54 protein-coding genes and 2 pseudogenes (2 of these 56 cut by a window edge) are annotated in these 57455 nt (G+C 69.9%); 39 read left to right on the forward strand and 17 right to left on the reverse strand.

Features of this window, described 5'->3' with window-relative positions; all coding sequences use genetic code 11:
* The 4 genes from AB0G56_RS06885 to AB0G56_RS06900 all read right to left on the reverse strand — a co-directional run.
* On the reverse strand, positions 1-626 hold the 5' portion of the coding sequence (locus AB0G56_RS06885) for a nitrilase-related carbon-nitrogen hydrolase (protein WP_360964793.1). 217 nt of this gene lie to the left of the window's left edge; the window shows 626 of its 843 coding nt (coding positions 1-626); the start codon lies at positions 624-626; the stop codon falls past the left edge of the window.
* A 159-nt stretch (positions 627-785) separates the two neighbouring features.
* Complete coding sequence (locus AB0G56_RS06890) at positions 786-2531, reverse strand: PucR family transcriptional regulator ligand-binding domain-containing protein (protein ID WP_360964796.1); 1746 nt, start codon at positions 2529-2531, stop codon at positions 786-788.
* 57 nt (positions 2532-2588) lie between these two features.
* On the reverse strand, positions 2589-3872 hold the full coding sequence (locus tag AB0G56_RS06895; protein ID WP_360964799.1) for an aspartate aminotransferase family protein: 1284 nt from the start codon (positions 3870-3872) through the stop codon (positions 2589-2591).
* Positions 3869-4711, reverse strand: a complete 843-nt coding sequence (locus AB0G56_RS06900; protein WP_360964802.1) for a nitrilase-related carbon-nitrogen hydrolase — start codon at positions 4709-4711, stop codon at positions 3869-3871. The genes AB0G56_RS06895 and AB0G56_RS06900 overlap by 4 nt, the downstream gene beginning before the upstream one ends.
* Positions 4712-5024: 313 nt before the next feature.
* Between AB0G56_RS06900 and AB0G56_RS06905 the strand changes: the two genes are divergently transcribed.
* Positions 5025-7577 carry an ATP-dependent Clp protease ATP-binding subunit gene (locus tag AB0G56_RS06905; protein WP_360964805.1) on the forward strand — a complete coding sequence of 851 codons (2553 nt, stop codon included), beginning with the start codon at positions 5025-5027 and terminating at the stop codon, positions 7575-7577.
* Positions 7578-7769: 192 nt separating this feature from the next.
* On the opposite strand, the gene ggt is transcribed toward AB0G56_RS06905, so the two are convergent.
* The 6 genes from ggt to AB0G56_RS06935 form a co-directional block, all read right to left on the reverse strand.
* The gene (ggt, locus tag AB0G56_RS06910) at positions 7770-9581 is read right to left on the reverse strand and encodes a gamma-glutamyltransferase (protein WP_360964808.1); all 1812 of its coding nucleotides are present in this window, start codon (positions 9579-9581) and stop codon (positions 7770-7772) included.
* A 748-nt stretch (positions 9582-10329) separates the two neighbouring features.
* Positions 10330-10776 carry a DUF6278 family protein gene (locus AB0G56_RS06915; RefSeq protein WP_360964811.1) on the reverse strand — a complete coding sequence of 149 codons (447 nt, stop codon included), beginning with the start codon at positions 10774-10776 and terminating at the stop codon, positions 10330-10332.
* A gap of 104 nt (positions 10777-10880) precedes the next feature.
* Positions 10881-11660, reverse strand: coding sequence for an exodeoxyribonuclease III (locus AB0G56_RS06920; protein WP_360964814.1), 780 nt, complete (start codon positions 11658-11660; stop codon positions 10881-10883).
* A gap of 101 nt (positions 11661-11761) precedes the next feature.
* On the reverse strand, positions 11762-12397 hold the full coding sequence (locus AB0G56_RS06925; protein WP_360964816.1) for an MBL fold metallo-hydrolase: 636 nt from the start codon (positions 12395-12397) through the stop codon (positions 11762-11764).
* A gap of 185 nt (positions 12398-12582) precedes the next feature.
* Complete coding sequence (locus AB0G56_RS06930) at positions 12583-13887, reverse strand: alpha/beta fold hydrolase (protein WP_360964819.1); 1305 nt, start codon at positions 13885-13887, stop codon at positions 12583-12585.
* A gap of 489 nt (positions 13888-14376) precedes the next feature.
* Entirely contained in the window at positions 14377-15594 is a 1218-nt protein-coding gene (locus AB0G56_RS06935) for a tyrosine-type recombinase/integrase (RefSeq protein ID WP_360964822.1), read from the reverse strand.
* 1038 nt (positions 15595-16632) lie between these two features.
* On the opposite strand from AB0G56_RS06935, the gene cutA reads away from it, so the two are divergent.
* Entirely contained in the window at positions 16633-16959 is a 327-nt protein-coding gene (cutA, locus tag AB0G56_RS06940; protein ID WP_006143010.1) for a divalent-cation tolerance protein CutA, read from the forward strand.
* Positions 16960-17024: 65 nt separating this feature from the next.
* On the opposite strand, the gene AB0G56_RS06945 is transcribed toward cutA, so the two are convergent.
* Entirely contained in the window at positions 17025-18266 is a 1242-nt protein-coding gene (locus AB0G56_RS06945; protein WP_360965212.1) for a helix-turn-helix transcriptional regulator, read from the reverse strand.
* A 131-nt stretch (positions 18267-18397) separates the two neighbouring features.
* Here AB0G56_RS06945 and AB0G56_RS06950 point away from each other — a divergent pair, with 131 nt between their 5' ends.
* A complete protein-coding gene (locus AB0G56_RS06950) occupies positions 18398-18907 on the forward strand; it encodes an ATP-binding protein (RefSeq protein WP_360964825.1) in 510 nt (169 codons plus the stop codon).
* A gap of 62 nt (positions 18908-18969) precedes the next feature.
* Here the strand turns inward: AB0G56_RS06950 and AB0G56_RS06955 are convergent, their stop codons facing one another.
* From AB0G56_RS06955 to AB0G56_RS06970, 4 genes and pseudogenes are all read right to left on the reverse strand, one after another.
* Positions 18970-19470 carry an SAM-dependent methyltransferase gene (locus AB0G56_RS06955; RefSeq protein WP_360964827.1) on the reverse strand — a complete coding sequence of 167 codons (501 nt, stop codon included), beginning with the start codon at positions 19468-19470 and terminating at the stop codon, positions 18970-18972.
* Between the two features lie 72 nt (positions 19471-19542).
* Positions 19543-19671, reverse strand: a pseudogene (locus tag AB0G56_RS06960) (Tat pathway signal protein); the annotation flags it as partial.
* A gap of 293 nt (positions 19672-19964) precedes the next feature.
* Positions 19965-20882 (reverse strand): SUMF1/EgtB/PvdO family nonheme iron enzyme, encoded by a 918-nt coding sequence (locus AB0G56_RS06965; protein WP_360964830.1) that lies wholly within the window; start codon positions 20880-20882, stop codon positions 19965-19967.
* Between the two features lie 9 nt (positions 20883-20891).
* Positions 20892-21686: an aminotransferase class IV family protein gene (locus tag AB0G56_RS06970; protein WP_360964833.1), complete on the reverse strand. Its 795-nt coding sequence runs from the start codon at positions 21684-21686 to the stop codon at positions 20892-20894.
* Between the two features lie 378 nt (positions 21687-22064).
* Between AB0G56_RS06970 and AB0G56_RS06975 the strand changes: the two genes are divergently transcribed.
* From AB0G56_RS06975 to AB0G56_RS07065, 19 genes are all read left to right on the forward strand, one after another.
* On the forward strand, positions 22065-22457 hold the full coding sequence (locus AB0G56_RS06975) for a DUF6415 family natural product biosynthesis protein (RefSeq protein ID WP_360964836.1): 393 nt from the start codon (positions 22065-22067) through the stop codon (positions 22455-22457).
* A gap of 182 nt (positions 22458-22639) precedes the next feature.
* Positions 22640-24157, forward strand: coding sequence for an ATP-binding protein (locus AB0G56_RS06980; protein ID WP_360964839.1), 1518 nt, complete (start codon positions 22640-22642; stop codon positions 24155-24157).
* 70 nt (positions 24158-24227) lie between these two features.
* On the forward strand, positions 24228-24743 hold the full coding sequence (locus AB0G56_RS06985) for a roadblock/LC7 domain-containing protein (RefSeq protein WP_061916021.1): 516 nt from the start codon (positions 24228-24230) through the stop codon (positions 24741-24743).
* A complete protein-coding gene (locus AB0G56_RS06990; protein ID WP_006143017.1) occupies positions 24740-25144 on the forward strand; it encodes a DUF742 domain-containing protein in 405 nt (134 codons plus the stop codon). The genes AB0G56_RS06985 and AB0G56_RS06990 overlap by 4 nt, the downstream gene beginning before the upstream one ends.
* A 7-nt stretch (positions 25145-25151) precedes the next feature.
* On the forward strand, positions 25152-25784 hold the full coding sequence (locus AB0G56_RS06995; RefSeq protein WP_360964842.1) for an ATP/GTP-binding protein: 633 nt from the start codon (positions 25152-25154) through the stop codon (positions 25782-25784).
* Entirely contained in the window at positions 25784-26425 is a 642-nt protein-coding gene (locus AB0G56_RS07000; RefSeq protein WP_360964845.1) for a GAF domain-containing protein, read from the forward strand. Before AB0G56_RS06995 ends, AB0G56_RS07000 begins: the two co-directional genes overlap by 1 nt.
* A gap of 87 nt (positions 26426-26512) precedes the next feature.
* Positions 26513-27766 carry an acyl-CoA dehydrogenase family protein gene (locus tag AB0G56_RS07005; RefSeq protein ID WP_360964848.1) on the forward strand — a complete coding sequence of 418 codons (1254 nt, stop codon included), beginning with the start codon at positions 26513-26515 and terminating at the stop codon, positions 27764-27766.
* Positions 27767-27894: 128 nt separating this feature from the next.
* Complete coding sequence (locus AB0G56_RS07010; protein WP_360964850.1) at positions 27895-28386, forward strand: LuxR C-terminal-related transcriptional regulator; 492 nt, start codon at positions 27895-27897, stop codon at positions 28384-28386.
* A gap of 83 nt (positions 28387-28469) precedes the next feature.
* A complete protein-coding gene (locus tag AB0G56_RS07015; RefSeq protein WP_360965215.1) occupies positions 28470-29033 on the forward strand; it encodes a hypothetical protein in 564 nt (187 codons plus the stop codon).
* A complete protein-coding gene (locus AB0G56_RS07020) occupies positions 29030-29605 on the forward strand; it encodes a DUF6624 domain-containing protein (protein ID WP_360964853.1) in 576 nt (191 codons plus the stop codon). The genes AB0G56_RS07015 and AB0G56_RS07020 overlap by 4 nt, the downstream gene beginning before the upstream one ends.
* A gap of 73 nt (positions 29606-29678) precedes the next feature.
* Positions 29679-30146 carry a DUF6082 family protein gene (locus AB0G56_RS07025; protein ID WP_093593323.1) on the forward strand — a complete coding sequence of 156 codons (468 nt, stop codon included), beginning with the start codon at positions 29679-29681 and terminating at the stop codon, positions 30144-30146.
* A 59-nt stretch (positions 30147-30205) separates the two neighbouring features.
* The gene (locus AB0G56_RS07030; RefSeq protein ID WP_093593327.1) at positions 30206-30616 is read left to right on the forward strand and encodes a 6-carboxytetrahydropterin synthase; all 411 of its coding nucleotides are present in this window, start codon (positions 30206-30208) and stop codon (positions 30614-30616) included.
* Positions 30613-31356 carry a 7-carboxy-7-deazaguanine synthase QueE gene (locus AB0G56_RS07035; RefSeq protein ID WP_360964857.1) on the forward strand — a complete coding sequence of 248 codons (744 nt, stop codon included), beginning with the start codon at positions 30613-30615 and terminating at the stop codon, positions 31354-31356. Before AB0G56_RS07030 ends, AB0G56_RS07035 begins: the two co-directional genes overlap by 4 nt.
* A 56-nt stretch (positions 31357-31412) precedes the next feature.
* Positions 31413-32042 (forward strand): GTP cyclohydrolase I FolE, encoded by a 630-nt coding sequence (gene folE, locus AB0G56_RS07040; protein WP_360964859.1) that lies wholly within the window; start codon positions 31413-31415, stop codon positions 32040-32042.
* Positions 32039-32866 carry a hypothetical protein gene (locus AB0G56_RS07045; RefSeq protein ID WP_360964862.1) on the forward strand — a complete coding sequence of 276 codons (828 nt, stop codon included), beginning with the start codon at positions 32039-32041 and terminating at the stop codon, positions 32864-32866. Before folE ends, AB0G56_RS07045 begins: the two co-directional genes overlap by 4 nt.
* Entirely contained in the window at positions 32863-33942 is a 1080-nt protein-coding gene (locus AB0G56_RS07050) for a hypothetical protein (RefSeq protein ID WP_360964865.1), read from the forward strand. Before AB0G56_RS07045 ends, AB0G56_RS07050 begins: the two co-directional genes overlap by 4 nt.
* A complete protein-coding gene (locus tag AB0G56_RS07055) occupies positions 33939-34631 on the forward strand; it encodes an AAA family ATPase (protein WP_360964868.1) in 693 nt (230 codons plus the stop codon). Before AB0G56_RS07050 ends, AB0G56_RS07055 begins: the two co-directional genes overlap by 4 nt.
* A 36-nt stretch (positions 34632-34667) precedes the next feature.
* Complete coding sequence (locus tag AB0G56_RS07060) at positions 34668-35597, forward strand: DUF2797 domain-containing protein (RefSeq protein WP_360964871.1); 930 nt, start codon at positions 34668-34670, stop codon at positions 35595-35597.
* A 60-nt stretch (positions 35598-35657) separates the two neighbouring features.
* Positions 35658-36503 carry a class I SAM-dependent methyltransferase gene (locus AB0G56_RS07065; RefSeq protein WP_360964874.1) on the forward strand — a complete coding sequence of 282 codons (846 nt, stop codon included), beginning with the start codon at positions 35658-35660 and terminating at the stop codon, positions 36501-36503.
* Positions 36504-36511: 8 nt separating this feature from the next.
* Here AB0G56_RS07065 and AB0G56_RS07070 read toward each other — a convergent pair whose 3' ends face one another.
* Entirely contained in the window at positions 36512-37711 is a 1200-nt protein-coding gene (locus AB0G56_RS07070) for an IS110 family transposase (protein WP_360964877.1), read from the reverse strand.
* 227 nt (positions 37712-37938) lie between these two features.
* Here AB0G56_RS07070 and AB0G56_RS07075 point away from each other — a divergent pair, with 227 nt between their 5' ends.
* On the forward strand, positions 37939-38484 hold the full coding sequence (locus tag AB0G56_RS07075) for an NUDIX hydrolase (protein WP_100572073.1): 546 nt from the start codon (positions 37939-37941) through the stop codon (positions 38482-38484).
* A 20-nt stretch (positions 38485-38504) separates the two neighbouring features.
* On the opposite strand, the gene AB0G56_RS07080 is transcribed toward AB0G56_RS07075, so the two are convergent.
* The gene (locus tag AB0G56_RS07080) at positions 38505-39005 is read right to left on the reverse strand and encodes an NUDIX domain-containing protein (protein WP_360965218.1); all 501 of its coding nucleotides are present in this window, start codon (positions 39003-39005) and stop codon (positions 38505-38507) included.
* A gap of 172 nt (positions 39006-39177) precedes the next feature.
* On the opposite strand from AB0G56_RS07080, the gene AB0G56_RS07085 reads away from it, so the two are divergent.
* From AB0G56_RS07085 to AB0G56_RS07160, 16 genes and pseudogenes are all read left to right on the forward strand, one after another.
* Positions 39178-40392, forward strand: a complete 1215-nt coding sequence (locus AB0G56_RS07085) for a hypothetical protein (RefSeq protein WP_360964880.1) — start codon at positions 39178-39180, stop codon at positions 40390-40392.
* Positions 40393-40864: 472 nt separating this feature from the next.
* Complete coding sequence (locus AB0G56_RS07090) at positions 40865-41332, forward strand: NUDIX domain-containing protein (RefSeq protein ID WP_360964883.1); 468 nt, start codon at positions 40865-40867, stop codon at positions 41330-41332.
* Positions 41329-42426: an endonuclease III domain-containing protein gene (locus AB0G56_RS07095; RefSeq protein ID WP_360964885.1), complete on the forward strand. Its 1098-nt coding sequence runs from the start codon at positions 41329-41331 to the stop codon at positions 42424-42426. Before AB0G56_RS07090 ends, AB0G56_RS07095 begins: the two co-directional genes overlap by 4 nt.
* Before the next feature lie 577 nt (positions 42427-43003).
* Positions 43004-44872, forward strand: a complete 1869-nt coding sequence (locus tag AB0G56_RS07100) for an ABC transporter ATP-binding protein (protein ID WP_360965221.1) — start codon at positions 43004-43006, stop codon at positions 44870-44872.
* A 276-nt stretch (positions 44873-45148) separates the two neighbouring features.
* The gene (locus tag AB0G56_RS07105) at positions 45149-46540 is read left to right on the forward strand and encodes an MFS transporter (RefSeq protein WP_360964888.1); all 1392 of its coding nucleotides are present in this window, start codon (positions 45149-45151) and stop codon (positions 46538-46540) included.
* On the forward strand, positions 46537-46986 hold the full coding sequence (locus AB0G56_RS07110; protein ID WP_360964891.1) for an NUDIX domain-containing protein: 450 nt from the start codon (positions 46537-46539) through the stop codon (positions 46984-46986). Before AB0G56_RS07105 ends, AB0G56_RS07110 begins: the two co-directional genes overlap by 4 nt.
* A gap of 191 nt (positions 46987-47177) precedes the next feature.
* Positions 47178-48410, forward strand: a complete 1233-nt coding sequence (locus tag AB0G56_RS07115; protein ID WP_360964894.1) for a methyltransferase domain-containing protein — start codon at positions 47178-47180, stop codon at positions 48408-48410.
* Positions 48407-48940 carry an HIT domain-containing protein gene (locus tag AB0G56_RS07120; RefSeq protein WP_360964896.1) on the forward strand — a complete coding sequence of 178 codons (534 nt, stop codon included), beginning with the start codon at positions 48407-48409 and terminating at the stop codon, positions 48938-48940. Before AB0G56_RS07115 ends, AB0G56_RS07120 begins: the two co-directional genes overlap by 4 nt.
* Complete coding sequence (locus AB0G56_RS07125; RefSeq protein ID WP_360964899.1) at positions 48937-49773, forward strand: class I SAM-dependent methyltransferase; 837 nt, start codon at positions 48937-48939, stop codon at positions 49771-49773. The genes AB0G56_RS07120 and AB0G56_RS07125 overlap by 4 nt, the downstream gene beginning before the upstream one ends.
* Positions 49770-51149: a phosphotransferase gene (locus tag AB0G56_RS07130; protein ID WP_360964902.1), complete on the forward strand. Its 1380-nt coding sequence runs from the start codon at positions 49770-49772 to the stop codon at positions 51147-51149. The genes AB0G56_RS07125 and AB0G56_RS07130 overlap by 4 nt, the downstream gene beginning before the upstream one ends.
* A gap of 50 nt (positions 51150-51199) precedes the next feature.
* The gene (fxlM, locus tag AB0G56_RS07135) at positions 51200-53524 is read left to right on the forward strand and encodes a methyltransferase, FxLD system (RefSeq protein WP_360964905.1); all 2325 of its coding nucleotides are present in this window, start codon (positions 51200-51202) and stop codon (positions 53522-53524) included.
* 187 nt (positions 53525-53711) lie between these two features.
* Positions 53712-54326, forward strand: a complete 615-nt coding sequence (locus tag AB0G56_RS07140; protein ID WP_360964908.1) for a GFA family protein — start codon at positions 53712-53714, stop codon at positions 54324-54326.
* A 371-nt stretch (positions 54327-54697) separates the two neighbouring features.
* The gene (locus AB0G56_RS07145) at positions 54698-55771 is read left to right on the forward strand and encodes an NUDIX hydrolase (protein WP_360964911.1); all 1074 of its coding nucleotides are present in this window, start codon (positions 54698-54700) and stop codon (positions 55769-55771) included.
* Between the two features lie 195 nt (positions 55772-55966).
* Entirely contained in the window at positions 55967-56731 is a 765-nt protein-coding gene (locus tag AB0G56_RS07150) for an NUDIX domain-containing protein (RefSeq protein WP_360964914.1), read from the forward strand.
* Between the two features lie 14 nt (positions 56732-56745).
* A pseudogene (locus AB0G56_RS07155) lies at positions 56746-56934 on the forward strand (NUDIX hydrolase); the annotation flags it as partial.
* A 75-nt stretch (positions 56935-57009) separates the two neighbouring features.
* Positions 57010-57455, forward strand: the 5' portion of a protein-coding gene (locus tag AB0G56_RS07160) for a M15 family metallopeptidase (RefSeq protein WP_360965224.1). 190 nt of this gene lie beyond the right edge of the window; only the first 446 of its 636 coding nucleotides appear in the window; its start codon is at positions 57010-57012; its stop codon lies beyond the right edge, outside the window.

Below are 57455 nucleotides of genomic sequence, written 5' to 3' on the forward strand. Positions count from 1 at the left end.
TTGATGGCGCCGACGAAGTACTCGTTGGCGACGGCCGCCGCCGGCTGCTCCAGCTGCCACAGGTAGCCGGACAGGCCGCGGGAGGTGGCCGACGGGTTGAAGACGATCTCCGCGCCGGCCAGGCCGAGCGCCCGCCAGCCCTCCGGGAAGTGCCGGTCGTAGCAGATGTAGACGCCGACCTTGCCCACGGCGGTGTCGAAGACGGGCCAGCCGCTGTTGCCCGGCCGGAAGTAGAACTTCTCCCAGAAGCCGTGCACCTGCGGGATGTGGGTCTTGCGGTACTTGCCGAGGTAGGAGCCGTCCGCGTCGATCACCGCGGCGGTGTTGTAGAGGACGCCGGGCCGCTCCTCCTCGTACATCGGCAGGACGAGGACGATGCCCAGCTCCCGGGCGAGCGCCTGGAAGCGGCGGACGGTCGGGCCCTCGGGGATCTGTTCGGCGTACGCGTAGAACGCCGGGTCCTGGACCTGGCAGAAGTACGGTCCGTAGAACAGTTCCTGGAAGCAGAGGACCTGGGCGCCCTGGGCGGCGGCGTCGCGCACCGCCTGCTCGTGCGCCACGATCATGGACTCCTTGTCGCCGGTCCAGGCGGTCTGGAAGAGGGCGGCACGGATCACTCGGCTCATCGAAACCTCCGCTGCTCGATCGGTGTGGGGCGAGCGTAGGGAGGCGGCGGCCCTGCTTTTGAGGTGCACGCTGTCACGTCCGCGGGGGTAGGGCGTGCCACCGTGTCACCCTGGCGCCGCCGCATGCCTCACCGCCGTCCCCGTTGCCCGTCACCGTCTTCACTGCTGTTGCGCGTCGTGCGCGAGGAGTGCGATGTGCACCGAGGCGGCCTGCTCGAAGTCGTCGAGGTCCACCCCGAGACGCCCCTGTATGGCCTCCAGGCGCCGGTAGAGCGCGGGCCGGGAGACATGGTGGAGGCGTGCGGTGCGGGACTTGTTGCGGCCGGTGGCGAGGTAGGTGCGCAGCACGTCCAGCAGGTCCTGGTCGGTGCCGCACAGCAGCCCGTCCAGCTCCCGCTCGGCGAAGGACTGCACCCGCGGGTCGTCGCGCAGCAGCCGGATCAGCCCGCGCAGGTGGACGTCCCTCAGCCGGACCACGACCGGCAGGTGGCGGGCACCGGCGGAGTCACCCACGGCATCGGCCACGTGCCGTGCCTCCCGCAGCCCGGCGGGCACGTCGTCCCATCCTCCGCGCGCCTGTCCGGCGGCCACGACCGGCGCCGCGTGCGGGGGGTCCGCGTCCCGGGACGCCTGTCCGACGGCCACGACCGGCGCCGGCGGGGGGTCCGCGCCCGGGGACGCCTGTGCCGGGCGGCCGGGTCCCGGGTCCGCGCGCAGCCGGGCCGCGAAGTGGGTGGTGAGGGCTTCGGCGTCCTGGTCGCGCGGGAGGCTGAGCAGGACGGCGGTGAGGCCGTCGGACAGTTCGGCGACGAGTCCGGGCAGGCCGAGCAGGCGCAGCAGCCGGTCGAGTGCGGCCGGGCCGGCGTCGCGCACGACCAGGGGCACGAAGGTGCGCCGGTTGACCGGCAGGCCGGCCGCGCGGGCCCGGGGCAGCAGCTGCCGGGCCGGTACGGTCTCGCCGACCAGGTCGGTCAGCAGGCTCTGCGCGCACTGTTCCTCCCAGGAGCCGCCCGCGCCGCCGCCGAGCATGCGGTGCAGGACCAGGGCCTCGGCGGCGCGGTCGGCCAGCAGCCGTCCGGTGGTGGCGTCACCGCGGTGGCCGCAGAGCACGATCCGGCCCCAGTTCTGCCCGCGTCCGCCGAGTTCGGCGCGGATCCAGCCGTCGCCCTCGGTGCCTCCCCCAGTGCCTGAATGGCCTGGGCGGTGCCCCCATGCCTGCCGGGCGATGCGTTCCCAGTCGCGCAGCACGTCGTCCACCGCGGAGCGTTCGCCCGCCGTGGCGAGGACGCGGTGGGCGAGGTTGGTGACGACGACGGGGCAGGCGCTGTGCCGGGCGATCTCGTCGAGCAGGGCCTGCAGCGGGGCGCCCGCGGTGATCAGTGCGGTGAGTGCGGTGCGTACGGTCTCCGAGAGGCTGACCGAGGCGAACTTCTGCCGTACCAGCCGGGACTGGACCTCCTCGGTCAGCTCCGCGAAGGGGAAGGGCCGGTGCAGGACGACCAGCGGCAGCCCGCACCGCTCGGCGGCCCGGCGCATCACCTCGGGCGCGGCGGGGAACGCCCGCCCGAGGCCCAGCACCACGGCCGCGGCCTCCGCGCGGTGCAGGGAGCGGATGTACTCGGCCTGCTTGTGTTCGTCCCCGGCGAGCAGCACGCCGGTGGTGAGCACCATCTCGCCGCCACTGAGCATCACGCCGACGTCCGCGGCCTCGGCGACGTGCACCCAGCGCACGGGCCGGTCCAGCCGGGCGGCGCCGGCCACCACCTCGGGCTCCCCGGCGAGCACCCTCTCCAGGGTGAGCACCTGGCGGACGGACAGGACGCAGGAGGCGTGCTCCGGCGGGTTCCAGGGGACCGGTCCCGAACGGCCGCGGGCGCTCGGGGACCTGTCCGGGGCGGTGGTCATGGGCGGCACTCCCCTCTTCTCGCCTCGCTCGCCACGGGGTTCGCCCCGGGCGCGCTCTCAGGAGGCGGCGCGCAGCGCGTCCGCCAGGATCGCGGCGCCCTCCTCGGCCTCCGCGACGGTCAGGGACAGTGGCGGGGCGATGCGCAGCGCGCTGGTGTCGTGGCCGCCGCCCTTGCCGATGAGGAGGCCGCCTTCCCGGGCCGCCTCCAGCACGGCGGCGGCAGCGCGCGGGTCGGCCTCGTCGGTGCCGGGCCTGACCAGTTCGACGCCGATCATGAGCCCGCGGCCGCGGACTTCCCGTACGCCGGGCAGCCCGGCGGCGACGGCCCGCAGCCGCTCGATGAGCAGTCCGCCCACGCGCCGGGCGTTGCCCTGGAGGTCGTGTTCGACGAGGTGGTTGAGGTTGGCGAGGCCGGCGGCCATGGTGATCTGGGTGCCGCCGAAGGTGGAGATGCTGTTGGCGTCCAGGCAGTTCATGATCTCGGCGCGGGCGACGACCCCGCCGATGGACATGCCGTTGCCGATGCCCTTGGCGAAGGTGACGATGTCCGGCGGTCCGCTGCGTCCGTGCGCCTGCCAGCCCCAGAAGTGGTCGCCGGTGCGGCCCCAGCCGGTCTGCACCTCGTCGGCGATCCACAGGATGCCGTGGTCCTCAAGGACGTCCCGGAAGGCGGCGTACAGGCCGTCGGGCGGGGAGGTGAAGCCGCCGACCCCCTGGATGGGTTCGGCGATCAGCGCGGCGGGCGGGCGGGTGTGCCCGAGGAGGTCCTCGAGGTCGTCCACGCAGGCCGCGACGAACTCGTCGTCGCCCAGGTGGGCGAAGGGGCCGCGGGTGCGGACGCCGCCGTGGACGTACAGCGTCTGCAGCGGGGAGAGGGAACTGGGCGACCAGGAGCGGTTGCCGGTGATGCCGATCGCGCTGAAGGAGCGGCCGTGGTAGCTGTTGCGCATGGCCAGCACCGTGTTGCTGCGCCGGTACGTCGTCGCCAGCAGCAGGGCGGTGTCGTTGGCCTCGGTGCCCGAGGTGGTGAAGAAGACGCGGGCGTCCGGGATGCCGCTCAACTGGGCGATTCGCTCGGCCAGTTCGACCATCGGCCGGTTGAGGTACAGGGTGGAGGAGTGGATGATCCGGGCGGCCTGCTCGCTCACCGCCTTGGTGACCTCGGGCAGCGCGTGCGCGGTCATGGTGGTCAGGATGCCGCCGAAGAAGTCCAGGTAGCGGCGGCCTTCGGTGTCCCAGACGTGCCGGCCCTCGCCGTGGGTGATCTCCAGCGGATCCTCGTAGTAGAGGGCGAGCCAGTCGGGCAGGACGGCCCGGTGACGGTCGTACAGGTCGTTCACGGCTGCACCAGCCCTTCGTAGGCGTCGGGGCGGCGGTCGCGGTAGAAGGCCCACTGCTGCCGCACCTCTTCGATGAGGTCGAGGTCGAGATCGCGGACGACCAGTTCCTCGGTGGTGTCGCCGGCGACGTCGCCGACGACCTGTCCGCGGGGGTCGACGAAGTACGACGTCCCGTAGAAGTCGTTGTCGCCGTACTCCTCGCGGCCCACACGGTTGATCGCGGCGACGAAGTACTCGTTGGCGACGGCGGCGGCGGGCTGTTCCAGCCGCCACAGGTAGGAGGACAGGCCGCGGTGGGTGGCGGAGGGGTTGTAGACGAGCTGGGCGCCGTTCAGGCCGAGCTGCCGCCAGCCCTCCGGGAAGTGGCGGTCGTAGCAGATGTAGACGCCGACCCGGCCCACGGCGGTCTCGAAGACCGGCCAGCCGAGGTTGCCCGGCTTGAAGTAGTACTTCTCCCAGAACCCCTCGACCTGCGGGATGTGGTGCTTGCGGTACTTGCCGAGGTAGCTGCCGTCCGCGTCGATCACGGCGGCGGTGTTGTAGTAGAAGCCGGACTGCTCGACCTCGAAGACCGGGGCGACGACGACCATGCCGGTCTCGCGGGCCAGCTCCCGCATCCGGCGCACGGTCGGGCCGTCCGGGACCGGCTCGGCCCAGCGGTAGTGCTCCGGCTCCTGGACCTGGCAGAAGTAGGGCGCGTTGAAGACTTCCTGGAACCCGATGATCCGGGCGCCGCGCCGGGCCGCCTCGCGGGCGTGCTCCTCGTGCTTGGCGACCATGGACTCGGTGTCGCCGGTCCAGGTCGCCTGGACCAGGGCCGCACGGACGACATTGGCCATGAGCTGCTCCTTCGACGTACGTCAGAGCCTCTACGCCCGTAGAACACACGTAGAGGCACGAACGTAAGCCTCCCCGGCCGCCTTGCCAAGACCATCGTCGCGAACCCGCGGAGTCGATCGTGATTCACACTCCGCTGGACGAGCCCGCGGGCCGGGCCGGGGCCCCGGGCCGGTGGGCCCCCGACGTGCCCGGACGGACCGGACACGCCCGCGCCCGACATGCCCGAGCGCACAGAACGTGCAACCGTGGGCATGAGCCCCGCTCACCCGGTTACCCGGCGGGAGCCACCCGTCAGCGAAGGAACGGAAAGCGATGACCAGCGGCTTCGTCGGCCCGGAGGGCGATCGCGACCCCTTCGGCGAATTCTTCGCCCGGTTCTTCGGCGGCACCCGCCCCGGTCCCCGGCACGTCGACATCGGCAGGCTCCTCAGCCAGCCCGCCCGGGAACTCGTCAAGGGCGCGGCGCAGTACGCCGCCGATCACGGCAGCCGGGACCTGGACACCGAGCACCTGCTGCGCGCGGCGCTCGCCACGGAACCCACCCGCTCCCTGCTCAGCAGGTCGGGCGCGGACCCCGACTCGCTCGCCACGCAGATCGACGAGCGGTCCGGGCCCGCGCAGAGCCCGCCGGGCGACGCACCACCGCCCACCGCCCTCTCCCTCACCCCGGCCGTCAAGCGGGCCCTGCTGGACGCGCACGACATGGCGCGGGCCAGCGGCGCCGGGTACATCGGCCCGGAGCACGTGCTCAGCGCCCTGGCGATGAACCCCGACTCGGCGGCCGGGCACATCCTGAACGCGGCCCGGTTCGCCGCCTCCGGCCTGCCTGCGGAGACGCAGGACACCAGCGCACCGCCGGGCACCGAGCACCGGCAGCCCACCGGCACACCCACCCTGGACAAGTACGGGCGCGACCTCACCGAGACGGCCCGCCAGGGCCGGATCGACCCGGTGATCGGGCGGGACCAGGAGATCGAACAGACCATCGAGGTGCTCTCCCGGCGCGGCAAGAACAACCCGGTGCTGATCGGTGACGCGGGCGTCGGCAAGACGGCCATCGTCGAAGGGCTCGCGCAGCGCATCACCGACGGCGACGTGCCCGACATCCTGCTCGGCCGCCGGGTGGTGGCCCTGGACCTGACGGGTGTCGTCGCGGGCACCCGCTACCGGGGCGACTTCGAGGAGCGGCTGAACAACATCGTCACCGAGATCCGCACCCACTCCGAGCGCCTGATCGTCTTCATCGACGAGCTGCACACCGTGGTCGGCGCGGGCGGCGGCGGTGAGGGCGGCTCCATGGACGCGGGCAACATCCTCAAGCCCGCCCTCGCCCGCGGCGAGTTGCACGTCGTGGGCGCGACCACCCTGGAGGAGTACCGGCGGATCGAGAAGGACGCGGCGCTGGCCCGCCGCTTCCAGCCGATCCTGGTGCCCGAGCCGACCGTCGCCGACGCCATCGAGATCCTGCGCGGGCTGCGCGACCGCTACGAGGCCCACCACCAGGTCCGCTACACCGACGAGGCCCTGGTGGCCGCCGTGGAGCTGTCCGACCGGTACCTGAGCGACCGGCGGCTGCCGGACAAGGCGATCGACCTGATCGACCAGGCGGGCGCCCGGGTACGGCTGCGCGCCCGCACCAAGGGCACGGACGTACGGGCCATGGAGCGCGAGGTCGAACAGCTCGCCTGCGACAAGGACCAGGCGGTCGCGGACGAGCAGTACGAGCAGGCCACGCAGTTGCGCGACCGCATCGGCGAGCTGAAGCGGCGCATCGCCGAGACCGGCGGCAACGAGGAGGCCGACGAGGGGCAGCACCTGGAGGTGACCCCCGAGGCCGTCGCCGAGGTGGTGTCCCGGCAGACCGGCATCCCCGTCAGCAGCCTCACCCAGGAGGAGAAGGAGCGCCTGCTCGGCCTGGAGGAGCACCTGCACCGGCGGGTCGTCGGCCAGGAGGAGGCCGTCGCCGTGGTCGCCGAGGCGGTGCTGCGCTCGCGTGCCGGTCTGGCCAGCCCCGACCGGCCCATCGGCAGCTTCCTGTTCCTCGGCCCGACCGGCGTCGGCAAGACGGAACTGGCCCGGGCGCTGGCGGAGGCGCTGTTCGGCAGCGAGGACCGCATGGTCCGCCTCGACATGAGCGAGTACCAGGAACGGCACACGGTCAGCCGCCTGGTGGGCGCCCCGCCCGGGTACGTCGGCCACGAGGAGGCCGGCCAGCTCACCGAGGTCGTACGCCGCCACCCGTACTCGCTGCTCCTGCTGGACGAGGTGGAGAAGGCCCACCCGGACGTCTTCAACATCCTGCTCCAGGTGCTCGACGACGGGCGGCTGACCGACTCCCAGGGCCGCACGGTGGACTTCACCAACACCGTCATCGTGATGACCAGCAACCTCGGTTCCGAGGCGATCACCCGGCGCGGTGCCGGGATCGGGTTCGGCGCGGGCGGCGCGGAGGCGGACGAGGAGGCGCGGCGCGAGCAGATCCTGCGCCCGCTGCGCGAGCACTTCCGGCCCGAGTTCCTCAACCGCATCGACGAGATCGTCGTCTTCCGTCAGCTCACCCCCGAGCAGTTGCGGCAGATCACCGCCCTGCTGCTGGAGCGGACCCGCAGGCTGCTGCACGCGCAGGGCGTGGCCGTCGAGTTCACCGACGCGGCCGTGGACTGGCTGGCGCAGCGCGGCTACCAGCCGGAGTACGGAGCCCGTCCGCTGCGCCGCACCATCCAGCGCGAGGTCGACAACCAGCTGTCCCGGCTGCTCCTGGACGGGCGGGTCGGTGAGGGCAGCCGGGTCACGGTGGACGTCGAGGACGGCCGGCTCTCCTTCCGCCCGCAGGACAGGGAGCCCGCCCCGGCGCCCACCGAGTGAGGACGGCGCCGGGGGACGGCGCCGGACGCCGGGGGCGGGGGCGGGCTCGCGACCGCGGCCCGCCCCCGGCGTCCGTCGTGCACTACGTGACCGCTTCGGACGTGCGCCACGGACATGCGCTACGGGGCCCCTTCGCAGCGCGTGCGCCACGGGACCGGAGGGTGGTGCGCTACGGGGCCGGAGGGTGGTGCGCTACGGGGCCGGGTGCACGACCATCGCCGAACCGCCGCCCCTGCGCACCTTCTCCGCCGCCGCCAGCCACCTGCCGTCCGGCAGCCGCTGGACCCCGGTGGCCGCGCCGATCTCCGGGTTGAGCTTGAAGGAGTGGCCGATCGCCTCCAGCTGCTTCCTCAACGGGCTGTCGTAGAGGGCGGGTTCGAGTTCGGTCTGGGCCGCGTTGCGCTGGCTGGCGCGGGGCGCGGCGATCGCGTCGACCAGCGGCAGGTGGCGGTCGAGGAACCCGGTCAGGGTCTGCAGCACGGTGGTGATGATGGTCGCGCCGCCGGGCGAACCCAGCGCCACCACGGGGCGGTTGTGCCGGTCGAGCACGATGGTGGGTGAGATCGACGACCGCGGCCGCTTGCCCGGGCCCGGCAGGTTCGGGTCGTGCACGGCCGGGTTGGCGGGCGCGAAGGAGAAGTCGGTCAGCTCGTTGTTGAGCAGGAAGCCGCGGCCCGGGACGGTGATGCCGCTGCCGCCGGTCTGTTCGATGGTGAGGGTGTACGAGACGACGTTGCCCCAGCGGTCGGCGGTCGTCAGATGTGTGGTGTTCTCGCCCTCGTACGTCGTCGGCGCGGCCGTCCCCCCGGCGCCGCACGCGGCGGGCCGGCGCGGGTCGCCGGGCGCGAGCGGGCTGGTGAGGACGGCGTCGTCCTTGATCAGGCAGGCGCGGGAGTCGGCGAAGCGCTGGGAGAGCAGGCCGCGGGTGGGCACGTTCTCGAAGGAGGGGTCGCCGACCCAGCGGCCCCGGTCGGCGAAGGCGATGCGGCTCGCCTCGATGTAGTGGTGCAGGTACTGGGCCTCGCTCGCCTTGGAGAGGTTCGTCCGCTCCAGGATGTTCAGCGCCTCGCCGACGGTGGTGCCGCCGGAGGAGGACGGCGCGATGGAGTAGACGTTCAGGCCGCGGTACGAAGTGCGCGTGGGCGCCTGGAGCTTGGCGTGGTAGGCCGCGAGGTCCTTCTCTGCGAGTTTGCCGGGCCGGGCGTTCCAGCCCGAACCGGGGGCGAGAGGCGGGCGGTTGACGGTGTCGACGATCTCGTCACCGAGGTCGCCGTGGTAGACGGCGCCGACTCCCTTCCTGGCCAGCTCCTCGTAGGTGCGGGCGAGGTCGGGGTTCTTGAAGGTCGAACCGACGGCGGGGAGCCGCCCGCCGGGCAGGAACAGCTTCGCGGTGGCCGGGAAGTAGCGGAAGCGGGTCTCGTTGGCCGCCGTCTGCGAGCGGAAGGTGTCGTCGACGGTGAATCCGTCGCGGGCGAGCCGCTCGGCGGGCTTCAGGACCGTACCGAGCCGCCTGGTTCCCCATTCGTCCAGGGCCTTCTGCCAGGTGGCGGGGGTGCCCGGGGTGCCGACGCTCAGGCCGCTGGTGACGGCGTCGTCGAAGGAGAGCGGCTTGCCGTGCTCCGTGAAGAGGTCCTCGTCGGCACTCAGCGGCGCGGTCTCGCGGCCGTCGATGGTGTGCACCGTGCGCGACTTGGCGTCGTAGTAGACGAAGTAGCTGCCTCCGCCGATGCCGGAGGAGTAGGGCTCGGTGACGCCGAGGGCGGCGGCGGTGGCCACGGCCGCGTCGACGGCGTTGCCGCCCTTCCTCAGCACCTCGATACCGGCGGCCGAGGCGTCCGCGTCGACGCTCGCCACGGCGCCGCCGTAGCCGGCGGCCACGGGAACCTTCTCGACCGGTTTCGGCCTCACGTCCGGCCGCGCGGCGGGCGGTGCCGCCGCTCCCACCGAGACCACGGCGGCCGAGACCGCCAGGACCGTCAGTTTCCGTACACCAGGGCGACGCATCCGCACCTCCAGTCAGAGACCGTCCGCGCAGCCTATTCCATTGCCATGATCCCGTCAGGACCATCTCGAACACGGTACCGTCCGAGCCGCCGGCACGCTCCTCGCGCGACGTGCTCGGTCCCGGAGCCCCGGAGCAGGCCTCGCCGCCCGGGAGCGTGAACTCCGCCGGCGCCTCCGCCGGGGTCGGCCGCCCGGCATGCCTGATTCCGGTGTGGGAGGTACCGGTTCCTCCGCCGGGACAGGGATGTCACCGTCGGCGTTCGACGTACCGGGCGGGCCGCGGCTGGGGCCGTGGGCGGGAGAGCCGGTCGGCGCACGCGCACCCGGCAGCGTGTTCGAATCCGGCGCACTCGCCCCTGAGGAACCGGGGGCTCCTGCGCGCCTTCCCGGGCGAGGCGGCTCGCCGCCGCCGGAAGCGGAGCCCGCCGGTCCGTCGGCTCCGCGTCGAGCACAACCCGCCCGGCGCGCAGCTGACCTTCTGCTCGCCTGCGGACGACCCGGAGTGGCTGTCCGTACCGCCGCGCGAGCAGTGATCTCCGGCTGCCGCCGGCCGGGTATGGCTCTGTGGACCGCTGCCCCCTGAGACGGTCGCGAACGCCATATCGTAGTCGAGGTTCGGGCCGATGAGTCCTCCGGCGTGGAGGAAGGCCCGCCGACGCGGCATCGCGGGAACGTCAACGGCGACTTTGCGGCGTTTGCTGCAATCTCCGTCGCCCGGGGTCTTTGTCCTCTCCGCCGGCGCGCTCGCTCAGCCCTCGGCGACCTCCGCATACAGCTGGGAGAGCTCCGGTACGCCCTCCTCGGCCCACGCGTGCCCGGCCTCCACGACGGCGATCTCCCGGCCGGAGGCGAGCCGCACGACGGGATGGCCGTTCGGCCACAGTTCCCAGGCCGCCCCAGGCATCGTGCGCACGATGACCGTGCCCAGATAGAGCCCGGCGTCGATGCCCAGCCACGACACCGTCTCGGCGTCGTCCCGCCAGCGCGGCAGCAGCTGGTCGAGTGCCTCCAGGGAGGCGGGCGACCCGTCGAGCCGGACGCCGGCCTCGGCGGCCAGCGCGCGCAACTGTTCGCAGGTGGAAAAGAGGTCGGCGAGATCCGCCGCGGTCGGGGAGCCGTCGCCGGCGGAGATCACCGTGACGCCGACGGCCGGTGCGTGCCTCTTGCGCCAGTTGCCCAGGAACGGGAGGTCCATGGCCCCAGCGTGACACCGCGACCGCCGCGCGCACCACAGGGCGGGCCGCCCTGAGTGCGTCCGCGGGGAGTGCCGGGCCGTCCACGCCGTCGTCTCCCCGGCGCCTACAGGTCCAGGTCGACCACCACGGGCGCGTGGTCCGAGGCGCCCTTGCCCTTGCGCTCCTCCCGGTCGACGTAGGCGTCGGTGACCGCCTTGGCGAAGGGCTCGTTGGCGTACACCAGGTCGATGCGCATGCCGCGGTTCTTGGGGAAGCAGAGCTGGCGGTAGTCCCAGTACGTGAAGGGGTGGTCGTACTTCAGGGGCCGGGGCACCACGTCGGACAGGCCCGCCTCCCGCAGGGAGGTGAGGGCGGCGCGCTCGGCCGGGGTGACGTGCGTGGAGCCCTCGAAGGCGGTGCGGTCGTAGACGTCGTCGTCCGTCGGCGCGACGTTGTAGTCGCCGAGGACGGCGAACGGGCGGCTGCCGGACGCGTCGCCGGCGACGGCCGCCCTCAGCGCCTCGAACCACTGCAGCTTGTAGGCGTAGTGCGGGTGGTCCACCTCGCGGCCGTTGGGCACGTAGACCGACCAGACGCGCAGCGGGCCGCAGGTCGCCGAGAGGGCGCGGGGTTCCTCGACGCCGTCGTACCCCGGGTCGCCGGGCAGGCCCTTGACCACGTCGTCGAGGCCCACTCGCGAGAGCACCGCCACGCCGTTCCACCGGCCGGTGGCGTGGACCGCCGCTTCGTAACCCAGCTCGCGCAGCTGGTCGAACGGGAACTGGTCCTCGGCGATCTTGGCCTCCTGGAGGCACAGCACGTCGGTGCCGCTGCTCTCCAGCCAGGCGAGCAGCCGCGGGAGGCGGGCGGTGATCGAGTTCACGTTCCAGGTCGCGATGCGCATGCCTCACAACCTACCGGGAGGCACTGACAACCCCCGCTGCACGGCCCACTGCCGGCCGGCCCCCTGCCGGCCGGCCCCTCCCCGCGGGCCGCCCCGGTGCCTCACATGTCGGCGGAAGCCCCCGGGGTCAGCCGCAGGTGCTCCGCCCCGCCCAGGGAGCCGATCTGGTGGTCGTAGACCGGGCGGGCCAGGTCGGTCAGGAGCGCGTCGTGGATGTCGTAGGCACGCTGCGGCTTGACCTCCCGAACGTACTCGATCACTTCCGCGATCTTGTTCCAGGGCGCCATCACGGGCAGCAGCAGGGTCTCCACCGGCTGGTCGGGCACGGTGAGGGCGTCACCCGGGTGGAAGACCTTGCCGCCGTCGATCAGGTAGCCGACGTTGGTGATGCGCGGGATGTCCGGGTGGATCACGGCATGCAGTTCGCCGTGGACCCGCACGTCGAAGCCCGCGGCCGTGAAGGTGTCCCCGTGGCCCACGGTGTGGACGCGCCCGGGGAAGGCCGCCGAGATCTGCTCCGCGACCGACTTCAGGGTCCAGATCTCTGCGGCCGGGTTGGTTTCCATGCCCGCCCGCAACCGGTCCTCGTTGAAGTGGTCCAGGTGCTCGTGCGTGACCAGGATGGCCTCGGCGCCGACCGCGGCGTCCTCCTCGCTGAAGGTGCCGGGGTCGATGACGAGGGTCCGGCCGTCCTTCTCCAGGCGGACACAGGCGTGCGACTTCTTCGTGAGCTTCATGTGTCCCATCCTGCCGCGTGTACCGGGCGCGCGGCCCGTTCAGCGTGGTGTTCCTGGTGCCCGGCTGGACGATGACCTCGCTCACCGCGGGGCCTGACGGACCGGGTGGTCGGCCGTGGGGGCGGCCCCTTCCGCCCGGTGCGTCCCCGGCCCGACGCCTCCGCTCGCCCGCGGGCCGACCGGCGTCACTCGGTGGGCGTCGTCTCCTCCTGTATGACCCGCTGCGCCACCCGGAAGGCGCTGCCCGCGGCGGGCATCCCGCAGTAGACCGCGGTCTGGAGCAGCACCTCCTTGATCTCGTCCGGAGTGAGGCCGTTGCGCAGGGCGGCCCGGGTGTGCGCGGCCAGGTCCTCCAGGTGGCCGCCCACGGCCAGGGCGGTGAGCGCGACGCAGCTGCGGGTGCGCCGGTCCAGGCCGGAGCGGCCCCAGACGCCGCCCCAGGTGGAGCGGGTGAGGAATTCCTGGAAGTCCCCCGAGAAGTCGTCGGCCTCCGCCAGCTCCCGGTCCACGTGCGCGTCGCCGAGCACCTCGCGCCGGATCTTGAGACCCGCGTCGTACGGGTCCGCCCCGGGCGTGGGCTGGGGCTGCACCGCCGCCGGAGCGATCTCGGCGATCGGCGCGCTCGGCGGGGTCTGCGGCGGCGGGGCCAGGACGGGCTTGGCCGGTGCCGCGACGATCGCCATCTGGCCCGTGCTCGACTCGAAGGCGGGCTGCCATGCCGTGGAGAAGTGCCGCACCAGCAGGTCCGTCACGGCGGCGGGCTGCTCCACCGGCACCAGGTGGGAGGCGCCGGGCACGACGGCCAGGCGGGCGTCCCGGATGCCGGCGACCAGTGTGCGGGCTTCGGCCGGGCCGGTGACCTGGTCGTCGGAGCCGACCAGGACCAGCGTGGGCACGCCGACCCGGCCCAGCTCCGCACGGACGTCGAAGGCGGCCAGCGCCTCGCAGGCGGCGATGTAGCAGCCGGGGTCGGTGGTGCGCACCATCTGCACGGCCCAGTCGGTGATCGCGGGCTGGGCGGCGGCGAACCCGGCGGTGAACCAGCGGTCCGGGGACGTACGGGCGATGGGGTCGAGACCGTTCGTACGGACGATCACCCCGCGCTGGCGGAACTCGTCCGCCGTGCCGAACCGGGGCGAGGCCGCGATCAGAGCGAGGGAGGCGAGGCGCTCCGGGTGGCGCAGGGCCAGCTCGACGCCGATCGCGCCGCCCAGCGAGCAGCCGGCGTAGCCGAAGCGCTGCACGCCGAGCCCGTCGAGGGTGGCCAGCAGCCGGGCGGTCAGGTCCTCGACCGAACCGACCGGATGCGCGGGCGCGCCGCCGTGGCCCGGCAGGTCGAACCGGAAGACACGCCACTGCTTCGTCAGCTCAGGGACCTGCCGGTCCCACATGTGCCATGTGGTACCCAGTGAGGGACCCAAGATCAGGACCGGAGCGTCTTCTGGCCCGTCAAAGCGGTATTGCAGGGTGTTCGGGGGTGTCTCACTCACGCCCCAGACCCTCTCACGTCTCACGAAATCTCACACGGTCAGGGGAACCCGGCGGCGCGTGACCTCGCGGCGCGGCATGCCCGGCGCTGCCGAGACCCTCATGGGTCCACGTACGGGTTCTTCGATGTGCACGCCTGACCGTGGGGACAGTGCGTCCTCCCGGCTCGCGCACCCTCGCAATCCCTGCGCCGCACAGCTTCCCACCCTCGGCACGGCTTCCAGACGGTCTGGTTTGCAGCAAAGCGTGTAGTGCCGTCCCCAAGGATCGGCATGAGGCACCTGAAAACCTTCCGGGATTCACCGACGAACAGCCCGAACGCCACACGGCGGGCAAGCTCTGCCTTCCCTCGCAGGAGGGGAGACGTTGGCCGTAGCCTGGCCGCCCTTCCCCCTTGCCGTCGCTGGTCCACAGCCAGCAGCGGCTTCCGGGTTCACTCGATTTGACTGCCATACGGCTGGGCAGGTCGCTCAATCGGCAGGCCGCCTGAGTCACGCTTGCCCCTCCGTCGCAGCACCGTGCAGGCCGTCCCACGTTGTGGCGGCTCCGCGGAGGTCCTCCACGTCCGGCTTCACGTACCACTTCTTGGTGGTCTTGACGTTCGTGTGTCCGGCCCACCGGGCAAGGATGTGATCCGGCACGCCTTTGTTGGCGAGGTATGTGAGGCAGGAGGAGCGAGCGTCGTAGAGGCGCACTCTGCGGAGTTCAAGGATCTCCATGAGCCGGTAAGCGCGTCTGCGGAGCTGCTTGATCGTGAAGGCTTCCCCGGTCTCGTGCACCACGACGTATCCGGAATCCGAGTAAGCCTCACCGAGGACGAGCTTCTCCTTGGCTTGGAGAGCCCTGAACGACTTGAGGGCAGCCAGCACCGGCGCCGGCAAAGGAAGATCCCGTTCCCCGGCCAGGGACTTGGTGTCTTTCTCCACAACGTACCGATTCCCCATCATTGTCCGCGTGTTGGCTATGGTGATCGTGGCGGCTTCCAAGTCCACGTCTTCCCATCGGAGTCCGCAGACTTCAGCCGGACGTAGACCCATGAGGGACAGCAAGAGAGCAGCGTAAAGCCGTTCTGTCCGGACACCGTGAATGAACGTCTGAATCTCCTGCACGTTCCACGGCTTCACCTCCTGCTTCTTCTTTCGCTCTTCTTTACGTGCCCTACGTGGGATGGTCACATGTTGGGCTACATTCATGGTTACTAGCCGACGCGTAACGGCTCGATTCAGGGCGTCCTTCAATCGGGCGAGACTCATCTCCACGCTGGTCACTCCAAGCGGAGTACCTGCTTTGTCACCGCGCAACCGCCCATGCTTCAACGCCCAGTGCATCCAGTTTTCTACATCTTCCTCGGTGAGTTCTTGAAGCCGGATGCGCCCCAACCTCTCCCGAACTCGATCGAGGGTAACCCGATAGTTGTAAATAGTGGTCTCTTCCAGATCCTCTGCCTTCATGGCCAGCCACTGATCAAGCCACTCATTTACATTTATCTGGTTGGGCAGTACGAACGTCCCTTCCTCGCGGCGGTTGGTGATGCGCGCGTACTCAGCCTTCGCCTCCTTGAGAGTGGCGAACGTACGAGTCAGCTGTTTGCGCCTCCCGGTGGCAGGGTCGATGCCTACGTCGACTACGAACCGGTAGCGCACCTGTCCCCTGGAGTTGGGTGGAAGCTTCTTGATCGGAACGGACAGGGGGTACTCACTCTCCTTCAAGGGGACCTGCACGAGCAGGGCGCCGGATCATCTGGCTGGCACCAGACCAGTGCCATTCCGTTTCACGAGCTGCTGAGTTCGCTGCAGCTCCGCCGCCAAGCACAGCCGCGCATGCGAACGTCCTCAAGGAACCTCACGATCGCCGGTTTTGCTAACCGGCGATCGTCGTCTATGTTGCGCACCGCATCACGAAGGCAGCATCGGCTTAGGCTCGCCGCAGCCAGGGCCAGCCGACGCGCAACCAGGTGCGCGCCGTCCGTGGCGAGCACGAGCAGACCGTCATCGGTGAGGCGGTCGAGATTCCGGGCAGCGAGTCGCTCGTCCTGATGGCGAGTGCCACTTGCCGTGTGGCGGCGCCAAGACGTGCCGCACGGTATGCGAGGGCGGCACTGACGCTGCGATAGCCGGGTTGCAACAGGTCCTCGCCGAACAGGCCAGCCACGCAAAGGCAGACGTACAGCTCGGCGGAAAGGGTCCCGTAGTCGCCGGCTGCCTGGCTGTACCAGGCGTTCAGACGCGCCGCGGGTATAAAGAGCGGGTGCAGTGAAGCGAGCGGATCGAATAGCGGGGTCAGACAGGCGGACCTCCCCGAGTAGGAGCCCTGCCAGCAAGGCAGTCAAACGGGTGCAGGATTCCAAGGCATTTCGCAACCCGAGCCGCAGTGGACCACCTGCACATCCTGGCCTGGTGTTTTCCGGGACGTTGTACGTTGACATGGTCCGGACGGAGGTATCCAGTCCTGTGGTCCTATTTCTCGTCTGCCGTGAGCGAATGGCCGCCGACAGCCAGCAAATCCTCCTGTCGTGGGCTTGTGAAGCGCACGAGCCCCGGCGCCTGCCTCATGCAGCCGCACGACCTCGTTGATGAGAACCTGCCACCGCGGTGCCGAAGCGACGCGCCACCCCGCATGGCCCACCGGCACCTGACTGGTACAGGCACGTGGTCGAGCCTCACTCGCATTGAGGGGTGGCTACCAGCTTTCGGTGTGCCCTGGACGGCCGGGTAGGGTCGCGGTACCCGAGCTGGAGAGGTAGTTGCATGGCCCACGATATTGTGATTGCGCAGACGACCAGCGACGACGAGGGGCAGGCGACGATGCTGGCCCGAGGTGCGGTCGAGAGCAAGCTGGCAGCGGGAGTCCACATCGATGCGCCAATCACCGCCTTCTACTGGTGGAAGGGGAAGGTCGAGGCGGCGCGGGAGTGGCGCATCTCGTATATGACTACGACAGACCGTCTTCCCGCGCTAGAAGCGTGGGTGCACGAGAAGCACTCGTACGACGTCCCCCAATGGATCACACTGCCCGTAACCGGCGGGTCGGAGGCGTACCTGTCCTGGGTCTTCGAGGAAACGGAATCCGACTGAGGAGCCACGGGCCGGGCGTCGGCGACGTTGGTGCCCTGGGCTTGCCGCGTGCCACCCGAGGTGGATCAGGATGCGAACCGCCGGAAATGAACGGCAAGTTCGTGCTCGCTGTCAGGGAGCAACGCTGCAATAGCCGCCGCCCGCTCCTTGCCCATGGTGTTGGGCTTGGCCTGTGCCGCCGCAGCGAACTGGCGGGCCACGTAGACGCCTTGGTCGACGTCGCCCCCACGCAGTAGGGCCGACGCCAGATCACCGAGGACTACGACGCCCCCGTCCGGTAGCCCGTCTCCGAGGCGGTCGACCGCGGTATCCGCTGTGGACGTTAGCTCGGGGCGCCTCAGCTGGCCGTACACGGACAGGGCCAACGAGTCCATGCGGTATGGGGTCACGAACCTGACCCATGCCTGCTCGCTGGTGTGGTCCGCGAAATCGTAGGCGAAGCGCGCTCGGTCTAACGCCTGGAGCGCCCCCACCTCGTCGCCGGCCGCCGCAGCTTCTTCCGCCTGCCTACCGAGAACCCAGGCGGCAGCAGTAGCGTTACCGTGGCCTCGCACGTCGTTGGCGGCTTGGGAGAGGAACTCCATCTTCGCCTTTGGCGTCAAAGCGCCGTAGCTGCTGTAGGTCAGGGCCAGGGCTCGGAGTGGAGGATGCCCGGCAGCCGCCGCGCACTGCGACGTGACCTTGTAGTAGGCGTTGGCTTTGTCGTGCTCCCCCAGGTCCCAGGCCACCCAACCGGCCAGAGCGGCGGTTTCCCCGGCGGCGATGGTGAGAGCGCCTTCGTGTTCGCCTGCACGAGGCAGGGCCGCAGTGATCGCGTCAAGATGCGACTCGACCGTTTTTTGTAGCCGCCGCGCGCTGAGGTTGAGTTCCTGGACGTGCAGTTCAGCGGCTCGGTCGATGAGCGCGGCGGCAGCGGGCGAATCGATCTTGTTCCCCTTGCTGAGGGCGAAGGCGAGGCGCCCCCACGGCTCGGCGGCCACGCTCACGCCGATAGTGGCGCTACCCAGGAGCGTGCGACGCTTCACGGCGTCTTGGTCCTCCCCTGCATCGGCATGCCCCTTTCTCTTCCGAGCGCGGGCGGCCTTGGCCTCTCGCTGTAGTTCCTCGAAGGGGACACCGCAGGCCGCCGCGATGTGGCCGATTGTGTGGTTGGTAGGAATGTTCTCGAAGTTCTCATAACGGCTGATCTCTCGGCGGGTCATGGTGTCCCGGCCGGAGACAGCGTTGATCGCCTCCGCCTGCTCCTCCTGTGTCCGGCCCGCCTCCTGCCGAAGCCGGAGGAGCAGGTCGGCGAACGGGTCTGGCATGAGTGTGACCTCTGTCGGTGGGCGGAATCCAATCATGGCCTCAATTCCCCCCTTCAGTTTCCCCCTTGACATGATTTTCCCCCTCTGGATTCCCCTGGTCGACGGCGTCGCCGCACGGTGCCATAGCCCACATGACCAGGCTCCAAGAGGCGGCCCCGCCCGGCGGGGGCATCCGCAGCTGTGCGGCTACAGCAGGCGCGTCATGCGTCAGGCCGGTTCAGGAAGATGAGGCCGGCGCATGGGCGAGGGCAGAGGTACCGGCGGCATCCCATGCCTGTCAGGCGGCCCTTCTCCCCGACCTTGCGAAGGTCGGGGAGATGCGGCGCATAGCCAGGGCGTTCCTGCGGCGGTGCCGTGTTTCGGAGCCGGTGGCGGGGTTCGTCGTACTGGCCGTTTCGGAGCTGGTCACCAACGCCGTGGTCCACGGTGAGGGCGAAGTCGTGCTCCGCATCACGGTGGCCGTCGACGTGGTGCGTGTCTCGGTAACCGACCACAACCCGGCGCCCGCTGTGCTCAAGGAAGCCGGACCCGACGGCGAATCGGGGCGCGGGATCCGGCTGGTCGATGCGATCTCAGACGCATGGGAGAGCAACGGCGAGGAGACGTGGTGTGAGTTCCGAGACGCGAGGGCTGCAGCTTGAGCCAGACCTCCAGTTGGTTCCCAACGATGCAAATGGCAAGCCGGGCAGCTCAGTCGCTTCTGTCATACAGGGCGCTCCGAGGGCCGTTCGCTTGCCTTCGCCCAGTAATTCGGTTCGAGCATCTCGCCGGGCCAGGCGGGCTGACGGATCGGGCCACGAGGCCCCATCTGTTCGAAGTACGGTGCCAAGTCGATCACGGGCGTTCCGTCTACAGCGTCGAGATCGGTGACCAACAGGTCCCGTCCTTCGACCTGGAGCAACCGCGGGTAACTGACCGCCAGTTGATTGGGACGCCGGTGGTTGCGGTGGACAAAGGTACCGGTCGGCGGCCAGCCCGGATTTCCGCGGGGGCTGCGCGCGTGGAGCTGGACGTCTTCGGGTCGCGCCAGGTGGAAGCGCCACGTCACCGTCAAGTGGGAGAACTCATCGATGCCCTGGAGGGTTTCCAGGGGGTATGCGTCGTTGAATCGGATGACCGACTCGACCCCACCCTGGTAGTCATCCTGAACGCAGGTGTGGCCGCCAACGACCGTTGCGATCGATTCGACCTCGTACGTCGTCACCGGTACTGGTTCCTCCCCCTTGGAGACGCGGATCCACGAGCTGCCGTACGGGGCCCTGAGCCCGTGTCGCGGTCAGCCTATGTCCCGCAGCATGTTCCGTGCCCGGTGGTCCAGTTCGGTGACGTGGCGACCGACGCGTTGCCGGTCAGGCGGCAGCTCGCTCTGAATGCGGACGATGCCGTCGCGGGCACGACCGGACTGGGCTGGACATCTGTCATGGCCGCGCCCGGCAGGAAGCCCCTCGTGACGCCGACGAGAACGGCCGCTGCCTGGTGCTCGTGCAGTCGCTCACCCAAGAGGGACGAGGGGCCTGGCGGGGTCGAGGACGCCGGCGCCATCACATGGTGTGAGCTGAGATTGGCGGCAAGCTGATGACAAGCAACCGCAGTACGAGGTGCGCCCCGTCCTCGCCTGATGCGGGTAGCGCCCTGATGGCCGGAGCCGTCTCTCACGGCTGCCGATGCAGGATCGACTGGTCGCTCACGGTGCCCGAATCACGCTGGCATAGCACAGCGGAATCCAGTGTCGTTGTCCTTCATCGAGGCAGCGGCAGTGTTCATCAAGGACGGCGCAGCCCGTTCGATCGGGGACGTGAACGCCGAGCCTTTCAGGTGGTACCGCCCGTTGCTGGGCTCCTCTTCGGTGGAGCACCACTCCCAGACGTTGCCGCACATGTCGCAGATCCCGAATGGGCTGACGCCGGACTGGTAACGGGAAACGGGGGTCGTCGCGTCGATGCCGGCCTCGGCCGTATTCGCCTTCGCGGCGGTCGGTTCGTTGCCCCAGGGGTAGATGCGCCCGCGCGCTCCGCGAGCCGCCTTCTCCCACTGCCGAGCGGTCGGCAGAGCTTTGCCTGCCCAGCGGGCGTATGCGGTCGCGTCGTGCCACGTCACCCACACCACGGGGTGGGTGGCCAGGGCGGCGGGGCAGCGGCCGTCAGGCCAGTGCTGGGGTGGCCGGTGATTGGTGGCTTGTACGAACTTCGCGTAGTCCTCGTTGGTCGTCGGGTAGACGTCGATGAAGAACGGCTCCAGCCACACAGCGCGGTTGTCGGGGCCGGAGAGGTAGATGCCCTCCTCGACGAGGGCCATGACCTTCCCGTCGATCGGGTGCCGGCGGGTGCTCGGGTCCTTTCGCAGCAGTTCCTCGGCGCGCTCATCATGCTCAGCAGCGGCACGTTCGGTCAGGAGCGTGGCGAACCGCTGCTGGACGTCGGGCTCGGCTTGGGCCAGGAGAGTATCCAGGGCTGCCTGGTTGTCGAGTTCGAGTTCGATGGTCTCCGCCCGGCTCTTCCAGCGAGGAATCTGACGGGGGTTGACTCCCACCAGTTCAGCGAACTCCTTCTGTGTTTTCCGCATGGCCTTGCGCAGCAGCTCGGCTTCACGGCCGGTCCACCTAGTCACCCCCGCCATGGTGCTGCTTTACAGCGTCTCGCCGGGGATCGACAGGTACGCCTCCTGGAGCCGCGTCAAGACGGGGTGCTCGACGGGGAGCTGGGTGTCGTCGATCGCGGCCAAGGGGCGGACGCCGATCGAGGTGTTCGTCGCGAAGGCCGCAGCCATGCCTTTCGCCTGTTCCAACGTAACGGTAGCGGTGCGGTGTTCGACTTGCTGCTGGAGCAGGGTCATGGTGACGCCGGGCAGTACGGGGGCGTCGGGCCACACCACGGTGCCTTCCTGGTCGATGAAGGCCACGTTCCAAGTACCGCCCTCGGAGACGAAGCCGTCGCGGCCGACGAACAAGGCGTCGTCGAAGCCCGCTCGCTGGGCCGCGCCCCTGATGTGCAACGCGCCGAAGAGGCCGACGTGCTTCACCTCGGGGAGGTCCCGCTCGTAGACCAGGCTCTGGGCGCGCAGCGGAGCCGGCGGCAGGGCGCCGGCTCCGCGCACGGACACGAGAACGTGCGGTTCGTTGGCGTCGGCCGGATGGCCCAGCTCGACCTTCGGGTCGTAGATCGTGACACGCACGACGCATGGATGGGGCTCTGCCTCCAGGGCCTGACGGACGTACTCGCGCACACGGTCGGTGTCCAAAGCCGCATGCCACACGATCTTGCAGTCCCGTGCGAGGCGTTCCATGTGCAGTGTCAGGCCGCGGATAGTGCCGTCGGAGTCGACGCGCATGGACGTGAAGTGGCCGACGTTTGTGAGCGCCAAGGGAAGCAGGTCGTCTACGGATACGGGCGTTCCATCGAGAGTCACCATGGCGCCCAGCATGTCAGGCCCCTTTGCTCCGGCGGCACCCCAAACAGGGTTACTGACGAGTCAACGTCATCTGAAAGTCATTCCCCAGGCTTCACCGCGAGGTGTTCTCTAGTCACCGCGCAATCACGTCGAGTGATCGGCGAGGTGATCAGCGCGGCGCGATGTCACGACGCCGCATGCCGCGCTCCCGTGTGCCACCCGCCTGGGAGGACACGGTTGCGCCCGACACCAGGCGTCTCACCGACCACGGCCAAGCCGAGTTGGCCTCATGCGAACAGGAGTTGTCTCATGCGTCGTCGGCTGACTTTCCGCCGGGACGCCAGCCAGCGCGTTGGCCCGAGCGGACAGGGCGCTGTCGGTGCCGAACCAGGCCCTGACCGCGATCGGTCGATGGCCGCAGCGGAGACGGTGGCGCTCGTGCTGGACGAGGAGTCGCCGCTGCCGGAGAGCGCCGCCGACGTGGAGGAACTCGCCTGCCGCCTTCGCGGTCACGTCAGCCAGCTCGGGCTGGTTGTGCCCCCGGAAGCACCCGTACTGCGCCGCGCGCAGCAACTCGCGTCGGCGGGAATCCCCGAGGGCTACATGCCCAGCAGGGTCCATCTGGTCAGGCTGGCCGAGGCAACCCAAGACCTTATCGCTGCCGTGCAGGCCCACGACGTGTCCCCTGCGAAGCCGGTCCAGAGACGGCGCTGGTGGAAGCCGCCGATCAACGTGCTGCGCGGCGCGATCTTCGCTCTCGCCCTCGCCTGCGTGGTTTTGGCCGCGTCGGTGCCCCGGACATGACCGCCGCCGGGGCAGTTCTGATCGCGCTGATTCTCGGTCCCATGGCGTGGCTGGCTCTTCGTGGTGATCGAGTAAGCGGCCGCATCGCTCCACGGGAGCTCGACCCCACGCAGCACACACCAGACCTGCGCAGACCTGACGCCGGAGCCCGCGTAGCCACCCCCACCCTGACGAGGATTCCCATGCCTGACAGCGCCCTTGCGGCAGGGCCAGCCGCCACCGGCCACCGCCGACGGCGGCCTCAGATCGACGCGTTCACGCTGCACCGTGTCCACCGCGCCGTCGCACTGCCCCTAGTGCTCCTTGCCGCACTGCTTGGTGCCGCCTTCATCCTCTGGTCGGTGTCCGCAGTGGGCCCCGGCTGGCTCCTCGCCGGCCTGGTCTGCGGACTGGCGGGGGTCGCCACGCTGGCGGCTCGCGGAGCGCGAACGGCTGCAGGGGCCGTGCAGACGGCTGCGGAGCATGCCCAGGCAGCGGCACTGGCAGCGATCGCAGGAGCAGCGGCGGCCGTCGAAAAGTCGGTGCAGTGGTCGGCAGACGAGCTGTGCCGCGGGGGACGGCCGCCGCTGCCGGACCTGCAGGTGCCACCATCGGCCAGTCCGAACGTCGAGATCAACAAGGCGTTGAGTGCCCTCCAGGTGCAGGCCATCGCGTCGCTGATACGGGTGCACGACGAGTCCCAGTCCGTCGTACTCCTGGAAGTGCTGCGTCGCCTGGCCATGCGCGAGCACGCGCTGGTCGGCAAGGCGCTTGAGGCACTGAGTCAGCTGGAGATGCTGACCGACGACCCGGAGCTGCTCGCCAAGATCTTCGAGATCGATCACCTCGTGACGCGGATGCGTCGCCAGGTCGAGAGCACGGCGGTGCTGGGCGGGCAGTCTCTGCGCAGCGTGCGTCGGCCCGTTCCCGTCAAGAGCGTGCTGCGCGGCGCCGTCTCCGAGGTCGTGCAGTATCCGCGGGTGGCGGTTGCGGCGGGGTCCGTGGGCGCGGAGCTGGGCCTTCCCGGCCATGTGGGTCCGGACCTGACGCACCTGCTGGCTGAGCTGATCGAGAACGCCTGTGAGTGTTCCGATCCGGCTACGAAGGTGATGGTGCGTGCGCAGCGGGTGGCGAACGGGTTGGCGGTCGAGGTCGAGGACCGGGCCATCCCCATGCATCCGCAGACGCGGGCGCAGATGAACCACCTGCTCCAGGCCCCCGAAGAGGTCGACGTCAGCGGCCAGGTGCGAGCGGGGCAGCTCGGCTTGCTGGTCGCCGCGAAGATCGCCCAGTCGCACGGGCTGTCCGTTCTCCTGCAGGAGAACGTGACGGGAGGCACCACCGCCCTGGTGGTCATCCCGGCACGGCTCCTAGTAGCGATTCCCTCCGTCGACGATGCGAGCGCGCTGCCCCAGGACGCCCGCCCCTTGGCGCCGCAACCGCAGCCGGTTGCCGCGACTCCAGCCACTCCGAGGCCGGGGCAGGTCCCACACCCCGGTACCGCAGGGGCTCCGGAACCCGCACGGGCAGGTCACTCTGCTGATGCGCCCGCCCTTCCCACGCGTAGACGCCAGGCCGGCACCTTCCATCCGCCACACGAGCGGGAGCAGGCCCCCGTGATCGCGGCGACGCCAGGGCTCGCAGCCGCCTTCCGCACCGGCATCCAGGCCGGCGGGCAAGCCGGTTCTCCCACCGCTTCGACAGAGCACCCCAGGCCCTGAACCTCGTCCCTCCACGTTCCCGGTGGCCGTTACATCCGCTGGCCCTTCCCCCCTTTCTGGAGCGATCCCTATGAGTACCCACCCCGCGATGAACAACGTGACCGGCGACGCACCCGCAACCGAGACAACGGCAAGCGGACAGCGGGACAACATGGCGTGGCTGCTGCGGCAGTTCGCCTCCGACACGACGGGCGTCACGCACGCCGTCCTGCTCTCGCGGGACGGACTGCGGCTGCTGGACAGCGACGTCGACAAGGACTGGGCGGACGAACTGTCGGCCGCCATCAGCGGAGTGGCCTCACTCGCGGCGAACATCACCGGTCCCACCCACAAGAAGAGGCCGGCGAGGCAGGTCGTCATCGAGCGAGACGACTGTCTGATCTTCGTCCAGAGTTCCGGTCGCAGCGCGGCCTTCGAGGGCCATCCCGGCAACGAACGGGGAGTGGTGGACACGGTCCTCGCGGTGATCGCGACCATGGACGCCGATGCCGGCACCGTCGGGTTCGAGATGGGGCGCCTGGTGCAGAAGTTCGCCCCCTACATGCAGATCCCCGTCCGCGTCGGCACGGGTGATGAGGTCCGGTGACCGCACACGGGAGCGCGGCCGAGGATTCGACATTCGTGCGGACCTACACCCTGACGCGCGGTCGCACCCGGCCACGGCATCTGCTCGGCCTGGACACGGTGCTGGACGCCGGACCCGGGCGGCCCGGCCCGGGCCAGGCCGAAGAATGCGCAGAGATCCTCGCCCTGTGCCGGGAGCACCGGCGTTCGGTGACCGAGCTGGCGGGCCGACTCGGCCGTCCCGTAACCGCCGTCAAGATCCTTATCTCCGACCTCCTGGACGCCGACGCCCTGGTCGTCCCCGTCACCGCCTATGCCGCGTCCGACGCGCATGCACGTCCCTCTGCACAACTGCTGGCGGCCCTATCTGCGGGCCTGAAGAGGAAGTGGCCCGATGCCATCGCCTACCCCCAGGCCGGGTGACCCGGCCGTGGTGCTGCGGCCGTCGTCGCGCCCGCGTACCGGTGCACCGACCGTGCTTAAGGTCGTGATCGCTGGCGGTTTCGGCGCGGGCAAGACCACCGCCGTGGGTGCCGTCAGTGAGATCACGCCGCTGAGCACGGAGGAGTACCTGACCGAGGCGAGCGCGGACGTGGACAGCCTGGCGGGCGTCGAGGCCAAGCAGACCACCACGGTCGCCTTCGACTTCGGTCGCCTCAACCTGCCCGACGCGCCCGTGCCCCTGGAATTGTTCCTGTTCGGCACGCCCGGCCAGGACCGGTTCGTCGACCTCTGGTACGACCTCTGTCGCGGAGCCGTCGGCGCGGTCGTCCTGGTCGACACCCGCCGCCTGGAAAGCAGCTTCACCCCCGTCGGTTTCTTCGAGGACATCGGCCTGCCCTTCGTCGTCGCGGTGAACCAGTTCGACGGAGCACATCGCTACCACCCCGATGAGGTCCGCGCCGCCCTCGAACTGCCCGCCTCTGTGCCGGTGGTCACCTGCGACGCCCGCGATCCGAACCACGTCGCTGGCGTCCTGCTGACCCTCGTTGGCCACGCCTTGAAGAGCGCATCGGCAAGCCCCGCTCGCCCCGCATCCACTACCACCTTTCAGGACGCCTGATGTCGTATCAGCCCAACGACCCCTACCGCGCGCGGCAGACCGCCCCCCTCACGCAGTCGCTGCCGCGACGTATCATGCGGGACGTCACCCATGGGCCATCCCTCCCCGCCGGCGCCGCCGTCCCCGCCCCGCAGGCCCAGCAGGCGACCGAGCTGGCGCAGCGGTACGAGCTGCTGGATCGCCTAGGCGTGCCCACCGCTGCCAGCGAGGACTTCGACGAACTGGCCCGCGACATGGCCACACGAGCCGGGTTCCTGTACGGCTTCGTCAACCTCTTCCTGGAGGAGCAGACCTTCGTCGGGCTGCACCAGCCGCCCGCGGACAGCGGGTACGTCATCGTCGGCCGCACCATGAGCCGCGACCACGGCTGGTGCCCGGAGGTCATGGCCCGCAAGAAGGCCCTTCCGCTGCACGACGTGCACGCCAGCCCGCGCTTCAGCGGCAACCCCGTGGTCGACGCGGTCGGGATCCGCTCCTACTTCGGTGCCCCGCTCATCCACGACAGCGGCACCGTGCTGGGCACGGTGTGCGTCATCGACCCCGAGAAGCGGCCCCTGAGCGAGGCCCGACGGCTGAGAGACATCGTCATCAACGCCGGCGTCCGGGTGATGGACCACATCGCCCGCGCGCCCGTCCGCTAGTCCGTTGCACGACCCCCCACCCGGGAGCCGCAGGCGATCCCCGGCCGCTCCACCGTGCGACCTTCATCCAGGGAGAGGGAGAGGACCATGCCCGCCACACCCACCACGCCGCCGCCGGCGCTGCGCCCCTATCTCAACGCCCGCCACGAACTGCTGTGGCACGAGGCGGACGCCTTCGCGGCCGAGCACATCGCGCCGCGCGCCGCACGCATGGAGGCCGCCCCCGGCAGGGTGGAGCGCAAGGTCGCCGACCTGATGGCCGCACGACGCTGGTTCGCCGTCAGCGTCCCGTCCTCCTTCGGCGGGCTGGACGCCGGACACGTGGCCAAGACAATCCTCGTCCACCGCATTGCCCGCGTCTCGGCGGCTGCGGCGGCCATCCTCCAGGCCACGCTGATCCCCGTCGGCGCCCTGCTGCACTTCGCCACCTACGAGCAGAAGGGCCGCTGGCTGCCCCGCGTAGCGGACGGTTCACTGCTCTTGTCGATCGCCGTGACCGAACCGCGAGCCGGCGGACACATCGGCGGCATCGAGACCATCGCCGAGCACGTCGGCAACGAATGGGTGATCACCGGCAGCAAGATCCACATCGGGAATAGCCACCTCGCGGAAGCCCACCTCGTGGTCGCCCGGACCGCCAAGGCAGGCGTGAGCACCTCCCAGGCGCTGACCGCGTTCATGGTCGAATCCAAGCGCCGAGGGCTCTCAGTCGCCGACCACCGTCCCGGCCTCGGCCTGCACGGCTTCTCCGCCGGCCGCCTCGACCTCGATCATGTCCGCGTCCCCGAGGAAAACGTGGTCGGAGAGATCGGCCAGGGGCTGGGCGTAGCGCAGAGCAGCAGCATCCTGTACGGCCGTCCCAACCTGGCCGCAGTCAGCCTGGGAATACACGAGGCAGTCGTGGCCACCTCGACCGCTTACCTCAAGACGCGCTCCCGCTACCGGGGCGCCCTCTCCGATCTGCCGGTTCTGCGGGACCGCATCGGTGACATGGAGGCCCGCCTGCGCGCCGGGCGAATCCTGGCCTATCAGTCCGTGCACCTCCTCGACCAGGGCCTACCCTGCGACACCGACCTGATCAACGCCAAGTACCTCGGCCACCAGTGGGCGATGCAGTCAACCCAGGACGCCATGGAGCTGCACGGCGCCCATGCCCTCAACGGCGACTACATCCTCCAGCGCCTGTGGCGCGACATCCAGTTCACCTACCCACCGGCCGGAACCGGCGAAGTCCAGCGCATACGCCTCGCCGACGCCGCCTTCGACGAGGCCCACATCCAGTGGTCAGAACGTCTCGCCGCCGAAGCGGCGTGGGCCCGCCCCGACCCGACAGCCGCATGAGCCCCCGTGTGCGGCGCCCCGTGAATCCAGACCGCCGCGCACGGGCCCGTGTCGCCGGCCCCCGTCCCCCGCGGGGTCCGGCGACACCCCACCCGATATCCCTCAACCCAGCCGCGAAAGAGACACCCGTGACCCCGCGCATGATGACCAGCGCACCGATCACCCCCCTGACCCCGACCCAGCAGCGCGTCGCCCAGCACCTCGTGGACGGCCTCGGCCCTCAAGAGATCGCCGCGAGGACCGGGCTGTCGGCCGTGACCGTCCGCCAGTACGTACGCGACATCCGGGAGAGCCTCCACTGCCCGCCCCGCTGCAAGCCCCCGGTGATCGTGCACTTCCTGTGCAACGCCCGGCAGGTCGCTCCGCCCACAACGGACAGGCCAATGCCGGAACTCAGTCCAGAGCAGCAACTGTTGCTGCGGGCGGTCGCTGAGCACAGCAATCCCAGCGACATTGCTGCCATAGCCAAGATCGCGCCCGCCGACGTGCGAGCCGCACATGACGAACTGCTCGACAAGACCGGGGCGGCCCACACCACCCAACTTGTCGTCTGGGCCCACGCGTGGGGCCTGCTGGGCGCCAGGCGGGTCACCACGATGGAGAGCGGAGCTAGCCAGTGAATGCCTCACCCGCTTCTACGGCCATCGAGTCCTCCCCCGCGCCTCGAAGCCAGTGCGCGACAGGGTTACCGGCCGTGTACGAGATGCGGTCGTTGCGCACCGACGCCGAACGGGACGAGGCCGCGGCCCTCGTCCAGGACCGTCAGCGCTGGCTCGCCATGCGCGGCGTGCCTACACCCGCCCTGTCCGATATCCCGGCCCTGTTCCGCGCCCCGCAGGTGAAGCCGGCTGGACTGTTCGAGGACGGGCTGCTGCTGGCCTGCATGATCCCGCAACGCGGGCCCGACCTCGGATGGGGCGAAGGCCCGTGCCTCTTCCTGGACTGCGTCCACACCCTGCCCGGTCACTCCGATGACACCGTCCGGCTGATCACTCTGTGGGCCTCCGACTTCGCCGCCCGGCTCGAGGTACCGCTTGTGCGGGCCGAGGCCATGGTCCGCCATCCTCTCGACGTCGATCCGATCGCCACATTCCTTCGTCGGCTCACCGACATGGGCTGGGACGTCCGTGGATCGGGCACCGGACAGCACCATGAGCGAGTCGCGCGCCTCGAACTCACCGCCGAGCTTCGGCCTGGGCTGAGCGCGCTCATCGGCTGCCAGGTCCACGAGCCGCAGTCCGCCGCCTACCAGCGGAGTATCGCGTGAGGACCGCGGAACCGCTGCGGCCGGACCTCGCCCGCGAACTCATCGCCCGCGCCGCACAGTCGGCAGCACGCCGGGCAAGACGCGTACGCAACCAGCTCGACGCCGTCCACCTCGGCCAGGACCGTCACGCTGAGCACGCCGACACCAAAGTGCTGCGCCGCATCCTGGCCGAACATGACTGGCCCGGCCACCGTCTCGTGGGCCCCGACGCAGCACGTGCCGCCTGGAGCATCGCTCTGCACGCCGACGACGAACCCGACTTCCAGCGGGCGGCCACCACCCTTTTGAAACGTGCGGTCCAGGACGGCGATGCGCGCATCCAGCACTGGGCCCACCTTCACGACCGCGCCCTGGTCAACAGCGGGCGACCCCAAGAGTTCGGGACGCAACTCGTCCTCAGCGCAGCAGGGGTGGAGCTGTGCCCACTGCGTGCGCCGCAGTTGCTGGACCAGCGAAGGGCCGCCGTCGGACTGCCGCCGATCGCCGTCGCTTTGGACACTGTGCGCCGCCGGTACGCCCTGGATCGCATTGACGGCGGCTCACCGGCCGTCGTGCTCGCGGAGGTCGCATGACGCAGCGAGCCCCGCAGGCTTCCACAGACCCGCCCTCGCCCCAGATCACTTTGCGTGAAAGGACCGTTAAAGCATGAAGCTCACCACCGCCGTCCTCGCTGCCGGCGCCGCGGTTTCCCTCGCCACCGTCGTGGTCGGAGCCGCCCGGCTGAGGCAGGACGCGCGGCACCAGGCCGAACGAAATGAGGCGACCGTCGCGCGCAACCAACTCGACTGGCTGACGCAGATGTCCGCCAACCCTGACCTCGCCAAGCTCTGGACGCCCGAGGACCTGGATGTCGAGGAGTACATGCAGCTGCTGAAGGCCAACCAGCTCATCTGCATGCTCAGCCTGCGCGACCGCCTCGGCTTCGTCCGGGACGGGCGTCTGCCGTTCTACGCCTCGAAGCTGATGGAGAGGGACGTCTGCCGGCGGTACTGGGCCCGTTTCGGGGGCCTCCGCGCTCAGGAGGCCGAGGGCGACGAGCGCGCCGAGCACTTCACCAAGGTGCTGGACAAGGCCGCGAAGAACCACCTGGGGGCACAGCCCGTAGCCGCCTGAAGAGGCGGCTGCCCCACCCCGCCCGAATCAGCCACACCCTCACCTCTCGGAGAAATCGAATGGGCTTCACTGCTGTTCCACTACCGCCCGGCAATTTCACCATCGGTAAGAAGTTCGCCTTCGAGGCTGGCCATCGGCTTCCCCGGCTGCCGCATGAGCACAAGTGCTCCCGCCAGCACGGGCACAGCTACGAGGTTGAGGTCATCCTCACTGCATCCGCGCTGGAGGATCCCGGGTTTGTCACGGACTTCGGTGCGCTCGCCCCGTTCAAGTCGTTCCTGGACACCGAGCTCGACCACCACAACCTGCACGAGATCCTGCCCTTCGAGCCCACCTCGGAGCGCCTGGCCCAGTTCCTGGCCGGCTGGTTCGTTCAGAACCTCCAGTCGGAGATCCCCGGCCGCCTTGTCGCCGTCCTGGTCCGCGAGACCGCAAGCAGCTGGGCCCGCTTCGATGTGGTGGGCCAATGACCACAACCAAGCCGCTCAACCTCGAACCGGAAGCTGCCGAAGGCGAATCCCTGATCGTCGCGGAGTGCTTCGGTACCGAGGTGCCGACGTTTCAGGGCGAGGGCCCAAGCTGCGGACACTCGGCCCTGTTCATCCGCCTGTCCCGGTGCAACCTCACTTGCACGAGATGCGACACGAAGTACACCTGGGACTGGTCTCGTTTCGACCCGCACGAGGAGTCGACGAGGCAATCCGTCGCGGGCCTGGTGGCCTGGGCCACGTCTTCACCGGTCGAGCTGGTCGTGATCACCGGCGGCGAGCCGTTGATCCAGCAGGCGCGACTGGTGCCTCTCGTCCGGGGACTGATAGCAGCCGGCAAGCGGATCGAGTTCGAGACGAACGGCACCATCGCGCCCACTCCCGAGCTGGTGGCCGACGGGGTCCGGTTCAACGTCTCGCCCAAGCTTGCCAGCTTCGGCGTGAAGGAGACCAAGAGCATCGTGCCAGCCGCGCTGGAGGCGTTTGTGGCCTCCGGGCGGGCGGCGTTCAAGTTCGTCGCTTCCACGGTGGACGACCTCGACCGGATCGCCGAGCTGGCCGACGCCCACCGGCTCGCGCCGGTGTGGGTGATGCCGGAGGGCACCACCCCCGAGGTGATCACCGCGACTACCCGGGTCCTCGCGGACGGGGTCGCGGCCCGGCACTGGCACTTCACCACCCGCCTGCACGTGTTGGCCTTCGCGGACGCCCGAGGCCGCTGACCGCACGCGACTCCACGCCCCATCCGTTCCCCAGTCCCCGGAAACGAGAGACGCCCATGACGACCTCTATCGCCAGCCCTGCGGCGGCGCCGACCGCTGCGGTCGCCGGGCCCGCTGCGGTCATCGACACCGGCCGGGTCGCCGGCCTGATCCACCAGCTCTTGGTCGAGCTGGGCGAGAACCCCGCCCGCGAGGGGCTGACCGGCACCCCGGACCGCGTCGCGGCCTGGTGGAAAGCCTTCCTGTCCCCGGACGGCGCCGAAACGGCCACCTGCTTCACCGAGTCCCAGCTGGGTGGTCAGCTAGTCATCGTGGGCGGCATGAGCGTGTGGTCGCTCTGCGAGCACCACATGCTGCCCATGAACTTGCAGGTCACGGCTGGATACGTGCCGGATGGCGAGGTGGTGGGCCTGTCGAAGTTCGGGCGGATCGCCCAGCACTTCGCCGGCCGACTGCAGGTCCAGGAACGCTTCACCCGCCAGGTCGCCGAATACCTCAACGGCGTGATCGGACACGAGAACATCGCCGTCGCCGTACGCGGCGTGCACCTGTGCATGAGCATGCGGGGCGTACGGATGGAGGAGGCTCGCACCACCACGGTGCACTCGGGCGGGCGCTTCGGCACCGACCCCGTCCTTTCCCAGCAGTTCCTCACCCTCACCACCGGCCTGTGGGGGGCGTCGTGATCACCACCGCGGGCATCGACTTCTCCGTCATCGCTCCGCCTGCCTACCTGAAGAACTTCGTCGCCCAGGAGCCGGCCCGCGTCCACCACGTGGCCGCCCAGCACGTGCTGTCCGACGAGAGCTACCGGGCCTTCTTCGCTCGCGAGGCCGAGCGCGGCGCCGAGATCATCGTCGACAACGGGCTCTTCGACCTCGGCTACGCCCTGCCGGCGGAAAGCCTCGTCGAAGCCGCGCTGGCGGTGTCCGCGAGGGAGATCATCCTGCCGGACGTCATGCGGGACGGGGCCGCGACCTTGAAGGCGAGCGAGAAAGCCGCGCGAGAGATCCGGAAGCTGTCCGGCGACGCATTCCGGCTGTGCGCGGTCCTGCACGCCGCTGACGACGACGAGTGGCTGCGCACCTACGACGCCTTCGTGACCAGCGGCTGGGCCGGGGCCATCGCCCTGCCGGCCTCGCGTCGACCGGATCCCGACGAGCAACTGTGCCGCACCCGCTGGTTGGCGACCGCCTACCTGCGGGATCGCGGCCTGGTCGACGATCTGCTCATCTACCGGCTGCTCGGTCTGGGCCGGACCGGGCACCTGGAGCTGATCGAGCAGCGCGAGCACGAGTGGATCTCCTCCGTGGACGGCGCAGCCCCGGTCATCCTCGGCGCGATGGGCGTCGCCCTGCTGCCCGAAGGGCCATACGAGAAGCCCTCCACGCCCCGCATCGAGAAGCTCGGCCCGATCCCCGAAGACCGGTTCGATCTCATCCGGAAGAACATCTCCGTCGTTCGCGCGGCGGCTGGCAGCACCGTGACGATCGCCGAGGAGCACCGATGACGCCCTTACTCGCCGACCCGACCCCCGGACTCCTGCGCGCCGCCCCGATCGAGCCGGCCGGGCACACTATGACCCACGCGAGGCTGCTGCGCTACCTGGAGATCAAGGTCCACCACCTCATCCAGGACCAGGACTGGGACAGCATCCGCGTCATCGGCGGCTACGACCGCACGGCGGTGATCTCCCGGTACGAGAAGACCGGGAAGCTGTTCAACATCGAACGGCCCACCGCAGAGATCCACGGCCGTGACCTCATCGTCAAGGCGTTCCCCGGAGCCGACTACGTCCAGCACTACGCCCTGATCATCGCCACGTATCTGGCCATGACCGGCCGCCCCGTCGGCACCGTCACCTATCAGCCGCCCGAGCAGGAGGAGTGCCGAACGGCGCTCGACGCGCTCGACCTGGAACTGGACGGCGACCTGGTGATCGTCGGCTGGGGCCTTCAGTACCTCGCTCCCGAGAACGGAGTGTGGACCCGCGGACCCGGCTACGCCTGGCAGCGCCTCGACGTCGCCGGCCGTCGCGTGGTCTACCTCGGGTTCCTCCACAGCATCTGGGGAGACGTGGCCGGACGGGTCGTCACGCACCTTGCCGAACTCGGCGCAGGCGACGTCGTCTACGTCGGCAAGGTCGGCTCGCTGACCCCCGGCGTCGAACCGAACGCCTGGCTGGCGACCGGCAACACCAGCCTGGTACGCGGGGCGATGGTGAGCTGGGACGACTTCTTCGGCGACTACGCCGCCGCCCACGATGGGGTGCGCAGCGGCCTGCACGTGTCCTCCCCGTCGATCCTGCTGGAGAACCGCGACTGGCTGGCCCAGCACACCGCCTCGTACGCCTTCGTCGACCCGGAGATCGGCCCCATGGGGGCGGCGGCGCGCCAGGCGGGGATCAGATTCGGTTACCTCCACGTCATTTCCAACAACCTCGCCACGCACTATCCCGCCGACCTGTCCAATGAGCGTCACAGCGACGTCCTGCGCCAGCGCGCCGTCCTGGTGGACCGCATCCGCACCATCATCACCGGCCGCCTGACCGCCAGCCCGACCCACCCCCTGGGAGAATCCCGATGACGGCGAACGCGCCGACCACCACCGCAGCCGGGAAGCTGATCACCTTCGTCGGTGGTGACGGGGCCGGCAAGTCCACCCTCGCCGCCCGCCTGCACCAGGCCCTCAACGACGCCGGCCACACGGCAGTCCTCATCGGCAAGCACAGCACCGACGTCCGCCGGGACCCGGAGCTGTCCGCCTACCTCGACCGCCTCAACGAGCTGGTCTACCGGCGCGACGCCGGCGTCGCCCAGGCATGCGGCGACCACTACTGGCTGCTTGCCCTGGCCTCCTGGTACACCCTGCAGGACCGGCTCGTCATCCAGCCGGCCCTCGCCGCGGGAACCCACGTGATCCTCGACAACGCGCACCACAAGATCCTCGCTCGGTACGCGGTCAACCCCGAGGTCTCCCCCCGCCTGTGCGAGCAGGTCTTCGCGCATCTCACAAAGCCGGACCTGGTGTTCTTCCTGAACATCGATGCTCGCGAGGCTCTCGTCCGCAAAGGCTCGTTCACTTCCCTAGAGGCCGGCCACGCCGGCGGCGGTGACGAGGACTTCATCCGCTACCAGGACACCGTCCTGGACCAGATGCGCGAACAGGCGGAGCGCGGCGCCTGGCTGACGCTGGACGTCGCCCAGTTGGACCGCGACCAGGTCTTCAAGGCCGCCGCCGCTGCCCTGGCCGACCGTCTGCGCCTGACCGTCTAAACCGGCCCTCCCTCCCCGATCGACAAGGAACGCACCATGGACCAGGCCCTGCCCGTCAGCGGGACATACGTCTGTCACGGCATCACCTGGGCGAGCGCAGACCCCCGTCTTCTGCTCGCCCCCGTGACCGGCGGACCACTCGTCTACGCCCCGGTCATGGGCAGGCGCCTGAGTTACCAGGTGAGCGGTACCGGCCGGTGGTGCACCGGCCGGTACCGGTTCGCCGACCGCGTCCGCGTCGAGGCGGTCGCCTGCCCTGACCGGGCCCCGGCCGAGGCCGGCGGACAGTGCCCGGCCTGCGCCGGGCGGGACGACTTCCGCTTCGCCCACCGGTTCCACTCCGGCGGGCATGTTCCCGACGCCCTGGCGGCGTACATGGCCCAGCCGCACTGGCTGTACCTGGCGACGTTCGCCGACGGCACCACCAAGATCGGCACCGCGGCCGAACCCCGTAAGCGCTCCCGCCTCGACGAACAGGGTGCCCTGATCGCTACCTACCTCGCCCGGAGTGCTGACGGCCGCGCCGTGCGGTTCCTGGAGGATGCCCTCACCCGCCACCTCGGCCTGACGCAGACCGTGCGAGCCGCGGCCAAGCTGACGGCCCTGGCCGAGCTGCGCGACCTCGCCCCGGCCGGTGCCGCCCACCATCAGCACCTCGACCGCGCCACCGCGGCCTTGAGCAGCCTGAACGTCCCGGCCACACCGGAGCCGTGGACGCCGCCCGGCGAAGGCGAACTGCTGCGCACGCCGAAGACCGGGCGCGCCTTGTACCCGCACGACCCACGCTCCGGTGAGCACGGACTGATGGTGCTCTCCTGCCTCGGCTCCCAGGTCCTCGCCACCCTCGACGGCGACGGTGAACAACTGCCCTACCTGCTCGACCTCGGCACCCTCAAGGGCAGGCGCATCGTCCTCGGCGCACAGTTCTCCTCACCGCCCGCCGCCGTACAGTCCGCGCTCTTTTGACCCTGTCCGAACACCCGGCCTGCACTGCCGGGCCGCTCTGAGAAGCGAGGCCACAGCAACATGGCACCCCAGGACGCCATCCTCGGCTGGGACGAGGACAGCAACGCCGAGGCATACAACGCCTTCACCCGCGCCCATCCCATGTACGACGCGACCAGCCGCGACCTTGCCCGCCGAGGCCATCTGGACAACGCCAGCCTGGTGGTCGACCTGTGCGGCGGCGCCGGCGCGACCGCCCGCGCGATCCTCGACGTGATCCCGGCCTGCGCTCGGGTCGTCTCCGTCGACAACGCCGCCGCGATGCAGCGTGTCGGTCGCCGCACCCTGACCGACGCCCGCCTGACCTGGATCACCTCCCCGGCCGAACGGCTCGCCGACCACCTGCACGCCAGCAGCGCCGACGCCGTAGTGTGCAACTCCGCGATCTGGAAGACCGACACCGCCGCAGTGTTCGCAGCCGTCGCCCACATCCTGCGCCCAGGCGGGCACTTCGTCTTCAACATCGGCGGCGGCTTCGCCGGCGTCCGGCACCCCGACGAACTGTCAACCCGCACCGGGCCTTCCCTAAACGCCCTCATCCGCCAAGTCGCCGCTGAGACCCACGGATACACCCCACCGCCGCGCGACGCGGACAGGCCGCCGAAGCTGCCGCTGAAAACAGTCACCGAGCAGCTGACCGCAGCCGGACTGACTATCGTCGGCACAGAGCTCACCGCCCAGCACAGCACCATGGCCGAGAAGAAGGCGTGGCTGTCCATCCCCGTCTTCGCGCGGCCCGAAGGCGACTTCACCCACGCCCAGCGGATGCAGATCCTCGACACCGCCTACGCCATGACCACCCCCGATGCCCCGGCCGTGACGAGCTGGCTCGTCGTCGTCGCCCAACGGCCAAAGGCCGCTGCCTAATGCTGAAGTCAAGCCACGAGACTGAGTTGAGGTCGGTCCTGATAGGGCCGGCGGTCACGCAGGATGGCGTAGAGCACGTTGACGCGGCGTCGGGCGAGGGCGATGAGCGCCTGGTGATGTCGCTTTCCCTCGGCTCGCTTGCGCTCGTAGAAGGCCCGGGACGGCGGGTGGTTCGGCATCGCGCAGAACGCCGACTGGTAGAAGATCCGCTTGAGAGCCTTGTCACCGCCGGTCGCGCTGCGCGAGTAGCGGATCTTCCCGGACTGAGTGAGCACGGGCGCCAGGCCGGAGGCAGCGGCGAGAGCATCGCCGCTGGAGAAGCGTCGGATGTCGCCGACCGCGGCGATGAGTTCAGCGGTGAGGGTGGCCCCCATCCCCGGCAGACTGCGGATGAGGGCCCCGTCAGGGTGCACGTCGAGCAGCTCCTCGATCTCAGCCTGGAGGGCCAGGAGCCGGTTCTTGCCGGCCAGGAGATCACCCGCGAGTTCACGGATCAGTTCGGCGGTGCGGCGCTCGCCGGCCACGACCGTGCTCTGCGCGCGCGCCGAGGTCACAGCGGCCTGGGCCAGAGCTTCGGCGGTGGGCCGCTTGACGCCGCGTTTGCGCAGGTAGTCGGCGATGCGGGAGGCGCCCGCGCGGCGGATCTCGCTGGGGGTGACGTAGTGGGCCAGCAGGATGAGGCTGGACTTGTTCGTCGGGTCGGTGACCTTCTCCAGGCCGGGGTGGATCGAAGCGAGCAGGTCCCGAAGTCGGTTGATCCGCGCGGTGGCCTCCTTCACCAGCACGGTTCGGTGGCCGACCAGCAGGCGCAGTTCGACGGAGATCTCGTCTGGCACCTGGACAGCCCGCAGGTCGTCGCGGAGCATGACCTGCTCGGCGATCACCTTCGCATCCCGGGGATCGGACTTGTTCTCCCCGCCCCGGGTGCCGCGGCGGGCGCGGTTGACGGCCAGGCCGGGCACGTGCACTACCCACAGGCCGGCGGCCAGGAGCATGGCGGTGACCAGCGCGGCCACTCCGCCCATCACGTCCAGACCGACGGTGACGCCGCCATGTTCGGCCGCCACGGCCTTCAGGTCGCTGATGGCCTGGTCGATGGCTTCGGGGTCGTTGTCGACCCGGCGGCTGCACAGTTGCCTGCCGCGGTCGTCGATGATGGCCAGCCAGTGGAAATCCTTGGCGATGTCGAAGCCTGCATGAGCGGACAAGGTGACGCTCCCCTCGTCGACCAATCTGTGGCGCGACTCCTTCCGCCTGTCCTCGCCCTACCCAGCGATGGTCCGCAGAGCCTAATCAGCAGTCCGGAAGAAGTGGCGGGGCAGGGGGAACAGCGGTCTGAGCCATCAAGGGCAGCCAGCATGAAAGCCATCCCTGCCCCACCCGCGCAGTCCCAGAGTCGCGAACTCGCGGGACGCACTCAAGAAGGTAGGGCCGCATGACTCCGGCCGCCCCGGCTCCCGGCGGCGGGGCCCGCCTCTGTGACCACGCAAGCGTCGGGGTACTGATCTCCTCCCCGAGCGGCCTGCTGGTGTTCGAGCGGGCGATTCCTCCGGCCGGAATCGCCCCGGTCGCCGGCCACGTCGACGAGCATGGCGGCCCCGAGCAGGCCGCGCGCGACGAAGTCACCGAAGAGGTCGGTCTCACCGTCACCCACCTGCACCTGCTGCTGGACCAGTGGCGGCCCAACCACTGCCACCGCACGCCCAGCGGTCCGGTCGGCCACCACTGGTGGATCTTCCAGGCCGAGGTTTCCGGGTCGCTGTGCCCCTCGCCCCGGGAGGTCCGCGCCCCTCGGTGGATCCACCCGGCCCAGCTGCAGCAGCACGCGCTGCGGACCACCGCGCACGCCAACGGGTACCTGGACCGTGAGGAGTTCGAGCGCGAACCCGGCCTGGAGCCGGTGTGGTGCCGCTTCCTGCACGACCTTGAGCTCGTCAGCCTGCCCTCGGCCGACCTCGACCGGATCGAGGCCCTCCTGTGAACGGCGGCCAAGGGCCTACCTCAGCGGGAGCCGACCGCCCGGCCGGCTGCCAGACGGCGAGCGTGCGCACGGATCCGCTCGCGGTCCTCGGGGAAGACGCTGTCCCAGCCTGTATCCAGACGGAACCATGCCGCCGGCTGGTTCTGCTCCCCGGCGAGCGGCACGTCGCGTCCCACGATCGCGGCGTAGGACAGGCCCAGCGTCGGAGACCAGTCGGCCCGGTAGGAACGCACCGCCACGGCAGCGGGCTCGGGCAGCAACTCGGTGCGCAGGCCGGTCTCCTCCAGCAGCTCTCGTGCCGCCGCCGCACGCGGCGCCTCGCCCGGCTCCACCTTGCCACCGGGCGGCACCCATCCGCGCACGCGGTGCTTAACCAGCAGGACGTGCTCGAAAGCAGGGTCGGTGACCCACACCTCGGCCGCCAGCGGCTCCATGGGATGCCGGCGGGCTTCCTCCAGCCAGGCCCGTGCACCGTCGAACTCCCACGCGGCGAGGCGGGCATCCGCAACAGCCTCGTCCAAGATCACTTGACCGACTTCACCATGACTCACCCGCCCCACCCTAGGCCGACGAACCGGCCGGACGTCGCAGCGACGAGCAGGCAGCCATCCGGGGATGTCCGGCCGACCCGGTGGCCCCTTCGGGCTGCAGGGCGATCACCCGTGGCACCCGCTTCACACGAAGGAGACCAGCGTGCCCGATGAGCAGCCCTCGGACCGGGGAGCCTGGGTCGTCCTCGGCGGCGTTCACCTCCTCAACCGCACCGCGCCACGGCGACCAGACGAGCCGATCGTGCTCGTACGGGTGCCACCGCAGGAGGTATGCCGGCCGGCCACCACCGTGATCGTCCGCTGGAACGCGCTGGGGCCCTGCCCGGCCGAAGCGCTGTACCCCGGCGGCACCCGGCTCGGGGCGGCCAGGATCGACGGCGGCGAACTGTTCCCCGACGCCATCGCCGGCCCCGCCCTGCGCGGCCTGGTCGGCACCGAGGCCGCCCCCGGCCTGGTGCCGCTGTGCTACCTAGCCGAACACCCCGGCGGCGGCTACCACGCGTACGCGCAGATCCGCTTCCACCCCGAGGACGCCTGCTTCGTCCGCACCACCCGGGAACCAGTCGGCCACGGCCCGGTCGAGGAACTGCGCTGGTTCGACCCCGTGCTGACGGCGCACGCAGAGTCGAGCACGGCGCTCAACAATCATCTGCGGTACTTCCGCAAGCACTTCTCCGGCACCGAGCTGGAGTTCAAGTACACCCTCGACCCGGCACCGGACATCTGGTCCGCGTCCATGGAACTGCTCAAGGCACTGCGCGACGGCAAGCTGGAAGGCTGCCGTCCGGAGTACCGGGAAGAGTTCCAGATCCACCACACCGAGAACCATCTGTTCGACGTCACCGGCCCCGAGCCCGAGATCGGCTACGCCTCCTTCATTCCCACCGTCACCGCCGGGCACGTGCTCAAGCGAAAGTGGTTCACCGAGGACGCCTTCGCCCGCCGCGAGGAACTCACCCCTGGCCTCGACATCACCCCAGACCGCTTCGAGACGTTCCTGCACGAAGACCTGAACCTCCAGGTCCGGGCCATGCCGCCCTTCCAGCGCGTCCGCTACGACATCCAGTGCGAGTCGCTGCGCACCGGACACGTCTACGGCATCTTCCTCGACCGCTGCGCACTCCTGGCGGCTCCCGACGTGGTGCTCTCCCAGTGCGAGCTGGAGTACCTCCGCTCACGCAGCATCCTCGACCACGACCACGACCAGGACGAGATCCTCATCGAGATGAACCGGATCGACAGCTGGCTCTGCGAGTACCTCGCCAGTCACGGTTGGGCCGCCGAGCACACCTTCTACTCCAAGCGCAGCTTCCTTCGCGACGCCATCGCCCTCCGCCCGGACCTCGCCACGCGATGACTGACCAAGCGCCCCCCCGGCAATCCCCCGCAGGAGGTACCGCAACCCACATGAGTGATCGAACACTGCATCACACCCCGCACCACCCGACCGCACAAGGAGAGAGCCCGATATTCGAAATCACGTTCTAGATTTCGCCCCCCTCCACCCGTTACGGCTACAGCAGGGCCGCCGTTACCCGATCACCTGTCCGCATCTCGCCCCGAGGAGTCCCCATGCATCCCGTACGCCGCCCTGGACTCGTTCATCCTGCGTTCGAAAATGCCGCTACCTCCTCGGGCGCCAGCCTTCGCCTCACCTCCGGTCGCGCATCTCTGCTCGCCGACGGGTCACGACCGGATACGAGGTACCTGGCATGACGCAGCCCACACCTCTCCCGTCCTCCGTCCTCACCTATAGCTTTCGGCACGGCGGTGCCCTCGTGACCAATGATCGGCACACCCGTAGAACGCCTGGTACAGGAGGGCCGCCCGTGAGCGACTCGCCTCACCAGCTGATCGCCGACGTGGCACAGGTCCTGCTCCGTACGAACGGCACCGCCCTGTGCGTACGCCGCGCACTGGACGCCGCCCTCGCACCGGGACAGCTCACTGTCGTGGGCGGCCACCTGGAAGTCGGCGAACCACTCGACCATGCTGCGCGACGCGAGGCCATGGAGGAGGTGGGGGTCCTTATCACTGCTGATCAGCAGGAGTTCTGCGGGCTAATCCACCACCACGACTCCGACGGTGGCCTGGACCGGATCACCGCCGTGTTCGTGGCGCAGTCGTGGACGGGTGAGCCGTACAACGCCGAGCCACACAAGCACGAAGGGCTCTTCTGGGTGCCGATGGAACGACCGTCGCCGGACTGTCACCCCTACACCGCCACCATCTTCCACATGATCACCCACGGCCCGTCCTACCGGGCCATCAACTGGCCTGCGGGAGGCGCCCGGTGAAGAGTTTCTTCGGCCCGGTCACGATGGCCGATCCGCACGTTTCCGACGCCGAACACCAGCTGTTCGGCGGCCCCCTGCGACCCACGGCCGCCACCCAGGAGCATGACGGGAACCCCCGCACCCTCGACCACACCGACACCCTCGAACTGCCCGTCACCGGCGACGGCCCATTCAACGCCCTGCACACCTTCTGGAAGCCGTCCCACTACGCCACCGGCCTCAAAGCACACACCGAGTCCTGCAGCTGGCGTACCTTCCGAGTCAGCGACCTCGTGGTCGGAGTCCGGCTGCATGCCGAGGACCGCACCGTGATCGCCGACATCTACACCGACGGTGACTTCAAGCCCGCCTACCGCGAGGAGCTGACGCGCCGGCTCATCTCTTCATACGGGTTGGAAGAAGACCAGGCGGCGTTCGCGGAACTCGCGTCCCGTGTGCCCGCAATGGGCGAGGCACTCGCAGCCCTGGGCGGGATGCGGCAGTCGTGCCCGGAGGACCACTTCGAGATCGCCGTGATCGCCCTGCTGCTGCAGAACGTCACCATCGGCCGCACCGCCCAGATGACCCGCAACCTGCTGGTCCACTACGGCCGTCTCGTCCACTTCGACGGGATCACGCTGCGGGCCTGGTTCACCCCAGACGAGATCGCCCACGTCTCGCCGGAGACGCTGAAGGAACGGGACCGGCTGGGCTTTCGCGCCAAAAGCCTTCCGCATTACGCGGCCTACTTCCGCGACCACAGCACCGAGGACCTCAAGGCCGCCGGAAACCTGATGGAGGCCGTCCAGGAAATCAAAGGAGTGGGCCCCTACACCGCCGCGGTAATTGCCTCCCACGCTTCCCGCGACCCTGCCGTCTTCGGCATCGACGTGTGGAACCGCAAGATCCTTGCGCGCAGCCTCCTCAACGCTGACGACGCCGCGCCGGAGACCGTGATGACCCGCCTCAACGAACTGTTTCCCGGCTACGCCGGCACCGCCGGCCTCTACCTCGTCGAGCACGAGTACCTGACCAATCCTGTCGCCCCGCTCCTGCGTTCCGGCCCCGACGCCCTCACCGCATGGAACGCGGCGCTGGAGCAGACCGGAACCTGACCCACCCCAGGTCGAGAGCAGCGGACGCCACCGCCGCCGCTGCTCCTGGTTGCCATGCCCGCACCGCGCCCGACGGGATCCCCCGCAACACCTCGAAAGGGTGATCCCAGCTGTTCGAGCGACACGGGCGCGACCCACGACAAGGCCCGCTTGACCCCTGCAATCCAATAGAACATCCGTCCACTATCTGCCCCAGATCTGCCCGTGACAGACCCGTCCGGGGGCCGTTGTTAGAGCACCAGTACCCCTCGTGCGTCCATCCGGAGGACTCCGTGAACCCTGTGCCCGTCCCTGCGAATCCCTTCGCCGCATTCGAACGTCCTATGCCGGCTGTCCCGCGCTCCGCTCGATCCGGCCGGCAAGTTGACGCCGCCGCCCAGCGCGCAGCACGACCGGATACGAGGTGGGCAGCATGAGTGAGCCCACCGATGCATCACCCGACAACATCCCGGGGCCGCGCACCGCCCCGCTGGAGTCCACACCCTCTTCGTTGCCTCCCGGACCGACGACCGGGCCCGACGCGTCCTCTACAGCCGAGCCGGATGAGCCATCGGAAACGGCTGCCAGGGAGCCGCAGATGCGGTACGTCGATCTGACGGGCAGCCGTGAAGCGGCCGGCCGTTCGATCAGGATGCGCGATATGGCCCGGCGGCTGCCGCAGTTGGTACGCCGGTCACTGGCTCTCGCGTGGCGGGTCGACCGCCGAGCGACCATCGGTCTCCTGCTCTGCCAGGCCGTCACCGGCGTGATGCAAGCCCTCGGCCTGGTCGCCATCAGCGGCACCCTGACCGCCCTGCTGACCAGTGGAGACGTCTACCAGCGGCTCCTTCAGGCGTGGCCTTCTGTGGCCCTGCTGGCCGGCACCGCCGGCGTACGCGCCCTTCTGGGGATCACCGTCTCCTGGTTGTCTTCCCGGTTGGGCCCGCTGATGTCGCGCGAGGCCGAGCAGATGCTGCTCACCGGCTGCGCCGAGGTGGAGCTGTGCGCCTATGACGAGCCCGACTTCAACCACGACCGCGAAGCCGCCGACCGCGGGGCGCAAGTCACCGGGGACCTGATCGACGAGGGGCAGGACCTGATCGCCTCGTCGGCCTCCTTCGTCGCTGGCGCGATCGTGCTGGCCGGCGTGCACTGGGTCCTTCTCCCCCTTCTAGTCGCCGCCAGCCTGCCGCAGGCCCTGGCACAGGTCAGCGCCGCACGGGTGCGATACCTGGCAAATCTGCGCAGCAACGGCGACCTGCGGATGCTGTCGATCCTGCGCTGGCACATCTACACCAAGGAGGCTGCCGACCAGATCCGTGCCGGCACCATGGCCGGTTTCCTCTCCGGCCGGTACCGGCAGACGGTCGCACGGATCAACCGCGAGGACCGCGCCGCCGCCGACAAGGGGGCCCGCATGTCCTTGATCGGCGCGCTGTGCGGCGGCGTGGGTTCGGCAGTCGTATGGGCGGCGGTCGTGTGGCTGCTGGCCACAGGCCGCATCAGCGTCGGACACGCCGGGACGGCTGTTTTCGCCTTGCAGACGGTGGGCCAGTCGGTCCGCGGTCTGGTCTCGGTAGGGGCGCGCGCCGTGCGCACGGGCCTGTACATGGACGACTGGAGCGGCTTCCTGGACAAGGCCGGAGGGTTCCGCATGCGCCGGGGCACGCATCGCCCGGGGCCGCCGAAGAAGATCGAGATCAAGTCGGTCACGCACCGGTACGCGGGCAAGAACCAAGACGCTCTGTCCGACGTGACGCTCACCCTGCGCCAGGGCGAGGTCACCGCCCTGGTCGGATTCAACGGCTCGGGTAAGTCGACGCTGTCGAAATTGATCAGCGGCCTCTACCTGCCCACCGACGGGCAGGTGCTGTGGGACGGCGTTCCTACCGGCGACGCCGAGCCGCAGGCGCTGTGGCAGCAGGTGGCCCTGGTACCCCAGACCTACGCGCGTTGGCCTTTGACGGTGCGGGAGAACATCACCCTCGGGCAGCCCACGGCGCGTGGGGACGCGGCGGTACGCGAGGCGTGTGAGGCCGCCGGCGCCGACGAGGTCGTCGACAAGCTCGGCGCCGGGTTGGACACCCTTCTCGCCCGCGAGTGGCTCAACGGGGAGGAACTGAGCGGGGGCCAGTGGCAGCGCATCGCTCTCGGACGAGCGTTCTTCCGCCAGGCGGGGCTATTGGTCCTTGACGAGCCGACCGCGAACCTCGATCCGCTTGCCGAGTACCGGATTTTCCAGCGGCTACGGGGTCTTGCCCGGGACCGGGTGGTACTGCTGGTGACCCACCGCATCACCAGCGTCGCCGTAGCCGACCGGATCGTCGTGCTCGACGAGGGCAGGATCGTGCAGGAGGGCACCTACGAAGAGCTGGCCGAGCAACCGGGTCTGTTCCGACAGCTGCTGTCGTGCCAGGTCTCCTCGGATGCCCGGGACGATGACGAACAGCGGCAGGCACCCGCATGAACACACGCCCGCGCAAGAGCAGCGTGCTCACAGACCTGTCCGCCGCCGTGAGCACACAGCACACCGCCATGCTTGCCCGTCCGGATGCCGATGTGCTGACCGGCCAACCTCCATCTGACGCCCCCCTACTGCGGCGGAAGGGGTTTCTGCTCCGCGGCTGTATCCGGGGCAGCGACCCGGGCGTGGACACCGCGGTGCCTGGGATGCCCGAGCAACACGATCACGCAGCCACGGTCGTGCCGGGCGTGCGCCCGACGGGAGCCGAGGGGGTACGTCATGTCCTCCCTGTGTGACCCCATCTCGTCGGCCGGAGGGACGTCGCTGTGGCGGCACCAGGACTTCCGTCGATACCTGACCGGCCAGGCCGCCAGCGTGGCCGGCAGCTCGATCAGCGCAATGGCCCTGCCCGTGCTGGCTGTCCTCGAACTGGATGCCAGCCCTGCCCAGGTTGCCTGGATCACGTTCATGGGCCAACTCCCGCCCGCTCTTCTGGCGTTGCACGCCGGAGCGCTGGCCGACCGGCGCTCCAAGCGGAAGCAGATGATCACCGGCGATCTGGTCAGCGCCGTCGTGCTGGCCAGCGTGCCCGCAGCGGCGGCGCTGGACAGGCTGTCCCTGGCTCAGCTCATGGTGGTCGCTGCGGTGCAGGGTGCGGCAGGCGTGCTGCATGATGCCGCCGCCATCAGTCTCCTGCCCAGCTTGGTCGACCGGTCCCTGATCCAACGGAGCAACAGCCGTATCGGCGCCCTGTTCGCCGTCGCCGCCACCGCCGGCAGCAACCTCGGCGCCACCCTGACCGCGCTCCTCGGACCGGCCCGGGCACTGCTCGGTGACGTCGGCTCCTACCTCGTCAGCGCCTGGTGCACCGCCCGTATCCAGACGCGTGAGACCACCCGGGCGCGAGCAGGAAGCCACCGTCTGCACGCCGAGATCGGTGAGGGCCTGCGGTACGTACGCCGTGACCACCGGCTGCGCACGCTGACCCTGGTCAACGCGACCACCTCGGCCGCCCTGGCACTCCTCAACACCCTGTGGGCCCTGTACCTGCTTAAGTCCCTTTCGATGAGCCCGACCGCCTTCGGCGTGGTGCTGGGGCTGGGAGCCCTCGGCGCGGCGGCAGGAGCACTTGCCGCCCCGGCCCTCGCGCGACGGTACGGCGCCGGGCCGATGATGCTCGTCGCGCTCGCACTCACCCCGCTCACCCAGATCCCGCTGCTCCTCGCCTCCCCAGCCCGGGCATGGCAGATCGGCATCGGCGCCGCCCTGTTTCTCCAGCTGGCCTGCGCCGCGGCGGCGGGAACCACCCAGCGCTCCATTCGTCAGGTCGTCACCGCCGATGACATGCAGGCCCGCATGCAGGCCGTGAGTACCTGGCTCACCTCAGGCGCCCGGCCGGTGGCCGCCCTGGTCGCAGGCGGCCTCGGGACGCGGATCGGGGTACGGCCCACCCTGGCCGTCGGCACCTGCCTCCTCCTCGTCCCCCTCGTGGTCCTCTACCGCTCCCCACTACGCGGCCTCCGCCAGATGCCCGGAGCCCAGCCCGTCCCCTCCCCTCCAGGAGATCCACTCGTGCAACCACCCGTCCCCTCCCCCTCACCTTCACCCGGCGCCGCCCCCGCCGGCGACGGACAGCGCAATCCCGCGGCGGCCGGAGGTGGTACGGCGTGAGCGCGGAACTCAACGTGATCGGCGGCCACCTGTACCTGGAGCGGGACGGCATGGTGCTGCTCGGGCAGCGGCACCCGGCTTCGGCATTCGCGGGCGGCCAGTGGCACCTGCTCGCTGGCCATGTGGAACGAGAACCGGCGCGGACCTGCGTGGCACGGGAGGCGATGGAGGAGGCGAAGCTGGTCGTCGCCGAGGAGGACCTCATCCTCGTGCATACGGTGCACCTCCTCGACCACGAGGACGCCGTCCCGCGCGTTCAGCTGTTCTTCCGGCCCAGCCGGTGGGAGGGCGAGCCCCGCGTGCTGGAGCCGGACAAGTGCCTCCGTTGGGCCTGGTGGCCTGTCGACGGCCTGCCGGAGCCGACCGTTCCCTACACCCGAGCGGCCATCGAGGGGATTCGTGCTGGCCGGCTGTATACCGAGATCGGTTGGGAGCGGCGGAAGTGAGCGCCTCGGAGATGGACACGCACCGGCCTGGTCCTGAAGCCGCCCAACAGCCGGACTCCTCTTGCAAACACCGCGCAGAGATCCCGGATACACCCGCACCTTCCGGTGCAAGCACTGCAAGAACGGCCGTAGGCCCAACCGGTCAGAAACAAGGAGAGGGTTCTACATCGAGTACATCACACCGTCCAAGGATGTCCGCTGACCTGCTCGACGCAACGGCCGCCGCCAGAACCGCGATGGTCGACCGCCTCGTCGCCGACGGCGTGCTGACCGACCCGCGGCTGCGCGATGCCCTCCTGCGTGTGCGGCGGGAAGTCCTTCTCCCCCACGCATACGTCCGGGTCAGCGGCCCAGGCGCGGATCCGATCGACTGGCGGCTCCTCGACGGCTCGCACCCCGACGACCAGGCGGAGTGGCTCGACCTCGTCCACAGTGGCGACTCCGTCTTGCTCCAGCGTGACGGCGAGCCGCTGGACGCCCTTCGCCGAGGACCGGTGACCGGCGGCCACATGACCTCCATGAGCACTTACGCCCCTGCCACCGTCGAGGTGTTGCAATGCCTCCAACTGGACTGCGGGCAGCGGTTCCTGGACCTTGGGTCGGGTCCGGGAATCTCCCTGGCGCTCGCCGCTGCCATCACGGGCCCTGGCCGTGCCACCGGGGTCGAACGCGATCCGCATATGAGCGTGTTCGCCCAGCGGAACCTGGACCGGCTCGGGCTGGAAGCGACGGTCGTCGAAGGTGACGCGCTCAACGGACACGCCACCGGGGCACCGTATGACCGGATCCATTCCGGCATCGGCGTGCCCTGCATCCCGCTGGCCTGGGTGGAGCAGCTCGCCCCCGGCGGAACGCTGCTGACCACGCTCGTAACCAGAACGCCCAGCTGGCCAGGTCAGATGCGCGCCACTCGCACGATGAAGGGCAGGCTTCAGGCGGTGCTGACGGGCAGGCCGCGCGGCCACCGGCCCCTGCTCGGCTACGAGTGGCTCACCGCCGTGACCCACCGGCCCAAGATCAAGGCTGACCCCGGCCGACCGCGCCCAACCCGGCTCGCGCCGCCCGACGATGACGCCCACGGCTTCTGGATCGCCGCCGCGTACCTGGCACCGGGCTTGGTCAGGGATTTCGAGGCCGACACGATGACCATCGTCGCCCCGGAGGAGGATTCCTGGGCGGTGGCCGGCCCCGGCGACGGCACGGTCCGCGTGCACGGGCCGCGTGATGTGTGGGCCGAACTCGAAAACGTCCACGACGCTTGGGAGCGGGCGGGCCGTCCGGACACGTACCGGGTCGATATTCCGGACGGCGGGGGCCCGCAGCGCGTCGCCTCCGGTCCCGGCCGGATGGCCCTCACCTGGACGCTGCCCCCGCTCGCCGCCGTCCCCCACCAGACGTCTCCATCGCTCGGGAGTTGTCCATGACCCAGCAACGGCACCCCGTTTCCCCGCCCGCCGACGGCCCCAGTCGACCGGCCGGGTGGTCCGAGGAATTCCTCCGCCACCGCGACGGCCAGGGCTGCCCCATGTGTGACAACGACTTCGCCGCCGACGACATCGGCTGGGGGATCCTGCTCCACCAGGGCGAAGTGGCCAACGCCTACCTGTGGCGCTCGGGCCAGGTCCGGGGCTACTGCGTACTCATTCACCGCGGCGCACCGCACGTCGCCGAGCCCACCGACCTCTCAGACGCCCACGCCGCCGCGTACTGGGCCGACACCCTCACGCTCGGCAAGGCCCTGACGGCGTTCTACCAGCCGGTGAAGATGAACTACTCCACCCTCGGCAACGTGGTGCCCCACCTCCACACCCACATCGTTCCCCGCTACGCCGACCACGCCGACCCGGCGCCAGGCGGGCCGCTCCCGTGGACGGCCCTAGATATAAACCGCCCGGACGAAGTACAGCTCCAGGCGGACGCCGCCGCGCTGCGCGCGCTGCTGGAGCAGGCATGAGGGGCCGCCCGGATGAAGAGTCCGGGGACCTGTTCGCCTCTGCGGCAGCCGATTACGCCCGATACCGGCCGGGCATCCCGTCCGAAGCGGTCCGCCTGCTCGTCGGCACAGTGAGAGGTGTCGCTCGGCCTGTCGTGCTCGATCTCGGCTCCGGGACCGGACAGGTTGCAGCTGCGCTGCTCCCCGCTCTTGCGCATGAGGCCCGCCTGGACCTAGTGGATCCGGACCCAGGGATGCTCCGCGAGGCCACTGAAACCCTCGCCCCGCTCCTGGGTGACAGTCCCGTTGGCTTCCACTGCGTGCGGGCCGAGGACTTCACGCCGCCGTTCGACGGCTACCGAGCGGACCTGGTCACCCGCGCGCGGGCGTTTCACTGGATGCCCCGCCCCGCGGTCCTCACGATGGCCGACCGCGTCACCGCTCCCGGGGCCGGCGTGGCGATCATGGGGGATGGCAGCCTCTGGACCTACCAAGCGCAGTGGACGGCAGATCTGCAGCGGCTCATCCAGTCCTACCTCGGCCCCGAGCGGCGGGCCGGCACCGCTGGGGCGTACACCGAGCCGGGGCGCCGCTACGAGGACGACCTCGCCGAGTCCGCGTTCAGCGACGTCAGCGAGCACCGGATCCCGGTCCGCCGCACGTGGACACCCGCAGCCGTGGTCGGCTATCTACGCAGCACGAGCTTCGCCCGCCCGGCGCTCTTCGGCGATCAGCACGCACGGTTCGAGCAGGAGGCCCACTTGCTGCTGGAGGAACACGCCCGAGGCGAACGGCTCGTCGAGGACGCCGTGTTCACCATGCTGCTCGCGCGCCGCCCCGGCGGTGACCGGTGAGCGGGGGGCGGCACACCGAGCCGCTGGACGTGCACCTGGTCGCGGTCCGCGATACCGCGGCCGGCCCCGAAGTGCTCCTGTCCCGGCGGGCCGGCGACGTCTACGCGACAGGACTGTGGCATCTCCCATCTGGTCACCTCGACCCCGGAGAGGATGTCGTCACCGCGCTCGTGCGGGAGACCAGCGAGGAGACCGGCGTCATCGTCGACCCCGCTGATATCCGCGCGGCCGTCACCGTGCACCACCGCTCCCCCGGCGGGGGCGCACGCGTCGGGTTCTTCTTCGAGGTCCGGCACTGGCGCGGCAACCCCCGCGTCATGGAGCCGGACCGGTGCGACGCCATGGGCTGGTTCCCGCTCGACGCGCTGCCGCAGCCCATGGTGGCCTACTGCCGGGCCGGGCTGGACGCCTACCGGGCCGGAGCCCGGATGGCCCTGCATTTCCAGGAGCCCGGCGATCCCATCGCCTACGCCCCGGCCGTCGACCGGCTGCGCCTCGTGCCCGACGCCGGTCCAAGCAGCACGGTCCCTGAGGACGCGGTGCGGGACTTCGTCGAGCGGGCGATCGGCAGGATCACCGGCTGGACGGATGTCTCCTGGGCACGCAAGGGCAGTCAGGTGTGGCGGGCACGCGATGCCGAGGATTGGGTGTGGTTTGTCAAGATCCACCAGAACGACCGCTTCCACCAGCGCGAGCTGGCCGCATACCGCAGCTGGGTTCCCCATCTGGGCCCGCTGGCACCCCGTCTGGTGGCCGCCGACGAATCACTGCGGGCCATCGTCATCACCACGGTGCCAGGCCGCTCCCTGCACGGCGCCGTCCACCCGCCCGACCAGGAGCGGCGGATCTTCCACTGCATCGGGCAGCTCGCGGCAACCATTCACCGCAGCGCCCCGGCACTGCCGCCCCTCCCCGACTCTCTGCCGCTCGAGAAGCTGGAACGGCACCTCGACGGCGCACGCGCCTACTTGGAGCCCGGGGACGAGGCGTTCATCCGTGCCACCGCAAAGGGGGCCGCTGGTCTGCCGGCTCTGGAGAGGGTTCCCACGCACGGTGACTTCCAGCGGCGGAACCTTCGCTGGGAGCAGTCGACGGGCACCTTGTACGTGATCGACTTCGAAAGAAGCGAAGGCGGTCCGGCCGTCAGGGACTTCGTCCGCTTGTCCGACGCCTGGCACGGACGGCCGGACCTGCACGAGGCCCTGATGACCGGCTACGGCCGCCCCCTGTCCCTCGCCGAAGAAGAGCACCTGGTCGTCCTGTCCGTATTGGATGCCGTCTCCGGCATCCAATACGGCGCCGCCCACGGCGATCCGGAACTCGTCGAGCGAGGCCGCCGCACCCTGGCCCGGCTCCGCGCAACGAACCGTCTTTGACCAGCACACCACACCACCCACCAGCTGAAGAGCAGTTGAGGAGCACGCCCGTGGCGTACGTCGTCCGCGACCAGTGGCAGCAGCACTATGCCGACGGCAAGGGGTTCCGGGAACTCGGTGAGCGCGAGCGGGCCCTGCTCGCCGAGCACGCTCCCGTTCCCGATGGCGGCGGACGGGCGCTCGATGTGGGCTGCGGCACCGGCAGCCTGGCCGCCTACCTTTCCTCCCTCGGCTACACGGTGGACGCCGTCGACTTCGCCGACAGTGCTCTCGCCCGGGCCCGGGACGAACACGCCGACGTCGAGCGGGTGCGCTGGATCTGCCTGGACATCGAGCGCGACGACCCGGCAGATCTGCACGAGGACGGCTACGACCTGGTCACCATGCGGCTGATGTACCCCTTCCTGCGCGATCGCAGCCGCGTCCTGCACGGGCTCGGTGAACGACTGCGGCCCGGCGGCACGCTTGTGGCCATCACCCCCGTGGTCGAGCACACCCCGGCCGAACGACGGGACATCGCCCTCGACGAGGACGAGGTCCGCCTGCTCGCCGAAGGCTGGGAGACCGTCGAGCGGCTGGAGGCGGACCAGCTCGCTGTCCTGGTCCTGCGCGGCCCGTGCCACACCGGCACCCGGGCGGTGGAGCGGCAGCGACCGCCCACCGGTCTGGCTGTGACAGGCGCCCTTGCGGTCGTCACCGACGAGGCCGGCCGGGTCCTGCTCGGCCGCTCGCGCCGGGGCATGTGGGAACTTCCCGGCGGGAAGACCAGTGGTGCGGAGTCCTTCGAAGCGGCGGCGGTTCGGGAACTGGCCGAGGAGACGGGCCTGACCGCCTCGGCCTCGGACGCGCACGTGGCCACGATGCTGGCCGACGACAGCCACGGCGTGCCGCGGCTCACCGCGGTCGTCCGTATCACCGCATGGTCCGGCACCCTCGCCAACCGAGAACGGCAGTTGTTCGACCGGTGGGAGTGGCATGACCTGCACGCCGTGGCCTGCCTCGGTCCCGTGTTCGCTCCAGCCGCGCAGGCCCTGGGCGCGACCTGGCCCGGGGTTATTCCTGGCCTTGCACCGGTCCACTCCTATCCGCTCGCGATCGACCAACCGCCCGTGCCCGGCGAACCGGCAGAAGCTGTCCGGCTGCGCCAGCAGATGACCAACACGGTCATCGACGGCGGCTGGGCGCCCTCCGAACCGGTACAGCAGGCGCTGCGCACGGTGCCCCGGCACCGCTTCGTCCCCGAGAAAGCCCTGAAGACCGCGTACGACGGAGGCGACCGGGCCATCATCACCCGCCGCGACGAGGCAGGAAATGCGACCAGTTCCGTGTCCGCGGCCTGGCTCCAGGCCGACATGCTCCAAAGCCTGTGCCTGAAGCCGGGAGCGATCGTGTTCGAGGCGGGATCCGGCGGCTACAACGCCGAGCTCATCGCCCATGTGGCCGGCCCCACGGGCAGGGTGGTCACCGGCGACATCGACCCCTACGTCGTGCACCGCACCCGGCGGTTGACCACAGAGGCTGGCAGCGGTCGTGTCACCGCGTTCCAGGGCGATGCGGCACTCGGCGCCCCCTCGCACCTCGTACCGCGTGGAGGCTTCGACGGAGTCGTGATCACCTACAACTCCAGGGACATCTCCCCAGCTTGGCGGGAGCAGGTCGCTGAGGGCGGGCGCCTGGTCCTGCCCCTCGAAATCCACGGATACACCAGGGCGATCGCGTTCGAGCGACGCTGCGAGGTACTGCACGCGCGAAAGTTCACGCACTGCGGATTCCTCCGCGCCCAGGGCGAACACGCCCGCCCTATCCCGGCCGTGGACCTCCTCGACGGCGAGCTGAAGCTCCGATTCGAAGACGGCACCCCCGCCTCGACGAAGGGATTGGAAGAGGCGCTGCGCGGGCCGCGCCACCAGGTCGCCACCGGGGTCACCATGGGGGCGGCCTTCTACTTCGGCTCGCTGCAGCTCTACGCGGCCACCACATTGCCAGGCTTCGTCCGTCTGTCCGCTCACCGGGACAAAGGCACGGGCGTCACCCAGATCGCGAAGGACGGCGATGCGCCGGCGATCCTCGGCGACGCCTCACTGGCCTACCTCATCCACGTCCAGACCCGGCACGGTGACAGCCCTGCCGAAAAGGAGTGGGAGTGGGTCGTCCACGCCTTCGGCCAGCACGGCCCGCAGCTCGCCGAGCAGCTGGCGGCCACGGTGAGAGCCTGGGACCGCGACGTACGCACGAACGACGGCAAGCAAAACGACCCTGTCCTGACCGTTCACCCGGCTAGCACCCCCGACCGCCAGCTACCCGCCGGCGACGTCCTGGACAAGCCCCACAGCCGCCTCGTGTTCCAGTGGCCGGGCCGTGTGCCGTCGTCGTAGACCCGGCCGGACGAAAGACGTGGGGCTGGCGCTGAAGCGCGCCGGACCAGGACGGCCTGCTATGTCCGGCATACGTGAGCCCGACGGAATCCCGGCTCACGGGCGTCGAGTCCCACCCATCGATTCCTGCACCTGCTAGAAGCCTCCACGACCCTGCCGTCCGCATCCCATTTCCCCGAGGAGATCCATGGCCGAGACGACCCGCCCCTCCGAACAAACCGAGCGCGAAATCTGCAACACCACACGCAGTCCTTCCGGTGACCCGGTGCTGGTGCACACACCGCCCCGCCTGGTGTCCGAGAGCCAGCAAGCCGACGGATCCGAAGCCACCGCACAGGCTGTCACCCTCCTGGCCCCAGAGATCCGAACCGGCCGATGCCAGTGCGGTGACATCGCATACGAGGTCAGCGGCCTCCCGGATGATCCCCATCTGTGCTCATGTCCTCACGAAACCCGGATCTCCGGCGGTCCAGCCGTACTCTGGGTCGGCTTTCACAAGAACGGGCTGGCCTGGACAGGCCCCGGCGGTGAACCAACCTGGTACTCGACATGGCCAGACCTTCGCCGCGGGTTCTGCCCCCGCTGCGGCACCCACCTGATCTCCGTCGCTGACTCCACAGACATGATCATGGTGACCGGCTTCAGTCTCGACCTCCCCCACCAACGCGGTATCGAGCCCGTCGGGCATTCCTTCCGAGAGAACGCCGTTCCGTGGATGAAATTCACTCTCGCCCCAGAACCGCCCCGGTCCGCGGCCACGCTACCGTGCGGTTCATCACCAGCCCGCACGCCGAGCGGCTGATGTCCGTCGCCGGGCTGCCGAAGTCGGCCCAGGCATGCCGGTCGTCCGCTCGCGGACGCCGATCGGCAGCACAGTCCCCCCTGCCGCCAGCGCGACTCACCAACGTGGCCATCAGCAACCGGATCGGCGTCCTGGACGAAGGACAGATCATCCAGGAAGGCACCTACGACCAACTCACCCAGGAACCGAGGCTGTTCCAGTCCCAGTGAGAGCTGCAGCGACGGAGCGGCGGCGCCGCCTGATCCACGCTCCCCCGTCCGCGCCATGACACGCCCGCCCACCGTCCTGAAAGGCAGAGCCACGTGACCTCCCCCGCTTCCCCTTCGGATCGCGTTGCACCTCGGGCTGCTTTCTCGCCAGCGCAGTACGCCGTGTCCTCCCGGCACGCGGTGTGGCTCGGCGCCGCCGCGATCGTCACCGACCAGGTCGGCCGCGTCCTGCTGGTACACCCCACCTATCATGAGGACGACCGGTGGCTGTTGCCCGGAGGAGTCGTTGAATCCGGCGAACACCCGCACGACGCCTGCCGACGCGAGATCACCGAAGAACTGGGTCTGCCGAACATGCCCCTGGCGAGCGTGCTCGCCGTCCACTCCCTCTCGTCACACCACGCCGCCATCCGGCGCGGCATCCCATGCCCCGGAGAGATCCGCTACGTCTTCGACGGCGGAACCCTCACCCCTGACCAGGCGAAGGCGATCCGCCTGCCGCGCAAGGAACTATCCGAGTACGCCTTCCTCGAAACGCGGGACGCGATGCAGCGGCTGCGCCCCGTGGACGGGCAGATCATGCTCGCCGCCTACCGCGCCCGCCTCGGGAACACCGCCACCGCCCACCTCGCCGACGGCCGGCACATCCTCGATATCCCACCCCTGGACCGCCATGACGTCCACGTCCGCTACCGGCCCCTGTGGGACAGCCCCCTCAACCGTGACCCTGTCCCTGAACGGCTCCCCGTGCAGCAAGCCTGGGCGTGGTGCTTCGTGCCCGACGGCCGGGTCGTCCTCGTCGCCGGCCCAAGCCCCCGGGGCGCCCTGCCTATGCTGCCAGGCGGCACTGTGGAAAGGACCGACACGACACCCGAGGACACCCTCCACCGCGAAGCCGCCGAGGAAGCCCAGCTCACCCTGACCGACCCGGTGCGACTGGGCTGGGTGCTGGATGAGATCGGCGAGGTCTACGGCGGAGTGGGCCCCAACGCCCGGCTCCGCCTAGCCGCCCGGGTCACCGATATCGGGCCGGCGACCGTCGACCCCGCCACCGGCCGCCCCTTCGCACGCCTGCTCGCAACCCCCGCCCAGGCAGCCGCCCTTCTGGGATGGGGCCCGCCAGGAGCGCGGCAAGCCCGACTCGCCGCTGAGACAGCCCGAGAGCGTTGGGGCCTGCCCACCGCTCGCCCCACCGCAATCGACGAAGTCCCTGCGAAGGGGATGCGGCTGAGCTGACACGAACGACCGCCCTTCTCAGCCCTGGACCAGCCAGACCATCGATCGGAGGCACGTGTGCCGGACGACACCCAACAGGCGATCTCATCCGTCCCGAACCCGGCGACAGGAGGTGGACCGCGGGAGCACCACATGCGCCTGCTCCCGCGGTACTACCGTCAAGTAGAGGCAGGGCGCAAGACGATCGAAGTGAGGGTGGCCACCCCGCAGAAGCGCGCCGTTGCCGTCGGCGACACGGTCGTCTTCCACGACCGCGACACAGGCCGGGAGCTCGACGTCATCGTGCAGAGGATCACCCCGTACCCCTCCTTCGAGGATCTGCTCAGTTCAGAGGACCCAGCGCGCATCGACCCGAACGGGCCGCCCGGAGAACTGCTCGCCAACCTGCGCAGCATCTACCCGCCAGCCAAGGAGGGCCTCGGCGTCCTCGCCTTGGCATTCGACCACCGCCCTGCACGGCCAGGCCGACCGATGCCGATGACGCCCGCGCAGTACGCGCAGACCGTCCCCCACCATACGGTGTACGGCTGCCTGTACATCCGCGACGAACACGACCGGCCGGTTCAACTGCGCTCGGTCTACGGCTCGCGCCTCTGGCAGTTCCCGGGCGGCAACCTGGACGCCCAAGGAGAGGACCCGTTGCAAACCGCTCGCCGCGAAGCGGTCGAAGAGACTGGCCTCGAACTGGGCCTGGATACGCCGAAGCTACTCCTGACGCACTTCCTGCACGCCGGGCCCCGCCTGCCGCTGAACAAGGTAGGGCTCATCTTCGACGGAGGCCGGCTCACCGCAGAGCAGCTCGGTCGGATCCGACTCGATCCCGCCGAGCACGACATGTGGGCCGTGCACGACCTCGCCACCTGGCAGGGCCTGATGGCGCCGCGCGCCTTCGCTCGCCTCGACGCCATCGAACGGGCCCGTCGTGGCGAAGGCCCCGCCTACCTCACCACGCACACCTGATCCCCAGCGCACCCACCCAGCCGGACGAAAGCGTCGGCGACTGGGCTTGGCACCCGCTCGATCAGCTCCCCGACAGCCTGTTCGTGTGCAGCGCCCAGTTCCTCACCGCATGGCGGCCCGACTTGGCCATCGACCACTCACCAGCGCACTCCACGCGTTTCGCATCCGGACCAGCGGCCATGCCGGGCGACGGCCTGGCCTGACCGCCAGCACCCTCGTACGCCTGCGGCACCGCTCATCTTTTACTGTCGAAGGAGACGTAGTTGAAGATCGTGCTGATGTCCGACCCTCGGGTCGCCGCCATCCCTGTTCAGGACTGCGGCGAGGAACTCATCGACATACGGGCGTCCGGCCTGTTCCTCGTCGATCAACGCAAGCAGGACCCCGACCGCCACTTCGCGCACCTGCGGCACGGGCTCATCGAGCGCCTGGAACACGCCCAGCGACTGCTTCCCACTGAGTTCCGCCTGCTCGTCGTCGAGGGGTACCGGCCTCCGGCGCTCCAGCGGGCGTACTTCGAGGAGTACGCGACCGAGCTGCGTCGCGGAAACCCCGACTGGAGCGACAGCCGCGTCCACGAGGCCGCAAGCCGCTACGTCTCCCCACCGGAGATCGCGCCGCACAGCGCCGGCGCGGCCGTCGACCTGACCCTCGCGGCCTCGGACGGCCAAGAGGTGGACATGGGGACGAGGATGAACGCCTCCCCAGAGGAAAGCGACGGCGC

Source organism: Streptomyces sp. NPDC021356 (genome assembly GCF_040641015.1).
In the GTDB taxonomy this organism is placed as follows: domain Bacteria; phylum Actinomycetota; class Actinomycetes; order Streptomycetales; family Streptomycetaceae; genus Streptomyces.

Coding starts and splice junctions, on each gene's coding strand:
- AB0G56_RS07060 (WP_360964871.1), top strand. CDS start 34,668: ATGGACCAGGCCCTGCCCGTCAGCGGGACATACGTCTGTCACGGCATC.
- AB0G56_RS07075 (WP_100572073.1), top strand. CDS start 37,939: ATGACTCCGGCCGCCCCGGCTCCCGGCGGCGGGGCCCGCCTCTGTGAC.
- AB0G56_RS06945 (WP_360965212.1), bottom strand. CDS start 18,266: ATGCCAGACCCGTTCGCCGACCTGCTCCTCCGGCTTCGGCAGGAGGCG.
- AB0G56_RS07055 (WP_360964868.1), top strand. CDS start 33,939: ATGACGGCGAACGCGCCGACCACCACCGCAGCCGGGAAGCTGATCACC.
- AB0G56_RS06900 (WP_360964802.1), bottom strand. CDS start 4,711: ATGGCCAATGTCGTCCGTGCGGCCCTGGTCCAGGCGACCTGGACCGGC.
- AB0G56_RS06970 (WP_360964833.1), bottom strand. CDS start 21,686: ATGCTGGGCGCCATGGTGACTCTCGATGGAACGCCCGTATCCGTAGAC.
- AB0G56_RS07100 (WP_360965221.1), top strand. CDS start 43,004: ATGCGGTACGTCGATCTGACGGGCAGCCGTGAAGCGGCCGGCCGTTCG.
- AB0G56_RS07125 (WP_360964899.1), top strand. CDS start 48,937: ATGAGGGGCCGCCCGGATGAAGAGTCCGGGGACCTGTTCGCCTCTGCG.
- AB0G56_RS06920 (WP_360964814.1), bottom strand. CDS start 11,660: ATGCGCATCGCGACCTGGAACGTGAACTCGATCACCGCCCGCCTCCCG.
- AB0G56_RS07015 (WP_360965215.1), top strand. CDS start 28,470: ATGCGGTCGTTGCGCACCGACGCCGAACGGGACGAGGCCGCGGCCCTC.
- AB0G56_RS07050 (WP_360964865.1), top strand. CDS start 32,863: ATGACGCCCTTACTCGCCGACCCGACCCCCGGACTCCTGCGCGCCGCC.
- AB0G56_RS06985 (WP_061916021.1), top strand. CDS start 24,228: ATGAGTACCCACCCCGCGATGAACAACGTGACCGGCGACGCACCCGCA.
- AB0G56_RS07005 (WP_360964848.1), top strand. CDS start 26,513: ATGCCCGCCACACCCACCACGCCGCCGCCGGCGCTGCGCCCCTATCTC.
- AB0G56_RS07065 (WP_360964874.1), top strand. CDS start 35,658: ATGGCACCCCAGGACGCCATCCTCGGCTGGGACGAGGACAGCAACGCC.
- AB0G56_RS07115 (WP_360964894.1), top strand. CDS start 47,178: ATGTCCGCTGACCTGCTCGACGCAACGGCCGCCGCCAGAACCGCGATG.
- AB0G56_RS06915 (WP_360964811.1), bottom strand. CDS start 10,776: ATGGACCTCCCGTTCCTGGGCAACTGGCGCAAGAGGCACGCACCGGCC.
- AB0G56_RS06980 (WP_360964839.1), top strand. CDS start 22,640: ATGCCTGACAGCGCCCTTGCGGCAGGGCCAGCCGCCACCGGCCACCGC.
- ggt (WP_360964808.1), bottom strand. CDS start 9,581: ATGCGTCGCCCTGGTGTACGGAAACTGACGGTCCTGGCGGTCTCGGCC.
- AB0G56_RS06925 (WP_360964816.1), bottom strand. CDS start 12,397: ATGAAGCTCACGAAGAAGTCGCACGCCTGTGTCCGCCTGGAGAAGGAC.
- AB0G56_RS07035 (WP_360964857.1), top strand. CDS start 30,613: ATGACCACAACCAAGCCGCTCAACCTCGAACCGGAAGCTGCCGAAGGC.
- AB0G56_RS06905 (WP_360964805.1), top strand. CDS start 5,025: ATGACCAGCGGCTTCGTCGGCCCGGAGGGCGATCGCGACCCCTTCGGC.
- folE (WP_360964859.1), top strand. CDS start 31,413: ATGACGACCTCTATCGCCAGCCCTGCGGCGGCGCCGACCGCTGCGGTC.
- AB0G56_RS07030 (WP_093593327.1), top strand. CDS start 30,206: ATGGGCTTCACTGCTGTTCCACTACCGCCCGGCAATTTCACCATCGGT.
- AB0G56_RS07000 (WP_360964845.1), top strand. CDS start 25,784: ATGTCGTATCAGCCCAACGACCCCTACCGCGCGCGGCAGACCGCCCCC.
- AB0G56_RS06950 (WP_360964825.1), top strand. CDS start 18,398: ATGACCAGGCTCCAAGAGGCGGCCCCGCCCGGCGGGGGCATCCGCAGC.
- AB0G56_RS07025 (WP_093593323.1), top strand. CDS start 29,679: ATGAAGCTCACCACCGCCGTCCTCGCTGCCGGCGCCGCGGTTTCCCTC.
- AB0G56_RS07140 (WP_360964908.1), top strand. CDS start 53,712: ATGGCCGAGACGACCCGCCCCTCCGAACAAACCGAGCGCGAAATCTGC.
- AB0G56_RS07120 (WP_360964896.1), top strand. CDS start 48,407: ATGACCCAGCAACGGCACCCCGTTTCCCCGCCCGCCGACGGCCCCAGT.
- AB0G56_RS06965 (WP_360964830.1), bottom strand. CDS start 20,882: ATGGCGGGGGTGACTAGGTGGACCGGCCGTGAAGCCGAGCTGCTGCGC.
- cutA (WP_006143010.1), top strand. CDS start 16,633: ATGGCCCACGATATTGTGATTGCGCAGACGACCAGCGACGACGAGGGG.
- AB0G56_RS06890 (WP_360964796.1), bottom strand. CDS start 2,531: ATGACCACCGCCCCGGACAGGTCCCCGAGCGCCCGCGGCCGTTCGGGA.
- AB0G56_RS07105 (WP_360964888.1), top strand. CDS start 45,149: ATGTCCTCCCTGTGTGACCCCATCTCGTCGGCCGGAGGGACGTCGCTG.
- AB0G56_RS06975 (WP_360964836.1), top strand. CDS start 22,065: ATGGCCGCAGCGGAGACGGTGGCGCTCGTGCTGGACGAGGAGTCGCCG.